General features: G+C 72.1%; 54 protein-coding genes and 1 riboswitch (2 of these 55 only partly in view). Of the genes, 39 read left to right on the top strand and 15 right to left on the bottom strand.

The genetic code is table 11. The features are described from left to right. Positions 1-39, top strand: the 3' end of a protein-coding gene (locus EUA94_RS07160; RefSeq protein WP_129426101.1) for a nucleotidyltransferase domain-containing protein. The gene continues 621 nt to the left of window position 1, outside the view; 39 of the gene's 660 nt are visible here — the last part of the coding sequence; the start codon falls outside the window, past its left edge; its stop codon occupies positions 37-39. Position 40: 1 nt separating this feature from the next. Here the strand turns inward: EUA94_RS07160 and EUA94_RS07155 are convergent, their stop codons facing one another. Continuing rightward, positions 41-1,285: a gluzincin family metallopeptidase gene (locus EUA94_RS07155; protein WP_129426099.1), complete on the bottom strand. Its 1,245-nt coding sequence runs from the start codon at positions 1,283-1,285 to the stop codon at positions 41-43. 73 nt (positions 1,286-1,358) lie between these two features. Between EUA94_RS07155 and EUA94_RS07150 the strand changes: the two genes are divergently transcribed. Genes EUA94_RS07150 through EUA94_RS07140 form a run of 3 tightly spaced genes read left to right on the top strand, consistent with a single transcriptional unit; the run spans position 1,359 to position 4,635 of the window. After that, complete coding sequence (locus tag EUA94_RS07150; protein ID WP_129426097.1) at positions 1,359-2,540, top strand: cysteine desulfurase family protein; 1,182 nt, start codon at positions 1,359-1,361, stop codon at positions 2,538-2,540. Positions 2,541-2,548: 8 nt separating this feature from the next. After that, positions 2,549-3,649, top strand: coding sequence for a tRNA 2-thiouridine(34) synthase MnmA (mnmA, locus tag EUA94_RS07145; RefSeq protein WP_129426095.1), 1,101 nt, complete (start codon positions 2,549-2,551; stop codon positions 3,647-3,649). Continuing rightward, positions 3,646-4,635, top strand: a complete 990-nt coding sequence (locus EUA94_RS07140; RefSeq protein ID WP_129426093.1) for a uroporphyrinogen decarboxylase/cobalamine-independent methonine synthase family protein — start codon at positions 3,646-3,648, stop codon at positions 4,633-4,635. Before mnmA ends, EUA94_RS07140 begins: the two co-directional genes overlap by 4 nt. 11 nt (positions 4,636-4,646) lie before the next feature. Here EUA94_RS07140 and EUA94_RS07135 read toward each other — a convergent pair whose 3' ends face one another. The 3 genes from EUA94_RS07135 to EUA94_RS07125 all read right to left on the bottom strand — a co-directional run bounded on the left by EUA94_RS07135 (position 4,647) and on the right by EUA94_RS07125 (position 7,681). After that, positions 4,647-5,285 (bottom strand): alpha/beta fold hydrolase, encoded by a 639-nt coding sequence (locus EUA94_RS07135; RefSeq protein WP_207210437.1) that lies wholly within the window; start codon positions 5,283-5,285, stop codon positions 4,647-4,649. 115 nt (positions 5,286-5,400) lie between these two features. Beyond that, positions 5,401-6,993, bottom strand: a complete 1,593-nt coding sequence (locus EUA94_RS07130) for an MFS transporter (protein ID WP_129426092.1) — start codon at positions 6,991-6,993, stop codon at positions 5,401-5,403. An 88-nt stretch (positions 6,994-7,081) separates the two neighbouring features. Further along, a complete protein-coding gene (locus EUA94_RS07125) occupies positions 7,082-7,681 on the bottom strand; it encodes a TetR/AcrR family transcriptional regulator (protein ID WP_129426090.1) in 600 nt (199 codons plus the stop codon). 180 nt (positions 7,682-7,861) lie between these two features. Between EUA94_RS07125 and ligA the strand changes: the two genes are divergently transcribed. The 12 genes from ligA (at position 7,862) to EUA94_RS07065 (ending at position 23,970) form a co-directional block, all read left to right on the top strand. Next, the gene (gene ligA, locus EUA94_RS07120; RefSeq protein WP_129426088.1) at positions 7,862-9,976 is read left to right on the top strand and encodes an NAD-dependent DNA ligase LigA; all 2,115 of its coding nucleotides are present in this window, start codon (positions 7,862-7,864) and stop codon (positions 9,974-9,976) included. A 63-nt stretch (positions 9,977-10,039) separates the two neighbouring features. Further along, on the top strand, positions 10,040-11,290 hold the full coding sequence (locus tag EUA94_RS07115; RefSeq protein ID WP_129426086.1) for a calcium-binding protein: 1,251 nt from the start codon (positions 10,040-10,042) through the stop codon (positions 11,288-11,290). Positions 11,291-11,321: 31 nt separating this feature from the next. Beyond that, positions 11,322-12,197: a DMT family transporter gene (locus tag EUA94_RS07110; protein ID WP_165356827.1), complete on the top strand. Its 876-nt coding sequence runs from the start codon at positions 11,322-11,324 to the stop codon at positions 12,195-12,197. A 58-nt stretch (positions 12,198-12,255) separates the two neighbouring features. After that, positions 12,256-12,555 carry an Asp-tRNA(Asn)/Glu-tRNA(Gln) amidotransferase subunit GatC gene (gatC, locus tag EUA94_RS07105; protein ID WP_129426082.1) on the top strand — a complete coding sequence of 100 codons (300 nt, stop codon included), beginning with the start codon at positions 12,256-12,258 and terminating at the stop codon, positions 12,553-12,555. Then, entirely contained in the window at positions 12,555-14,066 is a 1,512-nt protein-coding gene (gene gatA, locus EUA94_RS07100; protein ID WP_129426080.1) for an Asp-tRNA(Asn)/Glu-tRNA(Gln) amidotransferase subunit GatA, read from the top strand. Before gatC ends, gatA begins: the two co-directional genes overlap by 1 nt. A gap of 1 nt (position 14,067) precedes the next feature. Next, on the top strand, positions 14,068-15,576 hold the full coding sequence (gene gatB, locus EUA94_RS07095; RefSeq protein WP_129426078.1) for an Asp-tRNA(Asn)/Glu-tRNA(Gln) amidotransferase subunit GatB: 1,509 nt from the start codon (positions 14,068-14,070) through the stop codon (positions 15,574-15,576). A 136-nt stretch (positions 15,577-15,712) separates the two neighbouring features. Next, positions 15,713-17,131 (top strand): prenyltransferase/squalene oxidase repeat-containing protein, encoded by a 1,419-nt coding sequence (locus EUA94_RS07090; protein WP_129426076.1) that lies wholly within the window; start codon positions 15,713-15,715, stop codon positions 17,129-17,131. Between the two features lie 127 nt (positions 17,132-17,258). Beyond that, a riboswitch (cobalamin riboswitch) is annotated at positions 17,259-17,376 on the top strand. 75 nt (positions 17,377-17,451) lie between these two features. Then, complete coding sequence (locus EUA94_RS07085; protein WP_129426074.1) at positions 17,452-19,341, top strand: prenyltransferase/squalene oxidase repeat-containing protein; 1,890 nt, start codon at positions 17,452-17,454, stop codon at positions 19,339-19,341. Next, positions 19,338-20,426, top strand: a complete 1,089-nt coding sequence (locus EUA94_RS07080) for a hypothetical protein (protein ID WP_129426072.1) — start codon at positions 19,338-19,340, stop codon at positions 20,424-20,426. The genes EUA94_RS07085 and EUA94_RS07080 overlap by 4 nt, the downstream gene beginning before the upstream one ends. 6 nt (positions 20,427-20,432) lie before the next feature. Then, a complete protein-coding gene (locus EUA94_RS07075) occupies positions 20,433-21,545 on the top strand; it encodes an energy-coupling factor transporter transmembrane component T (protein WP_129426070.1) in 1,113 nt (370 codons plus the stop codon). Next, positions 21,542-23,149, top strand: coding sequence for an ABC transporter ATP-binding protein (locus tag EUA94_RS07070; protein ID WP_129426068.1), 1,608 nt, complete (start codon positions 21,542-21,544; stop codon positions 23,147-23,149). Before EUA94_RS07075 ends, EUA94_RS07070 begins: the two co-directional genes overlap by 4 nt. Then, entirely contained in the window at positions 23,146-23,970 is an 825-nt protein-coding gene (locus EUA94_RS07065) for an ECF transporter S component (protein WP_129426066.1), read from the top strand. The genes EUA94_RS07070 and EUA94_RS07065 overlap by 4 nt, the downstream gene beginning before the upstream one ends. Before the next feature lie 17 nt (positions 23,971-23,987). Here the strand turns inward: EUA94_RS07065 and EUA94_RS07060 are convergent, their stop codons facing one another. Genes EUA94_RS07060 through EUA94_RS07050 form a run of 3 tightly spaced genes read right to left on the bottom strand, consistent with a single transcriptional unit; the run spans position 23,988 to position 26,602 of the window. After that, a complete protein-coding gene (locus EUA94_RS07060) occupies positions 23,988-25,160 on the bottom strand; it encodes a PQQ-dependent sugar dehydrogenase (protein ID WP_242494718.1) in 1,173 nt (390 codons plus the stop codon). Then, complete coding sequence (locus EUA94_RS07055; protein ID WP_242494717.1) at positions 25,157-26,020, bottom strand: EamA family transporter; 864 nt, start codon at positions 26,018-26,020, stop codon at positions 25,157-25,159. Before EUA94_RS07055 ends, EUA94_RS07060 begins: the two co-directional genes overlap by 4 nt. Before the next feature lie 9 nt (positions 26,021-26,029). After that, positions 26,030-26,602, bottom strand: coding sequence for a helix-turn-helix transcriptional regulator (locus tag EUA94_RS07050; RefSeq protein WP_129426064.1), 573 nt, complete (start codon positions 26,600-26,602; stop codon positions 26,030-26,032). Between the two features lie 50 nt (positions 26,603-26,652). Between EUA94_RS07050 and EUA94_RS07045 the strand changes: the two genes are divergently transcribed. The 8 genes from EUA94_RS07045 to EUA94_RS07010 all read left to right on the top strand — a co-directional run bounded on the left by EUA94_RS07045 (position 26,653) and on the right by EUA94_RS07010 (position 33,797). Then, positions 26,653-27,756: a WD40/YVTN/BNR-like repeat-containing protein gene (locus EUA94_RS07045; RefSeq protein WP_129426062.1), complete on the top strand. Its 1,104-nt coding sequence runs from the start codon at positions 26,653-26,655 to the stop codon at positions 27,754-27,756. A 17-nt stretch (positions 27,757-27,773) separates the two neighbouring features. Next, positions 27,774-28,229: an SRPBCC family protein gene (locus EUA94_RS07040; RefSeq protein ID WP_129426060.1), complete on the top strand. Its 456-nt coding sequence runs from the start codon at positions 27,774-27,776 to the stop codon at positions 28,227-28,229. Positions 28,230-28,545: 316 nt separating this feature from the next. Beyond that, positions 28,546-29,199, top strand: a complete 654-nt coding sequence (locus EUA94_RS07035) for a helix-turn-helix domain-containing protein (protein ID WP_129426058.1) — start codon at positions 28,546-28,548, stop codon at positions 29,197-29,199. A gap of 54 nt (positions 29,200-29,253) precedes the next feature. Then, a complete protein-coding gene (gene ilvD, locus EUA94_RS07030) occupies positions 29,254-30,945 on the top strand; it encodes a dihydroxy-acid dehydratase (RefSeq protein ID WP_129426056.1) in 1,692 nt (563 codons plus the stop codon). 17 nt (positions 30,946-30,962) lie between these two features. Further along, a complete protein-coding gene (gene kynU / locus EUA94_RS07025) occupies positions 30,963-32,183 on the top strand; it encodes a kynureninase (RefSeq protein WP_129426054.1) in 1,221 nt (406 codons plus the stop codon). Continuing rightward, entirely contained in the window at positions 32,180-32,929 is a 750-nt protein-coding gene (locus EUA94_RS07020; protein WP_129426052.1) for a GNAT family N-acetyltransferase, read from the top strand. Before kynU ends, EUA94_RS07020 begins: the two co-directional genes overlap by 4 nt. Positions 32,930-32,931: 2 nt before the next feature. Then, entirely contained in the window at positions 32,932-33,348 is a 417-nt protein-coding gene (locus EUA94_RS07015) for a VOC family protein (protein ID WP_129426050.1), read from the top strand. Next, positions 33,345-33,797 carry a deoxycytidylate deaminase gene (locus EUA94_RS07010; protein WP_129426048.1) on the top strand — a complete coding sequence of 151 codons (453 nt, stop codon included), beginning with the start codon at positions 33,345-33,347 and terminating at the stop codon, positions 33,795-33,797. Before EUA94_RS07015 ends, EUA94_RS07010 begins: the two co-directional genes overlap by 4 nt. On the opposite strand, the gene EUA94_RS07005 is transcribed toward EUA94_RS07010, so the two are convergent. Continuing rightward, positions 33,798-34,247 carry a DUF6973 domain-containing protein gene (locus tag EUA94_RS07005; protein ID WP_129426046.1) on the bottom strand — a complete coding sequence of 150 codons (450 nt, stop codon included), beginning with the start codon at positions 34,245-34,247 and terminating at the stop codon, positions 33,798-33,800. It lies immediately after the preceding gene. Between the two features lie 25 nt (positions 34,248-34,272). Between EUA94_RS07005 and EUA94_RS07000 the strand changes: the two genes are divergently transcribed. The 13 genes from EUA94_RS07000 (at position 34,273) to EUA94_RS06940 (ending at position 47,862) form a co-directional block, all read left to right on the top strand. Beyond that, a complete protein-coding gene (locus EUA94_RS07000; RefSeq protein ID WP_129426045.1) occupies positions 34,273-35,289 on the top strand; it encodes a S66 family peptidase in 1,017 nt (338 codons plus the stop codon). A 28-nt stretch (positions 35,290-35,317) separates the two neighbouring features. Further along, entirely contained in the window at positions 35,318-36,010 is a 693-nt protein-coding gene (locus EUA94_RS06995) for a 4a-hydroxytetrahydrobiopterin dehydratase (RefSeq protein WP_129426043.1), read from the top strand. Between the two features lie 2 nt (positions 36,011-36,012). Then, complete coding sequence (locus EUA94_RS06990; protein WP_129426041.1) at positions 36,013-36,687, top strand: VOC family protein; 675 nt, start codon at positions 36,013-36,015, stop codon at positions 36,685-36,687. Between the two features lie 253 nt (positions 36,688-36,940). Then, positions 36,941-38,701 carry an acetolactate synthase large subunit gene (locus EUA94_RS06985; protein WP_129426039.1) on the top strand — a complete coding sequence of 587 codons (1,761 nt, stop codon included), beginning with the start codon at positions 36,941-36,943 and terminating at the stop codon, positions 38,699-38,701. After that, positions 38,701-39,246 (top strand): acetolactate synthase small subunit, encoded by a 546-nt coding sequence (gene ilvN / locus EUA94_RS06980; RefSeq protein WP_129426038.1) that lies wholly within the window; start codon positions 38,701-38,703, stop codon positions 39,244-39,246. The genes EUA94_RS06985 and ilvN overlap by 1 nt, the downstream gene beginning before the upstream one ends. A 74-nt stretch (positions 39,247-39,320) precedes the next feature. Then, positions 39,321-40,349: a ketol-acid reductoisomerase gene (ilvC, locus tag EUA94_RS06975; protein ID WP_129426036.1), complete on the top strand. Its 1,029-nt coding sequence runs from the start codon at positions 39,321-39,323 to the stop codon at positions 40,347-40,349. Positions 40,350-40,381: 32 nt separating this feature from the next. After that, a complete protein-coding gene (locus EUA94_RS06970) occupies positions 40,382-41,173 on the top strand; it encodes a class I SAM-dependent methyltransferase (protein ID WP_242494716.1) in 792 nt (263 codons plus the stop codon). Between the two features lie 60 nt (positions 41,174-41,233). Next, positions 41,234-42,106, top strand: coding sequence for an iron uptake transporter permease EfeU (gene efeU / locus EUA94_RS06965; protein ID WP_129426032.1), 873 nt, complete (start codon positions 41,234-41,236; stop codon positions 42,104-42,106). A gap of 16 nt (positions 42,107-42,122) precedes the next feature. Beyond that, on the top strand, positions 42,123-43,298 hold the full coding sequence (efeO, locus tag EUA94_RS06960; protein WP_129426030.1) for an iron uptake system protein EfeO: 1,176 nt from the start codon (positions 42,123-42,125) through the stop codon (positions 43,296-43,298). Beyond that, a complete protein-coding gene (efeB, locus tag EUA94_RS06955) occupies positions 43,295-44,560 on the top strand; it encodes an iron uptake transporter deferrochelatase/peroxidase subunit (RefSeq protein WP_129426184.1) in 1,266 nt (421 codons plus the stop codon). The genes efeO and efeB overlap by 4 nt, the downstream gene beginning before the upstream one ends. A gap of 28 nt (positions 44,561-44,588) precedes the next feature. Next, complete coding sequence (locus tag EUA94_RS06950) at positions 44,589-45,593, top strand: hypothetical protein (RefSeq protein ID WP_129426028.1); 1,005 nt, start codon at positions 44,589-44,591, stop codon at positions 45,591-45,593. A 55-nt stretch (positions 45,594-45,648) separates the two neighbouring features. Beyond that, complete coding sequence (locus EUA94_RS06945) at positions 45,649-47,121, top strand: purine-cytosine permease family protein (protein WP_129426026.1); 1,473 nt, start codon at positions 45,649-45,651, stop codon at positions 47,119-47,121. A 36-nt stretch (positions 47,122-47,157) separates the two neighbouring features. Next, complete coding sequence (locus tag EUA94_RS06940) at positions 47,158-47,862, top strand: DsbA family oxidoreductase (protein WP_129426024.1); 705 nt, start codon at positions 47,158-47,160, stop codon at positions 47,860-47,862. A gap of 4 nt (positions 47,863-47,866) precedes the next feature. Here the strand turns inward: EUA94_RS06940 and EUA94_RS06935 are convergent, their stop codons facing one another. From EUA94_RS06935 to EUA94_RS22085, 4 genes are all read right to left on the bottom strand, one after another. Next, positions 47,867-48,442: a YdeI/OmpD-associated family protein gene (locus tag EUA94_RS06935; protein ID WP_129426022.1), complete on the bottom strand. Its 576-nt coding sequence runs from the start codon at positions 48,440-48,442 to the stop codon at positions 47,867-47,869. 81 nt (positions 48,443-48,523) lie between these two features. After that, positions 48,524-49,249: a hypothetical protein gene (locus EUA94_RS06930; RefSeq protein ID WP_129426020.1), complete on the bottom strand. Its 726-nt coding sequence runs from the start codon at positions 49,247-49,249 to the stop codon at positions 48,524-48,526. Beyond that, positions 49,230-49,832 carry an RNA polymerase sigma factor gene (locus tag EUA94_RS06925; RefSeq protein ID WP_165356826.1) on the bottom strand — a complete coding sequence of 201 codons (603 nt, stop codon included), beginning with the start codon at positions 49,830-49,832 and terminating at the stop codon, positions 49,230-49,232. Before EUA94_RS06925 ends, EUA94_RS06930 begins: the two co-directional genes overlap by 20 nt. Positions 49,833-49,887: 55 nt before the next feature. Next, a complete protein-coding gene (locus tag EUA94_RS22085) occupies positions 49,888-50,406 on the bottom strand; it encodes a hypothetical protein (RefSeq protein ID WP_165356825.1) in 519 nt (172 codons plus the stop codon). A 214-nt stretch (positions 50,407-50,620) separates the two neighbouring features. Between EUA94_RS22085 and serA the strand changes: the two genes are divergently transcribed. After that, entirely contained in the window at positions 50,621-52,213 is a 1,593-nt protein-coding gene (serA, locus tag EUA94_RS06915; protein WP_242494715.1) for a phosphoglycerate dehydrogenase, read from the top strand. A gap of 18 nt (positions 52,214-52,231) precedes the next feature. Here serA and yczR read toward each other — a convergent pair whose 3' ends face one another. Then, the gene (gene yczR / locus EUA94_RS06910; protein WP_129426014.1) at positions 52,232-53,713 is read right to left on the bottom strand and encodes a MocR-like transcription factor YczR; all 1,482 of its coding nucleotides are present in this window, start codon (positions 53,711-53,713) and stop codon (positions 52,232-52,234) included. Between the two features lie 61 nt (positions 53,714-53,774). Here yczR and yczE point away from each other — a divergent pair, with 61 nt between their 5' ends. Next, entirely contained in the window at positions 53,775-54,494 is a 720-nt protein-coding gene (gene yczE, locus EUA94_RS06905; RefSeq protein ID WP_129426013.1) for a membrane protein YczE, read from the top strand. Here yczE and EUA94_RS06900 read toward each other — a convergent pair. Both EUA94_RS06900 and EUA94_RS06895 read right to left on the bottom strand, forming a co-directional pair. Next, positions 54,467-55,945, bottom strand: coding sequence for a DUF6297 family protein (locus tag EUA94_RS06900; RefSeq protein ID WP_129426011.1), 1,479 nt, complete (start codon positions 55,943-55,945; stop codon positions 54,467-54,469). The genes yczE and EUA94_RS06900 overlap by 28 nt on opposite strands. Further along, on the bottom strand, positions 55,938-56,225 hold the 3' end of the coding sequence (locus tag EUA94_RS06895; RefSeq protein WP_129426009.1) for an ABC transporter ATP-binding protein. It continues 357 nt past the right edge of the window; the window shows 288 of its 645 coding nt (coding positions 358-645); its start codon lies off the right edge, out of view; its stop codon occupies positions 55,938-55,940. The genes EUA94_RS06900 and EUA94_RS06895 overlap by 8 nt, the downstream gene beginning before the upstream one ends.

The following is a 56,225-nucleotide window of genomic DNA, read 5'->3' as shown; positions in this document are numbered from 1 at the left end:
CTCTACCCGGGCCACGCGTGGCTGGACCGGATGACCTGAGTCAGGCCGAGCGCGCCCAGGCGAGGGCCTGGCGGCTGAGCTCGGAGGTCGACACACCGAGCTCTCGGCGTACGACCTCCTCGGCGCCACCCGCGCCGCTCGCGAAGGTGCGCACGAGGTCCCAGATCGCGTCCTCGCCGCGGGTCGACGCGACGTAGTCGCAGACCAGTGCCGCCAGCGCGTAGTTCACTCCCTGGTTGCGCTCGTAGAAGGCCCGCGAGTCCTCCAGGGCCCTCGGAGCCACGCCCACGAGCCGCTGGGCCGCCATGAGACGGCGCTGGTCGACGGGGTACGGCGACAGGGCGACGTACTGCGCGACCCCCTCGACCAACCAGACCGGTGACCAGGCGTCGGACGAACCCAGGGCGACGTGCACCAGCTCGTGGCGGAAGACGACGCTGCGCGAGAGGACGTCGCCCACGACCGTCGGGTTCACGATGAACCGGTAGGCAGCCACCCGCCCGCCCACTCGTGACAGCACCGGGAACGCGACCCCGGCGGTCTCGTCCACGGTCATCTCCGTCATCCGCGACATCGCCGTGACGTCCGACCCGCCGTACACGACGAAGCTCCCCGTCCACTGCGGGAGGTGCTCGCGTACGACCGTCGCGGCAGCGGCGAGGTCGCGCATCACGTAGTCGGCATGGTCGACCGTGTCCTCGTCGAAGATCCCCAGGATCTGCTCGGTCCTCCGGACCTCGATGTGCGCGACGTCCCAGGGAGCCGGGATCCAGCGGGTCATCGCGTCGACCTCGGCGCTGTGGTCGTTGGCGAGCGCCACCTCGCCGTCGCGACGGACGAACGTCCACACCATCACTTGCGTCACCGGCCGGGCGTCGAAGCCGCTGAGACGCATGGTGAAGTCGATCGGCAGCTGGAGGTCGCCGTCCCTGACGACCTCGGACATGACGTCCTCGTCGCCGAGCTCGAAGGACACGTCCGTGACGGGAAGAAGGGCCAGGTTGTCGAACCATCGTGCCTGGGTGGCGGAGAAGCCCAGGTCGTCGGCATCGACCGTCGACAGGAAGGCATCGCGATCGCCGTCCTGGAGCGCCCGCTCGCGGGCGTCGACGAGGTCGAGCGCCGCTTCGCGGAGTGACTCGTCCGTGCCCGCGGCAGGTGCCGGGCGTTGGCGGAGCGTGACGGGTGACGATTCCTGGTCGGTCGCGGCGTCGCCCTCGCAGCCGGTGAGCGGGAGCAGTAGCACCAGGGCGAGGCAGGGGAGCCAGGCCCGGGATGCACGCATGCGGCGGAGCCTAAGCGTGTTCGTGGTCACGCGGAGTGAGTTCGCGGGGGACGCCCCGTACGCTTGGCAGGTCATGACCCAGCAGCTCGTCTACCTCGACCACGCCGCGACCACGCCCATGCTGCCGGTCGCCGTCGAGGCGATGACCCGGCAGCTCGCCGGGGTGGGCAACGCGAGCTCGTTGCACGCGTCGGGCCGCGGTGCGCGACGCATCGTGGAGGAGTCGCGCGAGACGATCGCCGGTGCGATCGGCGCGCTGCCCGGCGACGTCGTCTTCACCTCCGGGGGCACCGAGTCCGACAATCTCGCGGTCAAGGGCATCTTCTGGGCCCGCCGCGACGAGGACCGGCGCCGCACGCGCATCCTCTCGACCTCCATCGAGCACCACGCCGTGCTCGACCCGCTCGACTGGCTGCGGACCTACGACCACGCCGACGTGGAGCTGCTCCCGGTGACGGCCCAGGGTGTCCTGGACGTCGAGGCGCTGCGCGAGTCGATCTCTCGCGACCCGGCCTCGGTGGGCCTGGTGTCGGTGATGTGGGCCAACAACGAGGTCGGCTCGCTGCAGCCGCTCGACGAGGTCGTCGCCCTCGCCCGCGAGCACCGGATCCCGGTGCACACCGACGCCGTGCAGGCGCTCGGCCAGGTGCCGGTGGACTTCGCGGACTCAGGTGTCGACGCACTGACCTTCACCGGCCACAAGGTCGGCGGCCCCTACGGCGTCGGCGCGCTCGTCGTACGCCGCGACCTGCCCGTGAGCGCCCTGGTGCACGGCGGCGGCCAGGAGCGGGACATCCGCAGCGGCACCCTCGACGTGCCCGCGATCGCCGGACTGGCCGCGGCCGTCGAGGCGTCGGTCAAGGCCCAGCACGAGCACGCCGTCCGGATCGCCGAGCTGCGTGACGACCTGGTGCGAAGAGTCACCGAGGTCGTGCCCGATGCCCACCTCCACGGAGCGCCGCAGGGCCCCGGACGACTCCCCGGCAACGCGCACCTCGGCTTCCCGGGCTGCGAGGGCGACTCGCTCCTGATGCTGCTCGACGCCCGCGGCATCGAGTGCTCCACCGGGTCCGCGTGCTCCGCCGGCGTGCCCCAGCCCTCCCACGTCCTGCTCGCGATGGGCTGCGACGACCAGCAGGCCCGCCACTCGTTGCGCTTCTCGCTCGGCCACACCACCACGCCGGCCGACATCGACGCCCTCGTCGCGGCCATCGGCCCCGTCGTCGAGCGCGCCCGGGCCGCCAGGGCGCGCTGAGGAGTGGGATGAAGGTCGTCGCCGCCATGTCCGGCGGGGTGGACTCCGCCGTGGCCGCGGCCCGAGCCGCCGAGGCCGGCCACGAGGTCACGGGCGTGCACCTCGCGCTGAGCCGCAACCCGGCGTCGTACCGCTCCGGCGCCCGCGGCTGCTGCACCATCGAGGACAGCAACGATGCGCGCCGGGCCGCCGACATCATCGGGATCCCGTTCTACGTCTGGGACCTGTCCGAGCGCTTCCACGAGGACGTCGTGGAGGACTTCATGGACGAGTACGCAGCCGGACGTACGCCCAACCCCTGCCTGCGCTGCAACGAGAAGATCAAGTTCGCGGCGGTGCTCGACCGGGCGCTGGCGCTGGGCTTCGACGCGGTCGCGACCGGCCACTACGCGCAGCTGCGCAGCGGTCCCGACGGGCTGATCGAGATGCACCGCGCGACCGACCACGGCAAGGACCAGTCCTACGTCCTCGGCGTCCTCGACCAGCAGCAGCTGCGGCACTCGATGTTCCCGCTGGGCGACACCGACAAGCCGGCCGTACGTCGAGAGGCCGAGGCCCGCGGCCTGCTGGTCGCCGACAAGCCCGACTCCCACGACATCTGCTTCGTCGCCGACGGCGACAACGCCGGGTGGCTGCGCGAGAAGCTCGGCGACCGCGCCCCCAACCACGGCGGCGACATCGTCGACGCGACCACCGGCGAGACGGTCGGCAGCCACACCGGCACGTACGGCTTCACCATCGGGCAGCGGCGCGGGCTGCGCCTCGGCACCCCGGCCCCGGACGGCAAGCCCCGCTTCGTGCTCGACATCGAGCCCGTCAGCGGGACGGTCACCGTCGGCCCGCGCGAGCGGCTCGCGGTCGACCGGATCGCCGGCATCCGGCCCCGCTGGTGCGGCACCGTCCCCGAGCGGGTGGACGGCACCGTGCAGCTGCGCGCCCACGGCGCCGAGCACCGCGCGTCGGTCGTGGTCGCGGGCGACCGGGTCTCGATCGACCTGCTCGACCCGGCCGAGGGCATCGCCCCGGGCCAGGCGGCCGTGATCTACGACGGCACTCGCGTCGTGGGGTCCGCCACCATCGAGTCCACCCGCCCGGTCGCCGCGCGATGAGCCTCGCCACGGGCGTCGGATCGATGCCCGGCACCACCAACGCCGCCTACGCCGAGGCCGTACGCCTCGTCCTCGGCGAGCTCCCCGACCTCCCGCACGTTCCGGAGCTGCCCGGTCGCGGCGTGATCGCCGCGATGACGGGCCGCGGTCTCGCGCTGGCCGACGGCCTCGCCGCCGACCTGCAGCCCGCCGGGTGGCGGTTGACCGGTGCGAGCGGGGTCGACCACCGGCGTGCGGTCTCGCTGCTGGCCCAGGACCTCGACACCGTCGAGGAGCTGGCCCAGGGCGTCGTGGGTGCCTTCAAGACCCAGGTCACCGGGCCGTGGACGCTCGCGGCCACGGTCGAGAAGCCTCGTGGCGACAAGCTGCTGAGCGACCACGGCGCCCGCCGCGAGCTCGCGCAGGCGCTGGCCGAGGGCGTCCGGATCCACCTGGCCGACCTGCGCCGACGGGTCAGCGGCGTCGAGCGGTGGATCGTGCAGATCGACGAGCCGGCCCTCGCTGCCGTCGCGAACGCGCAGGTGCCGACGGCCAGCGGCTTCGGCCGGCACCGCCGTGTCGACGCGCCGGAGCTGTCGGCCCACCTGGAGTGGATGGTCGCCGCGATCGCCGACTCGGGAGCCGAGGCGTGGGTGCACTCGTGCGCGCCGCAGATCCCGTGGGGGCTGGTCGCCGGCACCGGAGTGGCCGGCCTGTCCGCCGACCTCGACATGCTCGGCCCCGGTGACCTCGACGTCTTCGCCGAGGCGCTGGAGGCAGGCCGGACCGCGGCCCTTGGCGTGGTCCCCTCCGCCGACCCGGCCACCCCGCCCTCCGACGCGCGCCTCACCGAGCGCGTACAGCGCTGGTTCGACATGCTCGGCCTGGACCCGGAGACGGCGGGGGAGCACCTCGTGGTCACCCCGACCTGTGGGCTGGCCGGCGCGACCCCGGCGTGGGCGGCGCGCGCTGTACGCCTCTCGGCGACGGTCGCGCGCAACCTCTGACAGCTGGCCGCTCAGCCCTCGCGGGACGGCACGTGCGCGCCCAGCACCTCGAGCACGGACTCGATCGCGACCGTGTGCCAGCGCGCGGCACCGGTGAGCATGTAGTGGCCGAGTGCGCCCATGTCCTGCAGCTCGGCGCTGTCCGCCACGGCCGCGGCGCGGGCGACGTAGCGGGTCGTCTCGCGGAACGAGGTGATGCGGTCGCGACGCCCGTGGGCCGCGCGCAGCGTCCGGCCCGCGAGGGTGCGCACCGGGTCGTCGGCCGACCACCACGGGGCCAGTCCGACCACGCCGACGACCGAGGGGTCGTCGGCGACGTGCACGGCGACGCGGGCACCCATCGAGTGTCCGAGCAGCACCAGGGGGACGTCACCGTGGACCTCGCGCAACCGGTCGAGCGCCCACCGGGCGTCGGCCACCCGGTCGGTGCCGCCGTTCCAGCCGCGCTCGCGGTAGCGGACCAGCCACACACCGATGCCGACCTCGTGCGCCCGCTGCGCGATCTCGCGCTGCAGCCACAGGGCACGGCGCCACGAGGCGCTGCGCCCGTCGACGGACTGCGCCGACCGGGGCTTGCCGCCGTGGAGCACGAGGACCATCGCCCGCGGGCGGCCCGGGGCGTCGTACGTCGTCAGGTGCGGTTCGGTCACGACTCTCCTTCGGAGTGGGGCCGGTGGGCGGATGGGCGGAGCGGATGGGCCGGAGCGGGACGAGGGAGGACCTCCGTCGCCGGAGATCCTCCCTCGCCCGTGGTGGTGCGATCGATCAGTGCGCGACGACGCCCTCGGGCCCGTCGGTCGCGAGCTCCTCGTGCTTGACGTCGAGGAAGATCCAGATCACCACGGAGGCCGCGAGCATCAGGATCGAGCCGACCAGGAAGGCGTTGGTCGAGCCCTCCGTGAAGATCTGCTGCTGTGCGATCTCGGCAAACGCCTTGGCCTGCTCGGCCGACGGCTGAGGACCGTTCGCCGCGGCTGCGGCGAACTCCTTGCCCCGGTCGGTGAAGGTCTGCGTCGCGACGGTCGCCAGCACGGCGAGGCCGAGCGCGCCGCCGACCTGCTGCGCCGTGTTGAGCACGCCCGACCCGATGCCGGACTCCTCCGAGCGCAGGTGGTGGACCGCCGTCAGGGTCACCGGCACGAAGGTGAGGCCCATGCCGAAGGCCATCATGATGATGAACGGCATGATGTCGGTGACGTAGGTCCCGGTCAGGTCGCTCGGGGGGAACGACGTGTCGTAGGGCAGCCGCGAGAAGCCGAACAGGGCGCCGGCCGCGATCAGGGTGCCCACGCCGGAGATGTAGCGCGGGTCGATCCGGTTGACCAGGTTGGACGCCAGCCCGGCTCCGACGACGATGCCGACGGTGAACGGCAGGAACGCGACGCCGGCCTTGAGCGGGCTGTAGCCCATGACGTTCTGGATGTACTGGCTGAGGAAGTAGAACATCGCGAACATCGCGGCCGGGGCGAGGAACATCGCCACGAAGCTCGATGCGCGAGTGCGGTTGGTGAAGATGCGGAACGGCAGGAGCGGGTGCTCGACGCGGCTCTCGATGAAGCCGAAGACGACCAGCAGTGCCACGCCGGCGACGAGGCTCGCGACCGTGTAGGTGTCGCCCCAGCCCTCGGTGCCGGCCCGGGACAGGCCGTACACGACGCCGAGCAGGCCGAGGGTGCCGGTGACGGCGCCGGGCAGGTCCAGCTCGCCCGGGTGGGACTCCGACTCGTTGAGGAAGCGCGGGGCCAGGAACGCGGCGGCGAGACCGATCGGGACGTTGATCAGGAAGGTGAAGCGCCAGCCGTCGACCACGATGCCGAAGATCTCCGGCGAGGTGCCGGTGAGCCAGCCACCGAGGATCAGGCCGACGGCTGCGCCGGCGCCCGACATGGCGGCGTACACCGCGAACGCCCGGTTGCGGGCGGGACCTGCGGGGAACGTCGTGGTGATGAGCGCGAGCGCTGCCGGGGAGGCGAGCGCGGCACCGAGGCCCTGCAGGCCACGGGCGGCGAGCAGGAGCGGCTCATTGGTAGCGAAGCCGCCCAGGAGGGAGGCGATGGCGAAGATCGCGAGGCCGGCCATGAACACCTTGCGGCGGCCGTAGAGGTCACCGAGGCGGCCACCGAGCAGCAGCAGGCTGCCGAAGGCGAGCGCGTAGCCCGTGACGATCCAGGGGAGGTTGGCGTTGCTGATCTCCAGGTCGATCTGGATGTAGGGGAGCGCGATGTTGGCGATGGTCGCGTCGAGCACGACCATCAGCTGTGCGATCGAGATCAGGACGAGCGCCCAGGTCAGGTTGAGCTCGCGCTGGGGCGGCGACACCGCCCCGGACGACGAGGTGGTGCTGGTGGTGTCGGTCATGGGATTCCTTCGGGAGCGGACGAGCACGAGTGGATCAGAGGGGTCCGACAGTGGGTCGGGCCATGGCTGTGAGTGGCGGTGAGGGTGGTCAGGAACAGGGGCCGTGGAGGGCGGCGGGGAGGATGACCTCGTCGAGCACGCGCCCGACGAGCTCGGGGGTCACGGTGTCGCCGAGGAGGAACGCGCGGTGCAGGACGATCCCGGCCAGTGCGGGCGCCAGGACCGAGAGGTCGATGTCGGGGTGGACCTCGCCACGCTCGCGGGCCCGCTCGTAGATCGCGCGGGAGGAGGCGACCTTGGGGCCGATGAAGTCGCGCCGGTAGACCTCGGCGAACTCCGGGTCGCGGCCCATGGCGGTGACGACGGCGGACAGCACCGACTGCGCCAGCGGGTCGTTGAGCCCTCCGTTGCCGCCGCAGTAGGCCTCGAGGAGGTCGCCGCGGAGCGTTCCGGTGTCGGGCACGACGGACTCGCCCTTGTGGGCCATGATCGCGGCCACGACGAGCTCGGGCTTGCCCTTCCACCGGCGGTAGAGCGTGGCCTTGGACGCCTTCGCACGGCTGGCGACGGCGTCCATCGTGAGCAGGTCGTAGCCGACCTCGTCGAGGACCTGCAGGGTCGCCTCGAAGATCTCCAGCTCGCGCTCGCCCTCCACGCGGGGGCGGGTGCCGGTCTCGGTCGGGGTCACAGGGTCTCCGGTCGCGGGTGGTGCGGAGTGACGGTCGTCACGATGAAACGAAACGGTTTCGTTTCCACAACTGGAGCGTAGGCAGATCTATTCCGATGGAACAAATCAGTTTCATCCGGTCCAGACCGCCACGCGTACGAGGGTGCGACGGGTGTCGGAGGCGACCGGCAGACTGTGCGCATGACGACGCCCGATCTGGCGACCGCCCGGGAGCGCCACGCGGCGCTCAGCGAGGAGGTCGACGACGCCCGCTGGCGCTACTACGTGCTCGACGACCCGACGCTGTCCGACGCCGACTTCGACGTCCGGTTGCGTGAGCTCGAGGCACTGGAGGAGGCCTACCCGGAGCTCCGTACGCCCGACTCGCCCACCCAGAAGGTCGGTGGGGCCGTCTCCACCGACTTCACCGCCGTCGACCACCTCCAGCGGATGGAGTCGCTCGACAACGCCTTCACCACCGACGAGCTCGCCGCCTGGCACGCCCGGATCCTGCGCGAGGGCATCGACGCGCCTGCCCTCCTGTGCGAGCTCAAGGTCGACGGCCTCGCGATCAACCTCCTCTACGAGCAGGGTCGCCTGGTCCGGGCGCTGACCCGCGGCGACGGGCGCACGGGCGAGGACGTCACGCCCAACGTCAAGACGATCGCGTCGGTGCCCCACCGGCTGTCCGGCACCGACGAGTTCCCGGTGCCCGCCCTCGTCGAGGTGCGCGGGGAGGTCTTCCTGCCCGCCGCGGCCTTCGAGCGGCTCAACGCGTCGATGGTCGACGCCGGCAAGGCGATGTTCGCCAACCCGCGCAACGCGGCTGCCGGCTCGCTCCGGCAGAAGGACCCGAAGGTGACCGCCACGCGCGACCTCGGGATGGTCTGCCACGGCATCGGCGCCCGCGAGGGGTTCGAGCCGACCACGCAGAGCGGGGCGTACGACGCCCTGGCCGCGTGGGGGCTGCCGGTCTCCGAGCAGGTCCGGGTGGTGCCGAGCCTCGCGGCGGTCGAGGAGCGGATCGCGCACGTCGGCGAGCACCGCCACACGATCGTCGGCTACGAGATCGACGGCCTGGTCGTCAAGGTCGACGACGTGTCGCTCCAGCGACGACTGGGCTCCACGAGCCGGGCGCCGCGCTGGGCGATCGCGTTCAAGTACCCGCCCGAGGAGGTCAACACCCTCCTGCGGTCGATCGAGGTCAACGTCGGCCGCACCGGCCGGGTGACGCCGTACGGCGTGATGGAGCCGACGAAGGTCGCGGGCTCGACCGTCGAGAACGCCACCCTGCACAACGCCCACGAGGTGAAGCGCAAGGACGTCCGCCCGGGCGACACGGTCATCCTGCGCAAGGCCGGCGACGTGATCCCCGAGATCCTCGGGCCCGTGCTGGCCCTGCGGCCGAAGGGGCTCAAGCCGTGGAAGATGCCGACGAAGTGCCCCGCCTGCGCGACCCCGCTCGCCCAGCAGAAGGAGGGCGACAAGGACCTCCGCTGCCCCAACCACGAGCGCTGCCCGGCCCAGGTGCGCGAGCGCGTGTTCCACGTCGCCGGTCGCGGTGCCTTCGACATCGAGGGGCTCGGCTACGAGGCGGCCGTCGCGCTCCTCGACGCGGACGTGCTGGACAACGGAAGGGGAGTGGCCAACGAGGGCGCCCTGTTCGACCTCGACGAGGCGGCCCTGGTCAGGGCACCGCTGTTCACCCGCGCGCCCAAGAAGGGGGAACCACCCACCCAACAACTATCGGCGAACGGCGTGCGACTGCTGGCCAACCTCCACGAGCGCAAGGCCGCGGTGCCGCTCTGGCGGGTGCTGGTCGCCCTCTCGATCCGCCACGTCGGGCCGACGGCGGCCCGCGCGCTGGCGACCGAGTTCGGGTCGATGACCGCGGTGCGGGAGGCGTCCGAGGAGTCGCTGGCCGGCACCGAGGGCGTCGGTCCCACGATCGCCGCCTCCGTACGGGAGTGGTTCGACGGGCCCGAGTCGGCGTGGCACACCGCGATCGTCGACGCCTGGGCCGCGGCCGGTGTGGCGATGGCCGACGAGCGGGACGCGTCGATCACCCGGACGCTCGAGGGCCTGACGGTCGTCGTCACGGGCGGCCTGCAGGCGTACACCCGTGACTCGGTCAAGGAGGCGATCATCAGCCGCGGCGGCAAGGCGTCGGGTTCGGTGTCGAAGAAGACCGACTACGTCGTGGTGGGTGAGAACGCCGGCTCCAAGGCCGACAAGGCCGAGCAGCTGGGTGTGCGCGTGCTCGACGAGGAGCAGTTCACGCTGCTGCTGGAGCGAGGTCCCGACGCCCTGTCCTGATCGGGTGTGGGAGGCGCAGGATGGGGCAGAAGATGCGGAACGACTAATTCCTTGGGAGTCAGCATGCGCCTCACCCGTTCACTCGTCCCGGTGCTCATCGCCGCGGCCGGGCTCGCCGCTCCGCTCGCGCTGGCGCCGACCGCGCAGGCCGCAGCCGTCACCTGCGGCGGCCTGAAGGCCACCATCGTCGGCAACGACAAGGGCAACACGATCACCGGTACGCCGAAGCGCGACGTGATCGCGGCCCGCGGCGGCACCGACACGATTCGCGGGTTGGCAGGCAACGACGTGCTCTGCGGCGGAGAGGGCGCCGACACCATCGTCGGCGGTGAGGGCGACGACCGCCTCTACGGCGAGAGCGACCTGCTCAGGATCGACGTCTACGGCCGGATCCTGAAGAGGGGGGACACGATCTCCGGAGGCGTGGGCAACGACGTCATCGACCTCGGCTACGACCCGCGCCCGGCAACGGACGGCACCGCGGTCGAGCTCGACGGCGTGTCCTACTTCGCCGCACCGGCGCCGGTCGTCGTGGACTTCCGCTCCAGCCGCACCGTCCCGATCGCCGCCGAAGGCAGCGACACCGTGACCGGCTACGACGGCGGGATCCGGGTGATCGGCTCGCCGCTCGGCGACACGATCAAGGGCACCAACTCGCGCGACGTGATCGCCGCGCGCGGCGGTGACGACACGATCTTCGGCCGCGGGGGCGACGACGCCGTGTCGGCCGACGCGCCCGGCACGATCGGCAACGACCGGATCTACGGCGATGCGGGCGACGACCAGGTCTTCGGCTCGATCGGCGTCGACACGTTCGTCGGCGGCAGCGGCAGCGACATCCTCTCGTCGACCTCGGAGAGCCACCAGGTCATCCGCGGGGGCAGCGGCGTCGACACGATCACCTTCCCGATCCCGGTGGAGTCCGGCTTCGTGGCGAAGGGCTACGGCGGGCAGGACAAGCTCCGCATCGTCGCCAACTCCAACCCTGCCCTGAAGCCGACCCTGCGGATCGACCAGCTCAGGAAGACCACCATCCGCGACCTCCAGCCGTTCACGCTCGAGGGGAAGATCACCGGCTTCAGCGACGTGATCCTCCCGGCCCGTGCGCTGTCGATCTTCAAGGGCAGCAACGACTCCGAGATCGTCACCGCCGATCCCGACTACCGCGTGATGATCTACGGCCGCGGTGGCGCGGACGTGATGACCGGCTCCGACGAGCCCGACCGCCTCGACGGCGGGGGCGGCTTCGACATCGCCCGCGGTCGCGGCGGCAACGACACGTGCAAGGCCGCGGAGAAGCGCTCGAGCTGCTGAGGTCGGGCGGGGCACCTGCCATCCTGTGCCGGTGCGGACCCGGCTGATCGTCACGGCGCTGCTGATCCTGGCGTGGGGCTCGACCTTCACCTCGATCAAGATCGCGCTGGAGGGCTGTCCGCCACTGGTGCTGGCCGCGACGCGCTGCCTCATCGGCGGTGCGCTGCTCGTCCTCGTCGCGCTCGCGGCCGGGCGGCGACCGGGCCTCCGGGGGAACCTCGGGCCGTACGCCGTGCTGGCGCTGCTCAACGTCGTCGGCTTCTTCGGCCTCCAGGTGCTGGCGATCGACCACCTCGACTCGGGCTACGCGTCGCTGCTGCTCTACCTCCAGCCGGTGATCACCGTGCTGCTCGCGCGGCCGCTCCTGGGTGATCCCCTGGGGCCGGTCCGCGTGCTGGGTGCGCTGACCGCCTTCGCCGGGGTCGCGGTGGTCTCCCTGCGCCACGAGGGCGAGGTGTCGACGTACGGCATCGTGCTCGCGGTGGCGACCGCGCTCAGCTGGTCGCTGGGGACGATCGCGGTCCAGCGGACGGCGTCGCGCGTCGAGCCGCTGTGGGCGGTGGCGCTCCCGCTCCTCGGCGGTGGCGTCGTGCTTGCCGCGGCGGCGGCCGTGACTGGTGGCACGGACGGCCTCGACCTCACGCCGCGCGTCGGCGGCGCGATCGCCTGGACGACCCTCGTGGGCACCGCGCTCGCGTGGCTGCTCTGGATGCACCTCGTGACGACGGGGGAGGTGGGTCGCGTGGCGGTCAGCATCTTCCTGGTGCCCGTCGTTGCCGTCGTCCTCGGCTGGCTGCTGCTCGACGAGCAGCTGGGCTGGCCGCTGGTCGCCGGCACCGTGCTCGTCTGTGCGGGTGTCTTCGCCGTCAACCGCTGGCCGGGACGTCGCGACGTACGCGCCACCTAGTCCGTCCGCGACCTCGCCCGAATCTCCGGCCGCGGCACGGCTCTCCTAGGATCACCCCATGCCCGAGATCACCCGCGAGGAGGTGGCCCACCTGGCCACCCTCGCCCGCATCGACCTCTCCGACGCCGAGCTCGACCACCTCGCTCCCCAGCTGAGCGTGATCCTCGAGTCGGTCGCCTCGATCACCGGGGTGGCGGGGGACGACGTGCCGCCGACCTCCCACGCGATCCCGCTCACCAACGTGTTCCGCGAGGACGTCGTCGTCCCCGGGCTCAGCGCCGAGGAGGCGCTGTCCGGCGCCCCGGCCGCGGAGGGCAACCGCTTCTCCGTCCCGCGGATCCTGGACGAGGAGGCCTGATGAGCGACTCGCGTACGACCGCCGCCTCCCTCGCCGACCAGCTGGCAGCCGGCGAGGTCACCTCCGTCGAGGTCACCCAGCGCCACCTCGACCGCATCGCCGAGGTCGACGACCGGGTCCACGCCTTCCTCCACGTCGACGCCGAGGGCGCGCTGCTCCAGGCGGCCGAGTCCGACGCCCGCCGCGCCCGCGGCGAGGCACGCGGGCCGCTCGACGGCGTACCGATCGCGGTGAAGGACGTGCTCGCCACCCGCGGGCTGCCGACGACCTGCGGCTCGAAGATCCTCGAGGGCTGGGTCCCGCCCTACGACGCCACCGTCGTCGAGCGCCTGCGCGTGGCGGGCCTGCCGATCCTCGGCAAGACCAACATGGACGAGTTCGCCATGGGCTCGTCCACCGAGCACTCGGCCTACGGCCCGACCCACAACCCGTGGGACCTCGACCGGATCCCGGGCGGCTCCGGCGGCGGTTCGGCCGCGGCGGTCGCGTCGTACGAGGCTCCGCTCGCGATCGGCACCGACACGGGCGGCTCGATCCGCCAGCCCGGCGCGGTCACCGGCACCGTCGGCGTGAAGCCGACGTACGGCGGGGTGTCGCGCTACGGACTGGTGGCCCTGGCCAACAGCCTCGACCAGGCCGGCCCGGTCACCCGCAACGTCCTCGACGCCGCGATGCTGCACGACATCATCGGCGGCCACGACCTGCGCGACTCCACCTCGATCAAGCGGGAGTGGCCCTCGTTCACCGAGGCGGCCCGCGAGGGCGCCGCCGGGGACCTGACGGGCGTCAAGGTCGGCATCGTCACCGAGATGTCGGGCGACGGCTGGCAGCCCGGCGTGATGAACCGCTTCAACGAGTCCGTCGAGCTGATGGTGAAGGCCGGGGCCGAGGTCGTCGAGGTGTCGTGCCCGTCGTTCGTGCACGCGCTCGCCGCCTACTACCTGATCCTCCCGGCCGAGGCGTCCAGCAACCTCGCGAAGTTCGACGCGATGCGCTTCGGCCTCCGGGTCACGCCCGACGGCAGCCCCTCGGCCGAGGACGTCATGCGCGCCAGCCGCGACGCGGGCTTCGGCGACGAGGTGAAGCGCCGGATCATCCTGGGCACGTACGCCCTGTCCAGCGGCTACTACGACGCCTACTACGGCCAGGCGCAGAAGATCCGCACGCTGATCACCCGCGACTTCGACGCCGCCTTCGAGCGGGTCGACGTGCTCGTCTCGCCGACGGCGCCCACCACGGCGTTCAAGCTGGGCGAGAAGCTCGACGACCCGATGGCGATGTACCTCAACGACCTCGCCACCATCCCCGCCAACCTGTCGGGCGTGCCGGGGATCTCGATCCCCAACGGCCTGGCCGACGAGGACTCGTTGCCGACCGGCTTCCAGGTGCTCGCACCGGCGCTGGCCGACGACCGCGTCTACCGCGTGGGTGCCGCGCTGGAGGCCCTGCACGTGCAGGAGTGGGGCGGTCCGCTGCTCGACCGTGCAACCGGACTGACCGAGGGAAACTGACATGCCTGACGCCCTGATGCCGTACGACGACGTGCTGGCCGCCTTCGATCCCGCCCTGGGACTCGAGGTCCACGTCGAGCTCAACACGGCCTCGAAGATGTTCTGCGGCTGCCCGGCCACCTTCGGCGGCGAGCCCAACGCCGGCACCTGCCCGACGTGCCTGGGCCTGCCCGGCGCGATGCCCGTGGTCAACGGCAAGGCCGTCGAGTCCGCGATCCGCATCGGCCTGGCCCTCAACTGCGACATCGCCGAGTGGTGCCGCTTCGCGCGGAAGAACTACTTCTACCCGGACATGCCGAAGAACTTCCAGACGTCCCAGTACGACGAGCCCATCTGCTTCGACGGCTACATGGACGTCGACATCCAGAACGACGCCGGTGAGACCGAGACGTTCAGGGTCGAGATCGAGCGCGCCCACATGGAGGAGGACACCGGCAAGTCGCTGCACGTCGGCGGTGCCACCGGTCGCATCCACGGCGCCGACTACTCGCTCGTCGACTACAACCGCGCCGGCATCCCGCTCATCGAGATCGTCACCCGCCCGATCATGGGAGCCGGCGAGAGGGCACCCGAGGTCGCCAAGGCGTACGTCTCCCAGCTCCGCGAGCTGATCGTGGCCCTCGGCGTCTCCGAGGCGCGGATGGACCAGGGCAACCTGCGCGCCGACGTCAACCTCTCGCTAGCGCCGAAGGGCAGCGGCGGGCTCGGCACGCGCACCGAGACCAAGAACGTCAACTCGTTCCGCTCGGTCGAGCGGGCCGTGCGCTACGAGATGCAGCGCCACGCCGTGATCCTGCGTGACGGTGGCTCGATCCTCCAGGAGACCCGACACTGGCACGAGGACACCGGCATCACCACGAGCGGTCGTGAGAAGTCCGACGCCGAGGACTACCGCTACTTCCCCGAGCCGGACCTGGTGCCGGTGGCGCCGAGCCGCGAGTGGGTCGAGGAACTGCGAGGCACGCTGCCGGAGAACCCGACCGTACGACGCGCGCGGCTGCAGGCCGACTGGGGCTTCACCGACATGGAGATGCGCGACACCATCGGTGCCGGCGCGCTCGGTCTGGTCGAGGAGACCATCGCCGAGGGCGCAGCACCGCAGGCGGCGCGCAAGTGGTGGCTCGGTGAGCTCGCCCGGCGCAGCAACGAGGACGGCGTCGACCTCGTCGACCTGCCCATCACGCCCGCCGACGTGGCCCGCATCCAGGCACTGGTCGACGACAAGACGGTCAACGACAAGCTGGCCCGCCAGGTCTTCGAGGGCGTGCTGGCCGGGGAGGGGACGCCCGACGAGGTCGTCGCCGGTCGCGGCCTCGCGGTGGTCTCCGACGACGGCGCCCTGGGCGCAGCCGTAGACAACGCCATCGCAGCGAACCCCGGCGTCGCCGACAAGATCCGCGACGGCAAGCACGCCGCGGCAGGTGCGCTCATCGGCGTGGTGATGAAGGAGATGCGCGGGCAGGCCGACGCCGGCCGGGTGCGCGAGCTGATCCTGGAGAAGCTCGCCTGACGACTTGTCTGGTCTAGACAACTTGTTAGGGTGATCTCGCGTCACATTGGTCACATCACCAACCAACGCTCGCATCACTCGGGGGACAGGCGGCTGCATGCCGTCGTGGGGTCCTCCCGCGAGCGGGAAGGAAGTCATGCACCATCGCATTCGACCCATCCGATCGGCAGCGGTAGCGCTGTCCACCGTCGCGCTGGGCGCGGGAGTGCTCGCCGCTCCGCCGGCGTCCGCGGACCCGACACCCGCCCTCCGGGCTGCCAAGGCAGCAGCGCCCGCCACCGACAGCACGCCCTCGACGATCGCTGCCCAGTGGATCGCCGGGGAGCTCACCAACGGCCTGCTCGTCGGGAAGTTCGGTGCCGACCTCGGTCTGACGATCGACACCGGCATGGCGCTCTCCACGGTCGCCGACCAGGGCGCCACCGTCACCGCGATCAACGACGCTCTCGAGCCCCGCATCGCCGAGTACATCGGTGACGGGAAGAAGGAGGCGTACGCCGGCGCGACCGCGAAGGCCGCCGCGTTCGCGCGTACGGCCAAGAAGAATCCCACCAGCTACGGCGGCCGCAACCTGATCGCCGAGCTCGAGGCACGCACCGCCGACGCCACGACCACGACCGGTACGCCGCCCGTGTCGACGCCCAACCCGTTGGCGGGCCGGATCTCCGACACGTCCGAGTTCGGCGACTTCGCCAACGTGGTCGGCCAGTCGTACGCGGTCCGCGCGCTCGCGCTGGCCAACTCGGCCGAGGCGGGCGCGGCGCGCGACTTCCTGCTCAAGCAGCAGTGCACGTCGGGCTACTTCCGGCTGGACTTCGACAAGGCGGCCTCGGTCAGCCAGTCGTGCACCGAAGGTGTCGCGGGCAGCGAGGCCGCCCCCGACGCCACCGCCCTCGCGGTGATCAACCTGGTCGAGTCCGGCGACAAGACGCCGGCCGTCCAGGCCGCACTGGCCAAGGCCGGCGGCTGGCTGGTCGCGCGCCAGCGGGGCAGCGGCGCGATCCGCAGCGCCGGGGAGGGTGCCTCGATCAACACCAACACCACCGCCCTCGGCGGCTACGCCCTGGGCCTGCTCAAGAACCGCGACGCCGCGCTCAAGGCCGCGCTCTGGGTCCGCAAGAACCAGCCGGTCGACAAGTACAAGTGCCGCACCGCGCTGACCAAGGACACCGGAGCCGTGGCCTACCGCAAGGACCGCGCCACGGACGCCAAGACCACCGGCATCCCGGCCGACGCGCGCGACGAGTGGCGCCGTGCCACCTCGCAGGCGATCCTCGGCCTCCAGTTCGCCCCGGCGAGCAAGGACCGGCTCCAGATCGTGGCCGCGAAGCGCGAGGCCCGCGCGGGTGACAGCGTCCAGTTCAGCGTCTTCGGCCTTGCCCCCAGCGAGAGCGCCTGCCTGCAGGTGAAGGGCGACTTCGTGCGCGTCAAGGGCAAGAAGTCCGGCGACAAGATCGTGCGCAAGCTGGAGCTGCCCGCGGGCAACCAGCGTCGCGTCGCGCTCGTGAAGACGTCGGACGACGAGGCTCGGACGTCGCTGCGCGTGCGCAACTGACCCACCAGCACCACCCGGCACCAGCACCCTCGGCCCGGCGTCCACGGAGTTGATCTCGTGGCGCCGGGCCGAGGTGCGTCGAGGCTCCGGGCGGGGTTAGGCTGCGCTCGCCGCACCCGCTTGGGTCGGCACCACACACGCCCGAGGTGGGGAAAGCCGGTCCGAAACCGGCGCTGACCCGCAACCGTGGGCACGGGAGCAATCCCGTGCGAGCCGGAACACCTGCCTCGTTGCGTCTTGAACACCATCGCTGTCGAGGAATGCAGCGAGGCTGACCGGCGCATGCCGTTCTCCCTCGCTGTCGCGGCGAGGAAGGAACCATGAAGCTCTTCTCCGGGCTGGCAGCCGTCGCGCTCGCCGCCACCACGATCGCTCAACCCCTGCTCGTCCCCGCCAACGCCGCCACCCCTGCGCAGGCCGCGTTCTCGGCCGGCGACTGGCTCGCGGGCGAGGTCCCCGTCGCGCTCGCTGCGGGCGACTTCACCTACTACCCCGGCCAGCTCATCGACGCCGGGCTGGCGCTCCAGGCCACGAACCACGCCGACGACGCAGGCGACGTGTCCGACGACCTCGCCCCGCTCCTCGTGTCCACCGACGAGTACGACTACGGCTACGCCAAGGCGACCGAGTACGACTTCGACACCCACGCCAACCTCGGGGTGGCCAAGTACGCCAACGCCACCGCCAAGGCGGCCGCATTCACCGAGCGGATCGGCCGCGACGCCAGCACGGAGTACGCCGACATCGACCTCGTCGCCCAGCTCGAGGAGCTGACGAACGACACCACGGGTCGGATGGCGGACGTCAGCACGTTCGGCAACTACGCCAACACGATCGGTCAGGGCTTCGCGGTCGAGGCACTGGCAGCTGCGGGCTCCTCCGAGACCGCGGCCGCCACCGAGGCGCTCCTCGCACAGCAGTGCCCTGCGGGCTTCTTCCCGCTGGGTGTCGACGGAACGTGCCCCGCCACCGAGACGAGCCCCGACGTGACCGCTCTCGTGGTCACCTCGCTCGTCGAGTCCGGCCTCACCACTGCGGAGGTCACGACGGCGATCGCCGACGCCGCCGTGTGGCTGGAGTCCATCCAGCTCGCCGACGGCTCCTTCCCCGGCGGCGCCGCAGGCGCCAACACCAACGGCACCGGCCTGGCCGGCTGGGCGCTCGGCGCGGCCGGGCGTACGCAGTCCGCAGCGAAGGCCGGCAGCTGGGTCCGTGGGCTCCAGGTCTCCGACGCGGGCGCCTGCGCCACCCTGGCCCCGACGGGTGCGATCGCCTACAACGCCGCTGACCTCGCCGCCGGGCGCACCGCTGGCATCGCCTCCAAGCGGTCCACCTGGCGGATCGCGGCATCCCAGGCGGCGCCGGCACTCAACTGGGCACCGGCCGCCAGCGCGCCCCTCGGCATCTCGACGCCTGCCACCGCGTCCGACGCGGGCACCGTGACAGCGACCGTCACCGGCCTGGCCGCCGGCGAGTACGGCTGCGTCACCCTGGGCACGACGGCGCGCTCGATCAAGGGCACCGGCGGTGTCGTGACCACGGACTTCCAGCTGCCCGCGGGCGCCGGCGCGTACGTCTTCGCCGTGACGACGCTGACCGGTTCGCAGACCTCCACCACGACGGTCCCGGCTCCGACGACCCCGACGACGACCCCGACGGCGACCCCGACGACCCCGCCGGCCACAGCTCCGGCTCCGTTGCGCGGCTCGGTCACCGGCGTGCGCCTCGTCGGTCCCGTGGGGTTCCAGCGGGCCGGCCGCCCGGTGGCGCTCGAGGTCCTGGGCGCCCGCCCGGGCGCACGGTACCTCCTGCGCGGTCCCGGCGTCAGCGATGACACGCTCGTCGTGGCCGCCGACGGCACCCTGAGCCGCACGGTGACGCTTCCGGAGGCCACCACCACCGCGTCCTACGTGCTGTTCGGCGCCGATGGCCAGGTGGCCGACGACACGCGCGTCCTGGGCCGGACCTCGCTGAAGGTCTCGGCGCTGAATGCGGACGGTCCGCGTACGCGGGTCCTCGTCCGTCGCCTGGCCCCGGGCGAGAAGGTACGGCTCGTCGTTGCGGGGGAGACCCTGGCACGTGGGCGCGCCAACGACGCCGGCCGCTTCGTGGCGCGGATCGAGCTGCCGGACGGTCAGGACAAGGTGCGGCTGCGGGCCGTGGGCCAGTTCCCGGCACTGCGTTCGGGCGCCACGACCATCGCTCCGTGATGGTCACCGTGTCCGCGCGTCGCTCTCGGCAGGGCCTCCTCCGGGTCCTGGCGACGCTGCTCGTCGCACTGGTGGCCGGTCCGGGGCTCGTCCTCGGCTCGTCCACCGCGGCGAGCGCGGCCACGTGCGCGTCGGGGGGCGGGGTCAGCGTGGTCGTCGACTACCGCGAGCTCGGTGGGTCCATCGTCACGGCCTGCGCGGCGGACGGCGGCGGCAAGAGCGCCGCGTCGATCTTCGCCTCGGTGGGCGTCTCGCTCAGCTACGCGACCCGCCAGCCGGGATTCGTGTGCCGGGTCAACGGCGTCCCCACGAGCGACCCGTGCGTCAACGCGTCGCCGTCCAACGCCTACTGGGGCCTGTGGTGGGCCGACGGCTCGGCGTCCTCGTGGACGTACTCGTCCTCCGGCGTCGGTGGCCTGAGCGTCCCCGCCGGCGGTTCGGTCGGCTGGTCGTGGCAGCAGGGCCGGGAGAACAGCGGCGCGGTGCCGCCGGGCGTGGCTCCACCGGTGGCCGCGTCCTCACCGACGCCCACGCCTACTCCCACGGCGTCGCCGACCTCGTCTCCCACGTCATCACCCACCTCGTCGTCACCGACGTCGCCACCCAGCTCGTCCCCGACGGGCTCGTCGCCCACCGCCACGCCGTCCAGCGGTGGCGGGTCGCAGTCGTCCAGCCCCTCCCTGGGTGCCGGTGGCGGCAGCAGCGGCTCGGGCGGCTCCTCGTCGCCGGGGGCGAGCCCGTCCGGCTCGCCGTCGGCCCCCTCCGAGTCTCCCCTTGCCTCTGAGTCTCCTGGAGACTCACAGGCAAGTGGCGGCTCAGGGGACGGCTCGGGGAAGGGGTCCGACGACACCACGCTCGACGATGAGTCTCCTGGAGACTCAACCGCGAGTGAGGACGCCGAGGCGACTGATGCGGGCTCTGAGTCTCCCAGCGACTCAACGGCGAGTGCCGACCCGGAGGCCGGTCAGCCGACCGCCGACGAGCCCGGTCGGATCCCCGCGGCCCTCACCTGGAGCATCTTCGGCCTGCTCGCGATCGCGATCGCGGGCAGCGCCGTCGTGGCGCGTCGTAGACGGGGGGTCTGACGCGCCGTGACCGGATCGGCCCCGTCAACGAGGGCGCTGCCGCGTGACCTGCACCCGATCGCCTGGTGGTCCTGGGCGATCGGGCTGGCCACCGCAGCGTCCCTCACCACCAACCCGTTGCTGCTGCTGCTCCTCATGGGCTCGGCGACGGTGGTGGTCATGGCTCGCCGATCCGGTCACCCCTTCGGCCGCTCGTTCCGGCTCTACGTCCTGCTGGCCGTGGTGACCGTGGTCCTCCGGGTGGTCTTCCGCATCCTCTTCGGCGGCCAGGAGATCGGGAACGTGCTGCTCGACCTCCCCGAGGTGCCGCTGCCGGACTGGGCGGCCGGCGTCCGGCTGCTCGGACCGATCACGAGCGAGGCGTTGCTGGCCGGCCTGTACGACGGCCTCCGCCTCGCCACGATCATCCTCTGCGTCGGGGCCGCGAACTCGCTGGCCAACCCCAAGCGTCTGCTCGCCAGCGTCCCGCCGGCGCTCTACGAGATCGGCACGGCACTCGTCGTCGCGGTCACGATCTTTCCCCAGTTGGCCGACAGCGCCCGGCGGGTGCACGCGGCGCAGGCACTCCGCGGCGGCGCGACCTCGGGCGTCGGCAGGCTCCGCCGGTTCCTGGTCCCGGTCCTCGAGGACGCGCTCGAGCGCTCCCTCGCCCTCGCGGCCGGCATGGACACCCGGGGCTACGGCCGCTCCGGCGGCGCCTCCCCGCGCGAGCGCTGGGTGACGGGCTCGCTGCTGCTCCTGGCCCTGACCGGCATCTGCGTCGGGACGTACGCCTGGCTCGACCCGACGGCCCCGCGCGTGCTCGCGCTGCCGATGCTGGGCGCCGGCGTGGTCGTCGCGGTCCTCGGCCTGGTCAGCGCGGGGCGCCGCGTCCAGCGCACCCGCTACCGCCCCGACCCCTGGCGTACGCCGGAGCTCGCCACGGTCGGCGTCGGGATCGTGGTCGCCGTGCTCGGCTGGTACGTCGGCCACACGCAGGTCCCTGTCGCCTACCCGGGCGTCGACGTGATGCCGTACCTCTCGCCCCTGGCGCTGGTCGTGGGCATCATCGGCACCGTGCCCGCCTTCACGACCCCGGTCCCGGCCAGCGCCCTCGCCCCGCGGGAGGCGACCGCATGAGGTCGGTGATCGAGCTGCGGGACATCGGCTTCCGCTACGACGAGCACGAGGTGCTCCGGCACGTCGACCTCACCCTCGACGAGGGCGAGCTGGTCCTCGTTGCGGGCCGTACGGGCGTCGGGAAGTCCACCCTGCTCGGCGTGCTCACCGGGCTCGTCCCGCGCTTCACCGGCGGCGTGCTCTCCGGCGACGTCCTGCTCGACGGCGCAAGCATCGTCGAGCAGCCGCCGCGCGAGCGGGCGCACCTCGTCGGCTACGTCGGCCAGGATCCGCTCGCCGGGTTCGTCACCGACACGGTCGAGGAGGAGCTCGCCTACGGCATGGAGCAGCTCGGCACCGCTCCCGAGACGATGCGCCGCCGGGTCGAGGAGACGCTCGACCTGCTCGGCATCGCGGACCTCCGCGCCCGCGACCTGCGCAGCCTGTCGGGCGGCCAGCAGCAGCGCGTCGCCATCGGCTCCGTGCTCACCACGCACCCGCGCGTGCTGGTCCTCGACGAGCCGACGTCCGCCCTCGACCCGACCGCCGCCGAGGATGTCCTCGCCACGATCACCCGGCTCGTCCACGACCTCGGCCTGACCGTGCTCCTCGCCGAGCACCGGCTCGAGCGCGTCGTGCCCTTCGCCGACCGGATCGCGCTCGTCACGGGCGAGGGTGGCCTCCGGGTCGACGAGCCCCGCGCGGTCCTCGCCGACTCCCCGGTCGCGCCGCCGCTGGTCGACCTCGGCCGCCTCGCCCAGTGGGAGCCCCTGCCCCTCACCGTGCGCGACGCCCGCCGCCACGCCCGCTCTCTGCCCGACCTGCGCGCGCCCGAGCCGGCCGTCGTACCCGAGACCACGCCGCTGCTCTCCGCCCGCGGCGTCACCGTCGTCCACGGCACCCACGTCGCCGTACGGGACGTCGACCTCACCCTGTCGACCGGGCGGGTCACCGTCCTCATGGGCCGCAACGGCTCGGGCAAGTCGAGCCTGATCTGGGCGCTCCAGGGCACCGGCAAGCGGCGCTCCGGGACGTTGGACGTCGACGGCGACGACCCCGCCACGCTCACGGCCGCCCAGCGGCGTACGCACGTCGGGCTCGTGCCGCAGACCGCCGCCGACCTGCTTTACCTCGAGACGGTCGCCGACGAGTGCGCCGCCGCCGACGGCGGTGCCGACGCGCAGGCCGGCACGTGCCGCAGCCTGCTCGACCGCCTCGCTCCCGGCATCGATGCTGCCCACCACCCGCGCGACCTGTCCGAGGGCCAGCGGCTCGCCCTCGCGCTCGCGATCGTGCTCACCGCCCGTCCGCCGGTCCTGCTGCTCGACGAGCCGACGCGCGGCCTCGACTACGCCGGCAAGGCCGAGCTCGCCCGCATCGTCTCCGAGCTCGCCGCGGACGGTCGCGCCGTGCTCCTCGCCACGCACGACGTCGAGTTCGCCGCGCACGTCGCCGACGAGGTGGTCGTGCTGGCCGAGGGCGAGGTCGTCTCCAGCGGGTCGCCGCAGCGCGTGCTCGCGGAGTCCCCGTCGTTCGCGCCGCAGGTCACCAAGGTGCTGGGCGCCCCTTGGCTCGTGGTCGAGGAAGTCGCCGCCGCCCTCGCGGCGAACGGGGCCGGCGCATGAGCACGGTCGAACGACCCACCGCCCGCTCGGTGCCCGGCGTCGCCCTCCCGATCGGCCCACGCACCGCGACGGTCCTGACGCTCGCGTCGCTGGCCGGCTTGATGATGCTCTGCTGGCCACTGCTGCTCGACGCCGAGCCGGGGCAGCGGATCGAGCCGCCCTTCATCTTCCTGGCCCTGCTGCCGCTGGTGATCGTCGTGGTCCTCGCCGAGATGGGGGAGGGCGGCATGGACGCGCGCGTCCTCGCCGTGCTGGGCGTCCTGTCCGCGGTCAACGCCGTGCTGCGCGGGTTCGGCGCCGGCACCGCCGGCATCGAGATGGTGTTCTTCCTGCTCGTCCTCGGCGGCCGGGTCTTCGGTGCGGCCTTCGGCTTCGCCCTCGGCTGTACGTCGCTCTTCGCCTCGGCCCTGCTCACGGCCGGGGTCGGGCCGTGGCTGCCGTTCCAGATGATCTGCGCGGCGTGGGTCGGGATGGGTGCCGGGTTCCTGCCCCGCCGGGTCGGCGGGCGGGCCGAGATCGCGATGCTGGTCGGCTACGCGATCGTCGCGTCGTACCTCTACGGCATCCTGATGAACCTGAGCTCCTGGCCGTTCACCCTCGGCATCGCCGTGCCCGGGCACGAGGGCTCCCTGTCGTACGTCGCCGGGGCGCCGCCGCTCGAGAACATGCACCGCTTCGGCGTGTACACGTTGCTGACCTCGACGGGCGGCTGGGACACCGGCCGCGCCCTCACGACCGCGCTGGCGATCGTCGTGCTCGGGCCGGCGATCCTCACCACGCTGCGCCGCGCCGCGCGGCGGGCCGTGATCAGGCCCGGCTGAGACCTACCCCGACAACGTCAGGGCCGGATGACGATGATCCGGTCGTCGGCGGTCGTCGGCTCGCCCCGGCCGTCCTGGTTCGACGTGGTGAGCCACAGGTCGCCGTCCGGCGAGGCGACGACGGTCCGCAGCCGGCCGTAGTCCTCGGTGAAGAACGCCGTCGGCCGCGACGCCCTGCCGCCGTCCGACACCCGGATCCGCCACAGCCGCTGGCCGCGCAGCCCGGCCATCCAGAGGTGCCCGTCGGCGTACGCCAACCCGCTCGGCGACGCCTCTTCGACCGGCCACACCAGTGCGGGGTCGACGTACTCCGGCCCGCCACCGGTGCCCTCGACCTCGGGCCAGCCGTAGTTGCCACCCTTCTCGACGAGGTTGAGCTCGTCCCACGTCGAGTCGCCGAACTCCGAGGCCCACAGCCGCCCCGCGTCGTCCCACGCCAGGCCCTGGACGTTGCGGTGCCCGAGCGACCAGACGGGGGAGTCGGGTTCGGGGTTGCCCGGCGCGGGCGCGCCGTCGGCGGTGATCCGCAGGATCTTGCCGGCGAGGCTGTCGGGGTCCTGGGCGAGCTCGGGGTTGCCGGTCTCGCCGGTGGTCACGTAGAGGTAGCCGTCGGGACCGAAGGCGATCCGGCCGCCATCGTGGATGAAGCCGGCCGGAATGCCGTCGAGGACCACCGTCGGCTCGCCCAGCTCGAAACCACTCTGTTCGGAGCCGCCGAGCTCGGCCTTGACGACCCGGTTGTCCGTGCTGCTGGTGACGTAGAAGAAGAGCGTGCGGTCGCTGGCGAAGTCCGGCGAGACGGCGACGCCCAGCAGACCCGCCTCGCCCTGCGGGACGGTCGCCGTGATGGCGCCGAGCCGGCTCAGCGTGCCGTCGGGCGTGACCTGCAAGACCCGGCCGGTCATCCGCTCGGTCACGACCGCCGCGCCGTCGGGCAGGAAGTCGACGCCCCACGGCACCTCGAGCCGGTCGACGAGCGTGCCGACGGCCTCGGGGCCACCGTCGCCGCCCTGCGCTTCACTGGCCGGTTCGCTGGGGGTCGGCTCACTCGTCGCGTCGGTCGGTTGCGTCGTCCGCGGGATGGGAGCGGGTGTGTTGTCGGCGCACCCGGTCGCCGCGCCCAGCGTGAGGACGAGGGAGGTGAGGACAAGCCGCCCCTTCCGTGTCACCGTCATGTGGCCCCGTGTCATGTCGCCAGTGTGCCGGGTGCCGTCGAACGCGTGGCGCCGATCGAGGCGGCCACGACACAGGCGATGGCCAGCCACTGCAGGACGGTCAGGTGCTCCTGCAGGACCACGATCGCGGCGAGGGCGGCGGCGGCCGGCTCCAGGCTCATCAGGATCCCGAAGACCGCCGGGCGCAGGCTCCGGAGCGCGACGAGCTCGCAGCTGTAGGGGATGACCGAGCTCAGCAGCCCGACCAGCGCGCCGATCAGCAGCACCCGTCCGTCCCACAGGCTCGTGCCGGCCGTCAGCAGCGCCGGCAGCGTCATCGCCGTGGCCGCGACGACGCTCGCCACGGCCAGGCCGTCGAACCCGGCCCACCGCCGCCCGGTGCTGGCGCTGAGCAGGATGTACGCCGCCCACGCGGCGCCGGCGAGCAGGGCGTACGCCACCCCGAGCACGTCGAGACCCGTGCGCTGGAACCCGAACAGCACCACTCCGACCCCGGCCAGTAGTACCCAGACCACGTCGCGGAGGTGCCGCGACCCCAGGACGGCCAGCGTGAGCGGGCCGATGAACTCGATGGTGACCGCGATCCCGAGCGGGATGCGGGAGAAGGACTGGTAGATCGCCCAGTTCATCGTGGCCAGGCTGGCCCCGAAGCCGAGCACGACCAGCCAGTCGTGCCGGGTCCGGCCGGTGAGCCGCGGTCGGGCGAGGGCCGCGAGCACGAGGGCGCTCGTGACGAGCCGCAGCCACACCATCGCGGTCGGCGAGATCTCGCCGAACAGGCCCTTGGCGATCGCCGCACCGATCTGCACGGACAGGATGCCGATCACCACCAGGCCCACCGGCCCGAGCGCGGCTCGGCTCGGTCGCGGGGTCACCCGCGCAGCCTATGCAGTCGGGTCGTCGAGGCTCGCCAGTGCCCGCTGGGCGTGCCGGGTCTCGGCGGCGAAGTAGTCCAGGCCCCAGTCCGCCACCAGCGCCGGGAACCGGAACGGCTCGCCGTCCCGATCGGCCCCGCGCAGCGACTCGCGTACGTCGCCGAGGTCGGCGAGGGCCCGGTCGAGGTCCGCGAGGTAGTTGTGCAACATCTGGCGGTTCCGCTCCGGGTCGCTCGCGTGGCCGACCAGCAGGCGGAGCAGCACGGGGTGCTTGAGGACCGGGAAGCCCGCCGGGGTCTCGTCCATCCACGCACGCAGCGCCGCCTGCCCCGCGTCCGTGATCGCGTACGACGTCACCTCGCGGCCACCATCGCGTCCGCCCTCGGGCTGGGCGTCGGCGCGGACCAGGCCGTGATCGGCGAGGCGACGCAGCTCGGTGTAGATCTGGCTCGTCGCGGGCGAGACCCAGTAGAAGCGGAGGGTCATGTCGGCGCGCCGCTTGATCTCGTACCCCGTCAGCTCGTCGCCGAACGTGAGGAGGCCGAGGATCGCGTAGGCAGTCGCCGGGAGGTCTTGACGCATCTCTCGTGCAGAGTAGTGTTCCTAATCGGAATAGTCACGAAGGAGCTTCCATGTCACGCACCCTGTTGATGGTCGGGACCCGCAAGGGCCTGTGGCTCGGCACCTCCGACGAGGCCCGGACCTCGTGGGAGTGGACGGGGCCGCACTTCCCGATGGAGGAGGTCTACTCCGTCATGGTCGACACCCGCGGCGACACCCCACGGCTGCTGGCGGGCGCCTCGTCGAGCTGGCTCGGTCCGCAGGTCTGGCGCTCGGACGACCTCGGCGCGACGTGGGGCGAGACGCCCAACGGCGCCGCCCGCTTCCCCGAGGACACCGGCGCCACGCTGGCCCGGGTGTGGCAGCTGCAGCCGGGTCTCTCGGCCGACGGCGGCGACGGCGTGGTGTGGGCCGGCACGGAGCCCGGGGCGGTCTTCCGCTCGACCGACCGCGGCGAGACCTTTTCGCTGGTGCGCGGGCTCTGGGACCACCCGCACCGCGCGGAGTGGAACGAGGGCTTCGGCGGCCAGGCCTTCCACACGATCCTGCCCCACCCGTCCGACCCGCAACGCGTGCTGGTCGCCCTCTCGACGGGCGGGGTGTACGTCACCTCCGACGGCGGCGAGACGTGGGACCCGTCCAACACCGGGATCAAGGCCGAGTTCTTCCCGGGAGAGCGCAACTACCCCGAGTTCGGGCAGTGCGTCCACAAGGTCGCGCGCGACGCGGTCGACCCCGAGCGGCTCTACCTGCAGAACCACGGTGGGGTCTACCGCTCCGACGACGGCGGCGCCTCCTGGCAGGACATCGCCCCGGGCCTGCCGACCGAGTTCGGCTTCGCGATGGTGGCGCACCCGCACCGGGCAGACACGGCGTACAACTTCCCGATCACCGGCGCCGAGGCGCGCTGGCCCGTCGAGGGCTGCGCCCGCGTCTACCGGACGACCGACGCCGGCGCATCGTGGGAGCCCCTCGGTGGTGGCGCCCTTCCCGACGGCTACTTCACCGCCGTGATGCGCGACGCGATGTGTGCCGACGACCACGACCAGGTCGGTCTCTACTTCGGCGGTCGCAACGGTGGAGTGTGGGCCTCGCCCGACGAGGGCAGCACCTGGCAGGAGATCCACAAGGACCTCCCCGACGTCCTCGTTGTCCGCGCCGCCCAGGTCGGCTGAGGTCTACCCTCGCCGCCATGGCCGACTTCACCCTGTCCCGCAGCACCCGGATCGACGCGCCGCCCACCCGCGTACATGCACTCCTGGACGACTTCCACCAGTGGCAGCGGTGGTCGCCGTGGGAGGGCCTCGACCCCGCCATGGAGCGGGACTACTCCGGCCCCGCAGCGGGCGTCGGCTCGACGTACCGCTGGTCAGGCAACAAGAAGGCCGGCGAGGGCGAGATGCGGATGACGGCGTCCACCGTCTCCCGAGTGGCCGTGGACCTCGAGTTCCTCAAGCCGTTCAAGGCCACCAACGTCACCACCTTCGACCTGGCGCCCGCCGCCCGAGGCACCGACGTCACGTGGACGATGACCGGAGTCCGCAATCCGGCCATGGCCGTCCTGGGCAAGCTGTTCTTCGACAAGGCCATCGCGAAGGACTTCGACAAGGGCCTCGCTTCCCTCAAGCGGGAGGCCGAGCGGCCCTGACCGTCCGCCCTTGCCTGTGAGTCTCTGAGGGACTCACTGGTGGTGGCCGCCGCCGCCCGCTCGCCCTTCGGTCCCTTGCCTGTGAGTCTCTGGGGGACTCACAGGCAAGGGACGGGCGGGGGCGGGTCCGGGCAGGGCAGGCGGCGTCGCCTCGCGCGCGCATCCCTAGCCACCAGGCGTCCACAGGTGCGGCGGTCTCCGTGCCTCGCCCCGGGGCTGTGGATGGACCCGAGCGCTTGTCGGTCCTGACGGGTGTGCTTGCTCGTACGAGGCGCCCGGCCGGTGGGCGCACAGGCGTACGGCGAGAGGTGCGGCGATGGATCACGAGACGGACGAGCAGGTGGCGCGGGAGGCGACCGCGAGCGAGGTGTCGCCATGGGACTCGATGGTGAACTGGACGCAGGAGGAGCGGGACTACTGGTTCATGGGTCCCTTCGACGGCGGGATTCCTGGGATGGTCCGTCGGATCAGGCGGATCCTGGACGTGTCCCAGCGTGGGCTGGCCGCCCTGCTGGACGTCTCGCAGTCGGTGGTGGCGCGGTGGGAGACCGGGCGGACGAGCCCACGGATGAGCGTCGTTCAGCGGCTGCTGCGGATGGCGCGCGTGGGCATGACCTTCCACGACGAGGAGACCGGAGAGCCGGTCGGGCCGATGCGTGCGGACGGCGCGACCACGCACGCGGGAAGCCGCTACCCGGCGCACGCAGACCTGAGAGTCGCAGGGTGGTGGGTGCCGCGCCGGCTGCGCAACATGACGTCCATCGAGGCCTTCAGGTGGTGGGACCGATCCATGCGGGTGGGCGATCCGGCGATGCGATACCGACGATCGCCGTTCTGGAAGCAGTTGGAGCGGGAGCTCTACGGCACGCCCGACGACCACCCGGCGCTGCACCAGTTCGTTGCCGAGATGAGATACATCGACGAGCGTCGGGAGGACCGGAACCGCGCGAGGCAGGGCCGCGCCGCGTAGGAGACCGATGAGACACGGCAGGGGCTGCCCGAGCGTGCCGACTAGCCTGACGCCATGAGCCACGCTGCCGACGCACCCGACATGAAGCCCCGGAGCCGAGCGGTCACCGATGGCCTCGAGGCGACCGCTGCGCGGGGGATGCTCCGCGCAGTCGGCATGGGTGACGACGACTGGCACAAGCCGCAGATCGGCGTCGCGTCGAGCTGGAACGAGATCACTCCCTGCAACCTCTCGCTCGACCGCCTGGCCAAGGCCGTGAAGAACGGCGTGCACGCCGCGGGCGGGTACCCGCTGGAGTTCGGCACGATCTCGGTCTCCGACGGCATCTCGATGGGCCACGAGGGCATGCACTACTCCCTCGTGAGCCGCGAGGTCATCGCCGACTCGGTGGAGACGGTGATGATGGCCGAGCGGCTCGACGGTTCCGTCCTGCTCGCCGGCTGCGACAAGTCCCTGCCCGGCATGCTGATGGCCGCTGCACGCCTCGACCTCGCGAGCGTCTTCCTCTACGCCGGCACGATCATGCCTGGCCAGGTCGACGGCAAGGACGTGACGATCATCGACGCCTTCGAGGCCGTCGGCGCCTGCCTCGCGGGCAAGATGACACGCGAGAAGGTCGACGAGATCGAGCGGGCGATCTGCCCGGGCGAGGGCGCCTGCGGCGGGGCGTACACCGCCAACACGATGGCCAGTGTCGCCGAGGCCATCGGGATGTCCCTGCCCGGCAGCTCGAGCCCGCCGGCCGTCGACCGCCGCCGCGACGGGTTCGCCCACAAGTCCGGCGAGGCCGTCGTCGAGATGCTCCGCCAGGGCATCACCGCGCGCCAGATCATGACCCGGCCCGCCTTCGAGAACGCGATCGCGATGGCAATGGCCCTCGGCGGCTCCACCAACGCCGTGCTCCACCTGCTCGCGATCGCCCGCGAGGCCGAGGTCGACCTGACCCTCGACGACTTCACCCGCATCGGCCGGAACGTCCCGCACCTCGCCGACATGAAGCCCTTCGGCCGCTTCGTGTGGACCGACTTCGACCGCGTCGGCGGCATCCCCGTCCTGCTCCGCGCGCTGCTGGACGCGGGGCACCTGCACGGCGACGTGCTCACCTGCACCGGCAAGACGATGGCCGAGAACCTCGCCGAGCTCGACCCCAAGCCGCTCGACGGCGAGATCCTGCGCCAGCTCGACCGGCCGATCCACGCCACCGGGGGCCTCACGATCCTCAAGGGATCGCTCGCCCCGGAGGGCGCCGTGGTCAAGAGCGCCGGCTTCGACGACTCGACCTTCACCGGCACCGCCCGCGTCTTCGACGGCGAGCGCAAGGCGCTCGACGCGCTCACGGAGGGGAAGATCGAGGCGGGCGACGTGGTCGTCATCCGCTACGAGGGCCCGAAGGGCGGCCCGGGGATGCGCGAGATGCTCGCCATCACGGGCGCGATCAAGGGCGCCGGGCTCGGCAAGGACGTCCTCCTCGTCACCGACGGCCGCTTCTCGGGCGGCACGACCGGGCTCTGCGTCGGCCACATCGCCCCCGAGGCGAGCGACGGCGGCCCGATCGCCCACGTCCGCGACGGCGACTCGATCACGCTCGACGTCGCGAACATGACTCTCGACCTCCACGTCGAGGAGGCCGAGCTCGCGCAGCGCGCCGAGGGCTGGGAGCCGCTGCCGCCGAAGTACACCCGCGGCGTGCTCGGCAAGTACCGCAAGGTCGTCCACTCGGCGGCCGACGGAGCCGTCTGCTACTGACTCGGTAGGTTGCCGTGGTGACCATCCCGATCCAGTCGAGCGCTGCAGACCTCGACGCCGCCGACCCCCTGGCCGCGTTCCGAGGCCGCTTCGCCGGCGCAGACACCGACCTCGTCTACTTCGACGGCAACTCGCTCGGCCGGCCCGTCGCCGCGGTGGCCGAGCGGCTCGCCGCCTTCGTCCACGATGAGTGGGGCGGCCGCCTCATCCGTGGCTGGGACGAGCGCTGGATGGACCTGCCGACCACCCTCGGTGACGACCTCGCGCGGATCTGCCTGGGCGCCGCGCCCGGCCAGACCGCGATCGGCGACTCGACGACGGTGTGGCTCTACAAGCTGATGCGCGCCGCCGTCGACCACGCCGTCCGTACGGATCCCGCGCGCACCGAGATCGTCATCGACACTGACAACTTCCCGACGGACCGCTACGTCGCCGAGGGCATCGCCGCCGAGCGCGGCCTCACGCTGCGCTGGATCGAGGTCGACACCTCCGAGGGCGTGACGGCCGACCAGCTCCGCGACGTCGTCGGTGAGCGTACGGCGCTGGTCGTGCTCAACCACGTCGCCTACCGCTCGGCCTGGCTGGCCGACGCCCCCGCGCTCACCCGGATCGCCCACGACGCGGGTGCGCTGGTCCTCTGGGACCTGTGCCACTCCGCCGGAGCGGTCCCGGTGGCGCTCGACGAGTGGGACGTGGACCTCGCCGTGGGCTGCTCCTACAAGTACCTCAACGGCGGCCCGGGCTCGCCGGCCTTCGGCTACGTCAACGCCCGCCTCCAGGGCGACCTCACCCAGCCGATCCAGGGCTGGATGGGCCACGCCGACCCGTTCCTGATGGGACCGGGCTACACCCCCGCGGCGGGCATCCGCCGGTTCATCTCCGGCACGCCGCCGATCCTCGGGATGGTCGCGATGCAGAGCATGCTCGAGCTCCTGGAGCAGGCCGGCATCGAGGCGGTGCGCGCCAAGTCCGTCGCGCTGACGTCGTACGCCATCGAGCTCGCGGACGCGACGCTGCCCGAGGTCACCCTCGCCTCACCCCGCGACTCCGCGCTGCGCGGCGGCCACGTGACCCTCCACCACGGCCGGATGCGCGAGGTGACCGCCCGGCTCTGGGCGCGCGACGTCATCCCGGACTACCGCGACCCCGGCGGCCTGCGCATCGGGCTCTCGCCGCTGAGCACGTCGTTCGACGAGGTGGAGCGTGGCCTCGCGGCCGTAGCGGAGGCGCTGGGATGAGCGGACCGGTGGGCGTGCAGCTCTCGGCGACGCGGACCAGGGCCACCAACGAGCACGGCCAGCTGCTCGGTCGCCCCGTCGACTGGACCCCGGCCACCGCCCCCGCGAGCGACGTGGTGCTCGCGGGAGCCGGCGTACGCCTCGAGCCGATCGGGCACCAGCACGTCGACGACCTGTACGCCGCGACCTGCGGCAAGGACGACGACCCGCTCTGGACGTACCTCTTCTGGGACCGCCCGCGCGACCGCGACGAGCTGGCCCGGATCGTCCAGCACGGCGAGGCCGACCCCGGCCAGGTGATGTACGCGATCGTCGCCGTCGAGACCGGTCGCGCGGTCGGCTTCTGCTCCCTCATGCGCATCGACCCGACGATGGGCTCCATCGAGGTGGGCGGGATCGCCTTCGGCCGCCAGCTGCAGCGCAGCCGGGCCGCGACAGAGGCGATGGCGCTGCTGATGCGCCACGCCTTCGACGAGCTGGGCTACCGCCGCTACGAGTGGAAGTGCGACAGCCTCAACGCCCCCTCGCGCCGCGCAGCGATCCGGCTCGGCTTCATCTGGGAGGGCCGGTTCCGCAACGCCCTCGTCTACAAGGGCCGCAACCGCGACACCGACTGGTTCTCGATCACCGACCTCGAGTGGCCCCGCGTCAGCCAGGAGCTCGACGCCTGGCTCGACGACAGCAACTTCGACGACAGGGGCAGCCAGCGCGTACGCCTCGCCGCCCGACCTCCCGAGAAGGACTGAGCATGGACCAGCGCGTCAGCTTCATCACCCTCGTCGTGAGCGACCTCGACGCCACCCGGAAGTTCTACGTCGGCGGACTCGGCTGGGAGCCCGAGCTCGACATGCCCGGCGAGGTGCTGATGTTCCGGGTGGCGGAGAAGGTCGTGCTGAGCATGTGGGTCGAGTCCGGCTTCGTCGAGGAGGTCGGCCACGCGCCGGCCCGCGGCGGCGTACCCCCGATCACGCTCTCCCACAACCTCGCCACCACGCAGGGCGTCGACACCGTCCTCGAGCAGGCGCGCATCGCCGGCGCCACCCGGGTCGGCGCGGGCGTGCAGCGCGAGTGGGGCGGCTACAGCGGCTACTTCGCGGACCCCGACGGTTTCCGCTGGGAAGTCGCCTACAACCCGCAGGAGATCGGGCAGTCTGTGCTCCCGTGAGCACCGACACCGACGCATCGACCGCCGTCCCGGGCTGGGACGACTACTTCCTGGGCATCGCGAGCGCGGTCTCGGCGCGCGCCAAGTGCACGCGCCGCCGGGTCGGGGCCGTGCTCACCATCGACCACCGGATCATCGCCACCGGCTACAACGGCGCGGCGCCGGGCGAGGACGACTGCCTGATGGGCGCCTGCCCGCGCGGCCAGCTGTCGTACGACGACGTGCCGGGGCTCGGCGACTACGACCGGCCGGGGACGGCCGGGTTCTGCATCGCCATCCACGCCGAGGTCAATGCGCTGTTGTTCGCCACGCGTGACACCAAGGGTGCGACCGCCTACATCACCGACCCGCCGTGCCCCGGTTGCCGCAAGGCGCTGGCCGCCGCGGGCGTCGTCCGCGCGGTCTGGCCCGAGGGCGAGCACGACCGAGCAGGGCTCACCACCTGGTAGTCAGTGCGGCCTGACCCACACCAGCTCGTCGGACTCCCACATCTCGAGGGCGACGGGCACGAGCACCGCCATCGCGTCGGCGGGGGACCCGGCCGTCAGCTCGCCGACGTGTGCGGCGCCGTACGCCTGTCCGGCCGCGTTGTTGTGCTGGTCGACGCCGGAGTCCTTGCGGGTCGGCGACCCCGCCTCCTGGGCGACGGCGATCGACTGCGCCGCCTCGACCCCGAACCGTGCCGTGAGCACGGCCTGCCACATGAAGTGACGCAGCGCGTTGCTCCGGCCCGGCACGCCCGACCCGTGGGTCGCGGCGGCCTGCAGTGCGGTCTGGGAGATCCGCAGCACCTCGACGGTTCCCGCGGGTCCGAGCCCGGCCCTCGTCGCGGCCGCCGACAGCCGCGGCACGACCGTGGCCTTGTGGATGGCTCGCTGGACGACGTCTCCGAAACCCATGGACACACCCTGTCAGAATCGGGCGATGACGCCACCGCTGCGCTTCCCGCGCCCGCTCCGCCCCGGTGACCGGATCGGCGTGACCTCCCCGTCCGCCGGTGCGTCCGGCGCCGCCGCCGAGCGGGTCGGGTTCAGCGTCGAGTGGCTGCGCGGTCGCGGGTACGACGTCGTGGTGGGGGAGTGCATGGACGGCACCGGCCTGACCTCGGCCCCCGCCGGGGAGCGGGCGGCGGAGCTCACCCGGATGCTGGCGGATCCCGACATCGCCTGCGTGGTGCCGCCGTGGGGCGGGGAGACGGCGATCGACCTGGTCGACCTGCTCGACTGGGACGTCCTCGTCGCGGCCGACCCCACGTGGCTGGTCGGCTACTCCGACCTCTCCACGGTCCTCGTGCCGATCACGACGCGCCTGGGCTGGGCGACGATCCACGGCGACAACCTCGCCGACACCCCGTACGCCGTGCCCGACGGGCTCCTCCACTGGCTCGACCTCGCCGGCGGTCCCGGACCGTTCGTGCAACGGGACTCGGGCCTCGTCACCGACTGGGTGCGGTTCGAGACCGACCCGACCGCCACCGAGTGGACCCACGTCGGCACGCGCGCCTGGGAGGTCCTCGGCGGCGGAACCCTCGACGTCTCCGGGCGGTTGATCGGCGGCTGCACCGAGACGATCGCCAACCTCGCCGGGACGCCGTACGGCGACGTGCGGGCGTGGGCCGAGACGCTGGACGAGCCCACCCTCGTCTACGTCGAGGCGTGCGAGGAGAACGCGGTGAACATCTGTCGCTACCTCCACGCCCTCCGGCTGGCCGGCTGGTTCGACCGCGCGGCCGCGGTGCTCGTCGGCAAGACGTACGCGCCCGACCACCCTGACCTCACCCAGCGCGAGGCCGTCGCCGACGCCCTCGGGAGGCTGGACCTGCCGATCGTGATGGACCTCGAGATCGGGTACGTCCCACCCCACCTGCCGCTGGTCAACGGCGCGTTGGGCCGGGTCGTGGTCGACGGCGATCGCCGCGAGATCACCCAGACGCTCGCCTGATGTCGGTGGTCGGTGGCAGGGTCGAGGCATGAGCGACCAGACCTCGGACCCCCAGGCACGCCTGAGCCACGACGACATCCTCGCCACCGGTCTCGACGACTGGCGCAAGGTGCTCAACCGGCTCCGGGCGCGCTTCCGCACGGGTGACTTCGCCACCGGCGTGGCCCTTGTCGACCGGATCGGCGCCGCCGCCGACGCGGCCAACCACCACCCCGACGTCTCGCTGACCTATCCCGAGGTCATCGTCACGCTCAGCAGCCACGACGTCGGCGGCATCACCAGCCGGGACATCGACCTGGCCCGCACGATCAGCGGCTTCGCGGCCGAGCTCGGCGCCGCGGCCGACGTCTCCGGGCTGACCGAGATCGAGCCCGCGGTCGACACGGCCGACGGGTCGCGGCTGGCGCCGTTCTACGCCGCACTCCTCGGGGCCGAGATCCAGAACGGTGGTCCCGTCGACCCGAGCGGCCAGGTGCCGGGCCTCTGGTTCCAGGAGCCGCCGACCAGCCCGGACGAGACCGGTCCCGAGCTGCCCGCGCAGGACCCCGAGCAGCGGTGGCACTTCGACGTGTGGGTCCCGCATGACGAGGGGGAGCGCCGCCTCCGGGCGGTCCTCGACGCCGGCGGTCGGCTGGTCAGCGACGCGGAGGCGCCCGCCTACTGGGTCATCGAGGACGCCGACGGCAACCGTTCCTGCATCTGCACGCCGCTGGGCCGCTAGCCATGCCCGACGAGCAGGACGACGCCACGGCGCTGACCTTCACCTCCGTCCAGGCCGAGGAGGGGCTGGCCGACTGGCGGATGATGTTCCAGACGCTGGAGACGAGGTACGCCACCGGGAGCTTCGCGACCGGCCTGGAGCTGACGTCCCGCATCGGTGCGGTCGCCGACGAGCTCGACCACCATCCCGAGCTCGACCTGCGGTTCGCCACGCTCCACGTCCGGCTGATCAGCCGTGACGTGTTCGGTGTGACGGGCCGCGACCTCGCGCTGGCCCGCCGGATCTCGGCGGTGGCCGCGGACCTCGGTGTGGGTGCCGACCCCGGCGCGGTGGAGATCGTCGAGCTCGCGCTCGACACGCCGGACCGCGCCGCGATCAAGCCGTTCTGGCGCGCGGTCCTCGGCTACGACGACCACCCGCTCCATGACGGGGAGGTACGCGACCTCCAGGGGATCGGGCCCGCGCTGTGGTTCCAGCAGACCGATCCGCACGACGAGCCCCGCCAGCGCTTCCACCTTGACGTCCGGGTCCCACCGGAGGTGGCCGGGCCGCGCATCGAGGCGGCCCTGGCGGCCGGCGGCACGCTCGTGAGCGACGAGCGCGCCCCGATGTTCGTCGTGCTCGCCGACGCGCAGGGCAACAAGGTGTGCGTCACCACGGGGCTCGGGCGCGATTGACGGCGTGGTCACCGCCACGCCCGCAATGCCATATTCCGAGACCGGTGTTCCACATGTTGGGACGAGTGGGACACTTGCTTGACGCCGGCCCGCCCCGGCGACGACGGTTGTCGCATGCGCACCGACATTCTTGTACGCACGCGACGCGTGAGCTGAGGTCCCCGGACCGAGCGCACACGCGTCACCCCTCGTCGCCCACCGGGCCGAGGGGCTTTTTTATGGGCTCACAGTTGACGAAACAGGAAGAAGATCCATGAGCGAGCAGAGCGGACAGGTCTCCGGCGCGCAGAGTCTCGTCACGTCCCTCGAGGCAGCCGGCGTCACCGACATCTTCGGCATCCCGGGCGGCGCGATCCTCCCGGCGTACGACCCGCTGATGGACTCGCAGCGGATCCGCCACATCCTGGTGCGCCACGAGCAGGGGGCCGGCCACGCCGCCCAGGGGTACGCCGCCGCGACCGGTCGTACGGGCGTCTGCATGGCGACCTCGGGCCCGGGTGCGACGAACCTCGTCACCCCGCTCGCCGACGCCCACATGGACTCGGTGCCGCTGGTGGCGATCACCGGCCAGGTCAGCGCCGCGATGATCGGCACGGACGCCTTCCAGGAGGCCGACATCCGCGGCATCACGATGCCGGTCACCAAGCACAACTTCCTCGTCACCGACCCCGCCGACATCCCGGGCCGGATCGCCGAGGCCTTCCACATCGCCTCCACCGGCCGTCCCGGCCCGGTGCTCGTCGACATCGCGAAGTCCGCGCTCCAGTCGCAGACCACCTTCGCCTGGCCCACCGAGCTCCACCTCCCGGGCTACCGGCCCGTGAACACCCCGCACGCCAAGCAGATCAAGGAGGCGGTGCGCCTCATCAAGGACGCCCGTCGCCCGGTCCTCTACGTCGGCGGCGGCGTGATCCGCGCCCGCGCCTCGGCCGAGCTGGCCAAGCTGGCGGCGCTCACCGGCATCCCCGTGGTCACCACGCTGATGGCCCGCGGAGCCTTCCCCGACAGCAACCCGCAGCACCTCGGCATGCCGGGCATGCACGGCACGGTTGCTGCCGTCGCCGGACTGCAGAAGAGCGACCTGATCATCAGCCTCGGCGCGCGCTTCGACGACCGCGTCACGGGCAACCTCGACTCGTTCGCCCCCCAGGCCCTGGTGATCCATGCCGACATCGACCCGGCCGAGATCGGCAAGAACCGCCACGCCGACGTGCCGATCGTCGGGGACTGCAAGGAGGTCATCGCCCAGCTGGTGGCGCTGCTGACCGCCGAGGGCGCCGACGGTGACTACGAGGCCTGGATCGCCTTCCTGGCCGGGGTCAAGAAGCAGTACGCCCTCGGCTACGACGCGCCGACGGACGGCTCGCTCGCCCCGCAGTACGTCATGGAGCGGCTCAGCGACATCGCCGGACCCGACTCCATCTACGTCGCCGGCGTCGGCCAGCACCAGATGTGGGCCGCGCAGTTCATCGGCTACGAGAAGCCGAACACCTGGATCAACTCCGGTGGTCTGGGCACCATGGGCTACGCCGTGCCGGCCGCCATGGGCGCCAAGGTCGGCATGCCCGACACGACCGTCTGGGCGGTGGACGGCGACGGCTGCTTCCAGATGACCAACCAGGAGCTCGCCACCTGCGCGATCAACGACATCCCGATCAAGGTCGCGATCATCAACAACGAGTCGCTCGGCATGGTCCGGCAGTGGCAGACGCTGTTCTACAACGAGCGCTACTCCAACACCGACCTGCACTCACGGCGCGAAACTCACGGGAGGATCCCCGACTTCGTCAAGCTCGCCGACGCCTACGGCTGCGTGGGCCTGTCGTGCGAGTCGCCCGACCAGGTCGACGCGACGATCGAGAAGGCGATGGCGATCGACGACCAGCCGGTCGTGGTGGACTTCCGGGTGCACCGCGACGCGATGGTGTGGCCGATGGTGGCCGCCGGCACCAGCAACGACGAGATCAAGTACGCGCGCGACCTCGCGCCCCAGTTCGACGAGGACGACATCTGATGACCCGTCACACCCTGAGCGTCCTGGTCGAGAACAAGCCCGGCGTCCTGGCCCGCATCGCCGGCCTGTTCTCCCGCCGCGGCTTCAACATCGACAGCCTCGCCGTCGGCCCGACCGAGCACGCGGAGGTCTCCCGGATGACCATCGTGGTCAACGTCGAGGAGTCACCCCTCGAGCAGGTGACCAAGCAGCTCAACAAGCTCGTCGAAGTCATCAAGATCGTCGAGCTCGACGGCCCCGGCTCGGTCAACCGCGAGCTGCTGCTGGTCAAGGTCCGTGCCGACGCGTCCACCCGCGGCGCGGTCCTCGACGCGGTCCAGCTCTTCCGGGCCAAGGTCGTCGACGTCTCGCCCGAGGCGGTCACCGTCCAGGCCGTCGGCAATTCCGACAAGCTCGCCGACCTTCTCCGCGTGCTCGAGCCGTTCGGCATCCGCGAGCTGGTGCAGTCGGGCATGGTCGCGATCGGTCGCGGCTCGCGCTCGATCAGCGAGCGGCCGCAGCGCCCGGTCGCCGTACCTGCTCCCGTTTCAGCAATCGCCCACTGACCCCAGATCTCGACACGCCGCTCCTCGCGGCTACTCGATCACCGAGATTCACCCAACCCGAAGGAGAGCCCCCCGTGGCTGAGATGTTCTACGACGACGACGCCGACCTGAGCCTGATCCAGGGCAAGAACGTCGCGGTGATCGGCTACGGCAGCCAGGGCCACGCCCACGCGCTGTCGCTGCGCGACTCCGGCGTCGACGTCCGGATCGGGCTGCAGCCCGGCTCGAAGAGTCGTGACAAGGCCGAGGCCGAGGGCCTGCGCGTCCTCACCCCGCGCGAGGCGGCCGAGGAGTCCGACCTGATCGTGATCCTCGCTCCCGACCAGCACCAGCGGAAGCTCTATGCCGAGGAGATCGAGCCCGCGCTCACCCCCGGCGACACCCTGGTCTTCGGCCACGGCTTCAACATCCGCTTCGGCTACATCACGCCGCCCGAGGGCGTCGACGTCTTCATGGTCGCGCCCAAGGGGCCCGGCCACCTCGTACGTCGTGAGTACGTCGACGGGCGCGGCGTGCCGGTGCTCGTCGCCGTCGAGAAGGACGAGTCCGGCACGACCTGGGACCTCGCGCTGTCGTACGCCAAGGCGATCGGCGGCCTCCGTGCCGGTGGCATCCGGACGACCTTCACCGAGGAGACCGAGACCGACCTGTTCGGCGAGCAGGCCGTCCTCTGCGGTGGCGCCTCGCAGCTCGTGCAGTACGGCTTCGAGGTCCTGACCGAGGCGGGCTACCAGCCCGAGGTGGCCTACTTCGAGTGCCTCCACGAGCTCAAGCTGATCGTCGACCTCATGTACGAGGGCGGCATCGCCAAGCAGCGCTGGTCGGTCTCCGACACCGCCGAGTTCGGTGACTACGTCTCCGGCCCGCGCGTGATCACGCCCGACGTGAAGAAGAACATGGAGGACGTGCTCGCCGACATCAAGAACGGCGCGTTCGCCGAGCGCTTCATCACCGACATGGACAACGGCTCGCCCGAGTTCACCGAGTTCCGCAAGAAGGGGGAGTCGCACCCGATCGAGCAGACCGGCCGCGAGCTCCGCAAGCTGATGGCCTGGGTGAAGTCGCACGACACCGACTACGTCGAGGGCACCGCCGCCCGCTGACGGGTGGCGGCAGATCCATGACCGGCGTGCCCGTGAGCTCCTACACCCACGGGCACGCCGAGGCCGTCCTGCGCTCGCACCGGTGGCGCACCGTGGCCAACTCGGCGGCGTACCTCCTCCCGCACCTGCGCCCCGACCAGCGACTGCTCGACGTCGGGTCGGGTCCCGGCACCATCACTGCCGACCTCGCCCGCCTCGTCGGCGAGGTGGTGGCGCTCGAGATCAACGACGAGGCCGCCGACCTCACCCGCGCCGAGCTCGAGCGGCAGGGCATCACCAACGCCACGGTCATCGTCGGCGACGTGCTCGCCCTCGACCTGGCGGACGGCGACTTCGACGTCGTGCACGCCCACCAGGTGCTGCAGCACGTCGCCGACCCCGTCGCGTCGCTCCGCGAGATGATGCGCGTGGCCCGTCCGGGCGGGCTCGTCGCCGCGCGCGACAGCGACTACGGCCACTTCTCGTGGCACCCCGCCTCGGCGGGCCTGGACCGCTGGCTCGAGCTGTACGACGCGGCCGCGCGGGCCAACGGCGGCGAGCCGCACGCCGGGCGGATGCTCCTCGCGTGGGCGCACGCCGCCGGTGCGAACGACGTCGTGGCGAGCTCCTCGACGTGGTGCTTCGCCGACGCGGACGACCGCGCGTGGTGGGGGAGCCTGTGGGCCGACCGGGTCACCTCGACCGCGCTGGCTCGGCAGCTGGTCGACGAGGGCAGCGCGTCGCCGGAGGAGCTGGACGACGTGGCCGGCGCCTGGCGGGCCTGGGCGGCGGACCCGGATGGCTGGTTCTCCGTGCTCCACGGAGAGGTGCTGGTCCGGGCCTGACCGTCTCGGAGACGACGTCATTGTTAGGCGTGCCTTACCTAAGGTGTAGCGTGATGTCTCGTGCTGGCGAACTACTTGATCGGGCTGCGCGAGGGGCTGGAAGCGGCCCTCGTCGTGAGCATCCTGGTCGCCTACCTGGTCAAGACCGACCGCCGCCACCTGCTGCCCCGGATCTGGGCGGGGGTCGCCCTCGCGGTCGGCGTGAGCCTCGCGTTCGGCGCCGCCCTGACGTACGGCCCGCGCGGGCTGACGTTCGAGGCCCAGGAGCTCATCGGGGGCGGCCTCTCGATCGTCGCGGTCGGCTTCGTGACCTGGATGATCTTCTGGATGGCCCGGGCCGCGCGCAGCCTCAGCGGTGAGCTGCGCGGCCGGATCGACGATGCGGCGGACGGCAGTCGCTGGTCGCTCGTGGTCGTCGCGGTCCTCGCGGTGGGCCGCGAGGGACTCGAGACCGCGCTGTTCCTCTGGGCCGCGACCCAGGCCGGCACCCGCGACGCTGTTGGCGCCCCCAGGCCCACGTGGGAGCCGCTGCTCGGCGCCGGGCTCGGCATCGTCACTGCGGTCGCGCTCGGCTACCTGATCTATCGCGGCGCCGTCTCGATCAACCTGTCGCGCTTCTTCACCTGGACGGGCGGGTTCCTCATCCTCGTGGCCGCCGGCGTCCTCGCCTACGGCGTGCACGATCTCCAGGAGGCCCGCTTCCTGCCGGGTCTCAACGACCTCGCCTTCGACGTGTCCGACACCGTCGACATGAACACCTGGTACGGCGCCCTCCTCAAGGGGATCTTCAACTTCTCGCCGGCCACCACCCAGCTCGAGGCCGCTGCCTGGCTGCTGTACGCCATCCCGGTGATGGCGCTCTTCCTCGTCGGTGCCCGCCGGCGCACGACCACCCCGACCACCCCGGCAGCGCCGTCGCGCGCCGCAGTCTGAGAGAGAAGCCCCGCTCATGCGCATGTCCCTCGTGGCGACCGCACTCGTCGCCCTGCCCCTCCTCGCGGCCTGCACGCAGAATGCCGACACCGGCTCGAGCGCCGGGTCCGGCGACGAGGCCGACCCGCGCGCGCTGGTGGTCGACTCGTCCGCCGACGCCTGCGCCCTGTCGTCGACCGAGGCACCCGCGGGCACGCTCACCTTCGACGTGACCAACTCCGGCGACCAGGTCACCGAGTTCTACCTGCTCGGCGAGGACGGCCTCCGCATCGTCGCCGAGGTCGAGAACATCGGCCCGAGCATCAGCCGCGCGCTGACCGTCAACGCGCCGGCTGGGACGTACGTGACGGCCTGCAAGCCCGGCATGACCGGCGAGGGCATCCGCGGCGAGTTCACGGTCACCGAGTCCGACGAGGCGGTGGCGGTCAACGCCGACGAGCAGGAGCTCGTCGACCAGGCCGAGGCCAACTACGCGGCGTACGTCGAGGACCAGTCGGCCCAGCTGCTGGAGAAGACGCAGGAGTTCGTCGAGCTCTACAAGACCGGTGACGACGACGCGGCCCGGGCGCTCTACCCGGTGGCCCGCACCCACTGGGAGCGCATCGAGACCGTGGCGGAGTCGTTCGGTGACCTCGACCCGATGATGGACGCCCGCGAGGCCGACCTCGAGCCCGGCCAGAAGTGGACCGGCTGGCACCTCATCGAGAAGGACCTCTGGCCGCAGCGTGCCGAGGACTACACCGCGCTCACCGACCGGCAGCGCGCGACGTACGCCGACAACCTGCTCGCCAACACCGTGGAGCTCGACTCCCGCGTGCAGGAGCTCACCTACACGGTCGACGCGATCGCCAACGGGTCGCGCGGCCTGCTGGAGGAGGTCGCGACCGGCAAGGTGACCGGCGAGGAGGAGTACTGGTCGCGCACCGACCTGTGGGACTTCCAGGCCAACGTCGACGGGGCGAAGGTCGCGTGGGAGGGCGTGCAGCCGATCGTGGAGGCCAAGGACGCCGACCTCGCCGACCAGCTGTCCTCGCGCTTCGACGAGCTCCAGGCGCTGCTCGACGAGCAGCGCGAGGGCGACGGCTTCGTGTCGTACGACGACCTGACGCCCGAGCAGGTCAAGGACCTGTCCGATGCCGTCAACGCGCTCTCCGAGCCCCTCTCGCGCCTCACCGCGGCGGTGCTCTCCTGACCGGGCAGGTCAGCAGGAGGGGCCTGCTGGGCGGGGGAGTCGCCGTCGCCGGGGCGGCGGGCGCGTTTGCCGCGGGCCGGACGACGGCCCACGCGGAGGTCCCGGCAGCGGCCGGCGACGACGCGCGCTCGGCGACGTACGCCTTCCGCGGCGCGCACCAGGCCGGGATCGTCACCCCTGCGCAGGACCGGCTCCACTTCGCGGCGTTCGACGTGCTCGCCGACGACCGGGCGGAGCTGGTCGACCTGCTCGAGCGGTGGACGCTCGCCGCCGAGCAGATGACGGCGGGACAACCCGCAGGCACCGGCGCGGTCGACGGCGACGTACGCCTGCCGCCCGACGACACGGGCGAGGCGCTCGACCTGCCCGCGAGCGGCCTCAGCATCACGTTCGGGTTCGGCCCGTCGCTGTTCCGCGACGGCGAAGGGACGGACCGCTTCGGCATCGCCGACCGGCAGCCCGACGCGCTGCGTGAGCTGCCGCACTTCCCGGGCGACATCCTCGACCCGGCCCGCTCCGGCGGCGACCTCTGCATCCAGGCTTGCGCCGACGACCCGCAGGTCGCCGTCCACGCGGTGCGCAACCTGGCCCGCATCGGCTTCGGCACGGTCTCGGTGCGGTGGTCCCAGCTCGGCTTCGGGCGTACGTCCACGACCTCCACATCGCAGTCGACGCCCCGCAACCTGTTCGGCTTCAAGGACGGCACCGCCAACGTCAAGGCCGAGGAGGGCGCGGCGCTCAACGAGCACGTCTGGGTCGGCGACGACGCGGGTGCCGGCTGGTTGGCCGGCGGCTCCTACCTGGTCGCGCGACGGATCACGATGACCATCGAGGTCTGGGACCGCCAGCCGCTCGGCGACCAGGAGTCCTTCGTCGGCCGCACCAAGGGCACCGGCGCCCCGCTGTCCGGCGGCGAGGAGATGACCGAGCCCGACTTCGACATGCCCGGCAGCAACGACCAGCCGGTGATCCCGACCGACGCCCACGTCCGCATCGTCCACCCCGACGCGCACGGCGGCGTACGGATGCTGCGCCGCGGCTACAACTTCGTCGACGGCTCCAACGCACTGGGCGGCCTCGACGCCGGCCTCTTCTTCATCGCCTACGTCCGCGACCCCGGCACCCACTTCGTCCCGGTGCAGCTCGCCATGTCGAAGAACGACGCCCTCACGGAGTACCTCAAGGTCACCGGCTCCGCGCTCTTCGCCGTTCCGCCGGGTGCGGGTCCGGGGGAGCACGTCGGCCAGTCGCTGTTCGCCTGACCGGCACGTCACGGGCAGGATGACCCGCATGAGCGAGCGCCGCGCGGACGTCGACGTCGTGCGCTTCCTCGCGCTGGCCTCGATGTACGTCGCCCACGTCGCCCCAGTGCCCGGACCGGCGCACGTGCTGGAGCTGAGCGAGTACCTCACGATGCCGCTCTTCGCACTCCTCATCGGCGTCGGCGCGCAGCTGGGCTCGAGCCGCACCGGCACTGGCCACTGGGCCGCAGTCGTGGTGCGTGGGCTCGCCCTGGTCGGCCTCGGCCTGGCGCTCGAACGGGCGGAGGCGCAGGTCGTCATCGTCCTGGTTCACCTCGGCGTGCTGGTGGTCGTGGCCTCCCTCCTCGCCCGACTGCCCGACCTCGTGCTCGCGGGCGTCGGCCTCGCCGCGCCGGTCGTCGGAACGTTGCTCGTGCAGCACACCTCGACCGACGTGATGCTGGGCCAGGGCTGGACCTCCGACCTCGCCCGCTTCGCGTGGGGCGGTCCCTACCGGCTGCTGCCGATGGTGGCGTACGCCGCCCTGGGCATCCTCGTCGCCCGCCACCTCGTGACGGGTCGGGGCGCCCGGTCAGTCGTGGCGCCCGGCGTCCTCGGCGCCGCGATGCTTGTCCTCGCGGCGGCGGCGCTCGCAGCGGAGCAGAAGGGGCTGGTCGACCTGGTGCCCTACTCGGGGACCCTGCAGGAGACAGGGCTCGACGCGCTCGTCGCGACGGGCGTGTGCCTCGTCGGTCTTGCCGCCGCGCGAGCGCTCGACCGCACTGGCGCCGCACGGGTCGTGGGCGGGCTGGCCGCTGTCGGTGCGATGACCCTGACGCTGTACGCGCTCCCGATCCTCTGGCTGGCGTACGACGTCCGAGTCCTGCACCCGGGCGCCGCCGATGACTCGTGGACCAACCTCGCCGTCCTGCTGGTCGGGTCGCTCGTCGTGACCGCCGCGTGGCGCCTCGTCGTACGCCGCGAGCCGTGGCGCCGCGGCCCGGTCGAGGGCGCCCTCGGCACGGTCACCGGCCTCGTCGAGCGCCGCGGCTGAGTCCACCACCCCACGGGTGCTGGTCCCCGGCCCGCCGGTGCGCGACGATTGAGCCATGAGCGACACAGCAACCACGGGCTCGGGCCTCGAGCAGACCCGCCGGCTCGGCGTCGAGACGACGGGCATCGAGATCATCGAGGAGTCCGAGCGCACTGCCCGGCCCCAGGACCTGTTCTGGCCGTGGTTCGCGGCCAACGTGTCGGTCTTCGGCCTGAGCTATGCCTCGTTCGTCCTCTACTTCGGCATCTCCTTCTGGCAGAGCGTCGTCGTCTCGGTGATCGGCATCGTGGTGTCGTTCCTGCTCTGCGGCGTGATCGCGATCGCCGGGAAGCGCGGCTCGGCGCCGACGATGATCCTCAGCCGTGCGGCGTTCGGCGTGAACGGCCAGAAGGTGCCGGGCGTGATCTCGTGGTTGACCTCGATCGGCTGGGAGACGTTCCTCGCGATCCTCGCGGTGCTCGCCACGTCGACGATCTTCACCCGCCTCGGCTGGGGCGGGGGCACGGGCACCAAGGTCGTTGCCGCCGTCGTGGTCGCGGCCCTCGTCGTCTCGGCGAGCGTCGCCGGCTACCACATCATCATGCGGATGCAGTCGGTGCTGACCTGGATCACCGGAATCGTCACGGTGCTCTACATGGTGCTGACCCTCGACGAGATCGACTTCTCCGCGGTCATGGACATCCCGTCCGGATCCACGCAGGCCGTGATCGGCGCCCTCGTCATGGTGATGACCGGCTTCGGTCTCGGCTGGATCAACATCGCCGCCGACTGGTCGCGCTACCAGAAGCGCACCGCCTCCGGTCCCTCGATCGTTGTGTGGAACACCCTCGGCGGTGCCCTCGCGCCCGTCGTGCTGGTGCTGTTCGGCCTGGCGCTCGCGGGGTCGTCGACCGAGATCCTCGACGGAGTCGCGGGCGACCCGATCGGCACCCTGGCGACCCTCCTGCCGACCTGGTTCCTCGTCCCGTTCCTCCTCGCCGCGATCCTGTCACTGGTCAGCGGAGCGGTGCTCGGCATCTACTCCTCAGGTCTGACGCTGCTCTCGCTCGGCGTGAAGCTCAAGCGCCCGCAGGCGGCCGCCGTCGACGGGGTGCTGCTCACGATCGGCACGATCTACGTGGTCTTCTTCGCCGACAACTTCATCAATCCGTTCCAGAGCTTCCTGATCACGCTCGGCGTCCCGCTGGCGGCGTGGGCCGGGATCATGATCGCCGACCTCGCGCTGCGCAAGCGCGACTACGACGAGGACGCCCTCTTCGACGCGTCCGGTCGCTACGGCGCCTTCGACCGGGCCGCGATCGGTACCATGGCCGTCGCGTCGGTCGTCGGCTGGGGGCTCGTGGTCAACCTCTTCGCAGACGACGCCTCGTGGAACAACTGGCAGGGCTACCTCCTCGGTCCGCTGGGGCTCGGCGGCAAGGACGGCACCTGGGCGTTCGCCAACGTCGGCGTGCTCGTCGCGCTCGTGATCGGCCTCGTCGGCGGCTACCTGCTGCGGCGTCGTACGGTCGCCCACCAGGAGGCCTGAGGGAACACGGGGGCCGGGCCCGCTGTTGGGGCCGTCGTGAAGATCGAGATCTGGTCCGACGTCGTCTGCCCGTGGTGCTACATCGGCAAGCGCCGCATCGAGAACGCCCTGGCCGAGTTCGGCCACGCCGACGAGGTGGAGGTGCACTGGCGCTCGTACGAGCTCGACCCGGGTGCGCCGACCGAGCCGACCGAGAGCACCTCGGTGATGCTGGCGAAGAAGTACGGCCAGTCGCCCGAGGGTGCCAAGCAGATGCAGGACCGGGTCGAGGCCGTCGCCGGCGAGGAGGGGCTGATCTACCGCCTGTCCCAGACGCTCCACCTCAACACCGTCGACGCCCACCGGGTGATCCACCTCGCCCACGACCAGGGCGGCGCCGACCTGCAGGGCCGGGTCAAGGAGGCGCTGCTCGAGGCCTACTTCACCGAGGCTCGCAACGTCGCCGACCACGCCGTGCTGCGTGAGGTCGCCGTGTCCGCCGGTCTCGACGGCGTACGCGTCGACGAGGTCCTGGCCTCCCGCGAGTTCGAGGCCGACGTGCGTGCCGACGTCGAGCAGGCGCAGGCGTACGGCGCCACCGGGGTTCCGTTCTTCGTGATCGACCAGAAGTACGGCGTCTCGGGCGCCCAGCCGACCGAGGTCTTCACCCAGGTGCTGGAGAAGGCGTGGGCCGACTCCCACCCGATCGTTGAGATGGTCGGCGGCGGTGACGCGTGCGGCCCCGACGGCTGCGCCGTCTGAGTCGCTAGGGCTGCGACTTCTCCCCGCGCGCGGCCTTCTCGGCGGTCGTCTCGACGCGGGTGGCGCGGGTCTCCGGCCGCTTGGCCAGCACGATCCAGGTGAGGATCATCTTCCGTGCCGACGCCGACCACGACTCCCAGTGCTCGTGCGAGCCCGGGTGGCGCTCGAACGCGGACGCCAGGTCCGGCGGGACCACGAGGTCCTCGACGTCGTCCATCAGCGTCCACATGCCCGTCTCCTTGGCGACGGTGATGGCGGCGGCGCCGGCGGGCTCCATGAGGCCGGCCGCCTCCAAGCGCGCGATGCGACCCTTGTTGATCCGGGTCCACATGCTGCCGGGCCGACGAGGGGCGAACCACTGCATCGAGCGGACCTCGTCGACGGGCTTCACCGTCGAGTCGACCCAGCCCCAGCGAAGCGCCTCGAGCACCGCCGCTTCGTAGGAGAAGGCCCGCTCGGCCGCCTTGCGGGGGCTCACCAGCCACACGCCGGTGGTCTGCGTGTGGTGCTCGCGGAGCCAGGTGGTCCACTCCTCGACCGCGGCCGGCTCGAGCCGTTTGGCATCCTCCATCGCGCCCATGGCCTCAGCCTGCCGAGTCGAGTGCGCTCGCGGTAGTGGTCACCACGGGGGCTTCGCACTCGACCTCACGAGTGACGATCGTCAGTCCTCACTGCGATCCCTGCCGTCCCGGTCCTCGCCGCCGTCCCCGTCCTCGCCGGAGCGGTCGTCGTCGTCGCCGTCCCCCTCGCCGGACTCCTCGCGTGGCTCCTCGGTCGCCTCGCCGGATCCCTCTCGGGGCTCCTCGATCTCCTCCCCGGCCCCGTTGGTCTCCTCCTCAGCCTGCTCGGCGGAGTCCTCGTCCCCGCGTGAGTCCTCCTGCGTGCCGGACGTCGCGTCGGTCGGCGTGGTGTCCGGAGCTGTCGGTGGAGTGGGCGCCGGCGGTGCCACCTCGCGGGGGACCGTCACGTGCACCTCGGGCTCGGCGGGGTCCGGAGGCACCGAGCGCTCGTCGGAATCGCGGTCCCGATGCTCGCGCAGGCCACGGTCGGGGATCTCGAACGGCGTGATCGTGTTGACCACCCTCGCGACCACCCGCTGCATCGGCGCGGGCAGCTCGTCGGCGGCCGCGGCACTGATGCCGCCGGCAAGCACTCCGGTCGAGACGACGCTGATCAACACGGCGGATGCCGAACGCCGGCGACGAGCGCGGGCGGCCGCGAGCGGTGCGACGCCGTCGGGGAAGTCTCCGGCGAGGACCGCCATGAGCTCCGGCCCCACCGGCGGTGCCGGCTGCTCGGCGACGTCGCGCAGCTTCGTGACGAGTCCCGCGAACGCGGGATCATCCAGCGCTTCGCCCATCGTGTCCTCATGCATGTCCGTGCTCATGGCTCACCTCATCGCGGCTGGTTCTGGGTCGTCGCCTGTCGCTGTCCAGCAGCCTGCGCAACGTGGTCAGTGCCCTGGCCTGCGTCTTCATGACCGCTGCCTGGCTGCGGCCGATGGCTGTGGCCGTCTCGTCGACCGTGAGGTCACCGAGCACACGCAGCAGGATCACCGATCGCTGGTCCTCGGGCAGCAGGTCGAGCAGCGTGAGCGCCGTGCCCTCGCCCAGCTGGTCGAGTGCCTGTTGCTCCGCGGAAGGCTGGACGCGGGTGTCCACGGTCGGATCGTAGGACTGCATCGCGGGCCGTCGGTCGCGGCGACGCAGCTCGTCGACCAGGAGGCCGTGAGCCACGGTGAACGTCAGTGCCCGCAGACCCCGGTAGCCGCCGGCGACCTCAGCGACCCGGGGGAGCACCTTCACGAAGACGTCGTTGGTGAGGCCCTCCGGATCCTCCGACCCGCGCATCCGGAGGTAGCCACAGATGCGGGGCGAGAGCGCTTCGTAGATCCCTCGGAGCGCGGTCGTGTCACCGCGCGCGGCCGACGCGGTCATCGACTCGAGGTCCTCCATCACGAGCTCGCCCATCAGCGGCATCGTAGGGCCGGTACCGTCCGGAGCCGGCCCCACGACGTCGGAGGTCTCAGTCGTCGGACTCGTCCTCGTGACCGTCGTCGTCCTCGCCCTGGTCATCGTCGGCCTCGTCCTGGTCGTCGTCCTCGCCCTGGTCATCGTCGGCCTCGTCCTGGTCGTCGGCCTCGTCCTGGTCGTCGGCCTCGTCCTGGTCGTCGGCCTCGTCCTGGTCGTCGTCGGCCTCGCCCTGGTCGTCGGCGTCGTCGGCGGGCTCGACCTCGGCCTCGTCAGCCGACTCGTCCTGGCCCTCGTCGTGGGCCTTGTCTCCCTTGTCTCCCTTGTCTCCCTTGTCGGGCACGGTGTCGTCGTCAGCCTCGTCGTCAGGGTCAGCGTCCTCGGCCTCGTCGTCCGCGTCAGCGTCCTCGGCCTCGTCGTCCGCGTCGTCCGTCCCGGTCGTGCCGGTGGAGGCGTCCTCGGCCGGAGTGGGTGAGTCACCGTCGAGGCCGTTGGCAGACGCGAGGCCGAATCCGGCGATCACGATGGCGGCCAAGCTGCTGGCGGCCGCCTTGTGAGCAGTGGTGATCTTCATGGTTCTCCCTGGAGTCGAGGGGGTTGTCTAAGGAGGAGACCGACCGCCGATGACACGGACGTACCCCTGTGTCCACCATCTGAGAACCCAGAGACGTCGACCTCGTCGCCGAAAGGTGGGACACCCGGCTCTGGTCCGGACGTCGCAGGTAGAGTGGTTGCCGCACAGCGTCGTGCGGTCCCCACCCCCTTCGATCTCTTCGAGGAAACACGCTGTGAACCACGCCAAGCCCGTCGTACTGATCGCCGAAGAGCTGAGCCCCGCCACGATCGAGGCGCTCGGACCCGACTTCGAGGTCCGCAGCTGCAACGGCGCCGACCGAGCCGAGCTGCTGACGGCGATCGTCGACGTCGACGCGATCCTGGTCCGCTCGGCCACCAAGGTCGACGCCGAGGCGCTCGCCGCCGCGACCCGCCTCAAGGTCGTCGCGCGCGCCGGTGTCGGCCTCGACAACGTCGACGTGAAGGCCGCCACCCAGGCCGGCGTCATGGTCGTCAACGCCCCGACCTCCAACATCGTCAGCGCCGCGGAGCTCGCCGTCGCCCTGATGCTCGCCGCCGCCCGCCACATCAGCCCGGCCCACGCTGCGCTGCGCAACGGCGAGTGGAAGCGCTCGAAGTACACCGGCATCGAGCTCTACGAGAAGACCGTCGGCATCGTCGGCCTCGGCCGCATCGGCGTGCTGGTCGCGCAGCGACTCAGCGCCTTCGGGATGAAGGTCATCGCGTACGACCCCTACGTGCAGGCCGGCCGCGCCGCGCAGATGGGCGTCCGCCTCGTCGACCTCGACACCCTGCTCGCCGAGTCCGACTTCATGAGCGTCCACCTGCCCAAGACCCCCGAGACGGTGGGCCTGATCGGCGCCGACCAGCTCGCGGCGGCCAAGCCGAGCCTCGTGCTCGTCAACGCCGCCCGCGGTGGCATCGTCGACGAGGCCGCCCTCTTCGACGCGCTCAAGACCGGGCAGATCGCGGCCGCCGGCCTCGACGTCTTCGCCAGCGAGCCCTGCACCGACAGCCCGCTCTTCGAGCTCGACAACGTCGTCGCGACGCCCCACCTCGGCGCCTCGACCGACGAGGCCCAGGAGAAGGCCGGCGTCTCGGTGGCCCGGTCGGTGCGCCTCGCGCTCAGCGGCGAGCTCGTCCCCGACGCGGTCAACGTGCAGGGCGGCGTCATCGCCGAGGACGTACGTCCCGGGATCCCGCTCACCGAGAAGCTCGGCCGCGTGTTCACCGCGCTCGCCGGCGAGGTTGCCCAGCAGCTCGACGTCGAGGTCCGTGGCGAGATCACGGAGTACGACGTCAAGGTGCTCGAGCTGGCGGCCCTCAAGGGTGTCTTCGCCGACGTGGTGGAGGAGCAGGTCTCCTACGTCAACGCGCCGCTCCTCGCGGCCGAGCGCGGCACCGAGGTGCGCCTGGTGACCGACTCCGAGAGCCCCGACCACCGCAACCTGATCACCCTCCGCGGCACGCTCGCCGATGGCACCCAGGTCTCGGTCAGCGGCACGCTGGTCGGGCTCGCGCAGAAGGAGCGGCTGGTCGAGGTCAACGGCTTCGACGTCGACATCGAGCCCACCACGCACCTGGCGTTCTTCACCTACGAGGACCGCCCCGGAATGGTCGGCACGATCGGCGGGATCCTCGGCGACGCCAACGTCAACATCGCCGGCATGCAGGTCTCGCGGCAGGACCGGGGCGGCGCCGCGCTGGTCGCGCTCAGCGTCGACTCGGCCATCCCGGCCGACACGCTGGCCCAGATCGAGACCGCCATGCAGGCGGTCTCGGTGCGCGCCGTCGACCTGTCCTGACGCACCCCGACGCGGCCCTCAGGCCACCATCACCCGGCCGGCGGCCCCCCGTTGCAGACCAGCACCGGGCGTCGCCGGTCGGTCTGCGTTCCGACCGGAGTGGGACGACACGTGGTCCCACGCCGCGGCGAGGCGGCGTACGGCCTCGGTGAGGTCCTCGGCCGAGGCGGTCCACGGGATCCGGACGAAGCGGTCCAGCCCGCCCTCGACCGCGAAGAGCGGCCCGGGTGCGACCACCACGCCGCGCCGCTCCGCCTCGACCGTGGTGGCGGTGCCGAGCGCCTCGGGCAGCTCGCACCACAGCGCCAGCCCGCCGTCGGGCACCCGGAACGTCCACTCCGGCAGGTGCTCGAGGACCGCGGCCACCAGCACGTCGCGCCCGGCCACGAGCCGCTCGCGGTGCACGGGCAGGATCTCGTCGGCGCGGTCCATCAGGTCGGCGAGCACCAGCTGCTCGAAGACCGGCGCACCCAGGTCGAGCCCGATGCGCGCGTGGATCAGCCGGTCCATCTGCGCCAGGGGAGCGCGGACCCAGCCCAGTCGCAGCCCGCCCCAGTAGGACTTGCTCGCGCTGCCGATCGTGATCGCGTCGTCGGCGTACGCCGCCAGCGGGCGCGGCATCGAGGCGGCGAGCCCGGGTCGCAGCGCGAGCGCCTGGTGGGCCTCGTCGGCGACAACGACGGTCCGGGTGCGGGCCAGGATGCCCGCGAGCTCCTCGCGCTGGGCGTCGGACATCAGGTGCCCGGTCGGGTTCTGGAAGTCGGGGATCAGGTAGGCCAGCCGCGGCGAGGTCTGGCGCAGTGTGGCGCCGAGCGCGTCGAGGTCCCAGCCGTCGGGGTCGACGGTCGCCGGCACCAGCCGCGCGCCGGCGTGGCGCACCGCCTGCGTCGCGTTCGGGTAGGTCGGTGACTCGACCACCACCCGGTCGCCCGGCGCGGTGAAGGCCTGCGCGACGACCGAGGCCGCCGCGAGCGCGCCGGCGGTGACCATCACCTGCTCGGGCACCGTCGGGACGCCGCGGGCGTCGTACGCCGCCGCGATCCGCGCCTGGAGCGCGGGCACGCCGAGCGGGAAGTAGCCGGGACCGCTGAGGTAGGCCGGAAGCTCCTCGGTCGCGCGCTGGTAGGCCTCGACCAGGCCGGGCGGGGCCGAGTGCGCCGCGCTGTTGAGGTCGATGACGTCGTCGCCGCCCATGCCGGGCATGAGCGCGCGGTCGTGTGCGCGGCGCTGACCTCCGGGCACGGTGGTGAACGTGCCCGAGCCGCGCCGCGCCTCGGCGTACCCCGACTCGCGCAGCACCTCGTACGCCCGCGTCACCGTCGTCCTGCTCACGTCGAGGGCGCCGGTCAGCTCGCGCTCGCTCGGCAGGCGTACGCCGATGCCGATGCGCCCGTCGCCGATCAGCACCCGCAGGCTGTCGGCGAGGCCGACGTAGGCGGGGGAGCGCGGGAAGTCGCCGACCAGAGTGGATACGCGCTGGGCACTGACGAGGCGGCTCATGCAGGCCACTGTTCCACGATTGGCTATGTCGGACAAGGCCACTCAGCGGCATGATGGAGCCATGAGCAGCAGCACCCCCCTGAACTCCGGTCTGGACGCCAACCTGGACTCCACCGCACCGCGCGGCGTCCTCACCGACCTCGGCCCGCTGCAGCAGCTGCGGGCCGGCCGGCTCGCCCGGCGCCTGCCGCAGCTCTACGTCGGGCTGTTCCTCTACGGCGTCTCGCTCGCCATGATGGTGCGCGGCGCCCTGGGCCTCGCGCCGTGGGACGTGCTGCACTCGGGCTTCATCCGCCACGTGCCGATGACCCTCGGCCAGGCGGTCGTGCTGTTCAGCTTCGTGGTGCTGGTGCTGTGGATCCCGCTGCGGGAGATGCCGGGCCTCGGCACGATCAGCAACGCGCTCGTCGTCGGGTTCTCCGCCGACGCCACGCTCGCGGTGCTCACCCAGCCCGACGCGTTCGCGGCCCGGATCGCGTTGATGGTCGGCGGCGTCGCGCTGTGCGGCCTGGCGAGCGCGCTCTACATCGGCGCCCAGCTCGGTCGCGGACCGCGCGACGGCCTGATGACGGGGCTCTCCCGCAAGACCGGCCTGTCGCTGCGGCTGGTGCGCACCGGGCTGGAGGTCGCGGTCGTCGTCATCGGCCTGCTGCTCGGCGGCAAGCTCGGCGTCGGCACGGTCGTGTACGCCCTCGCGATCGGGCCGTTGACGCAGCTGATGCTGCCGTGGCTGACCGTCGACGTGATGGCGCCTCAGTCGGCGGAGTCGCGGACCAGGTAGGCGATCACGCCGACGCTGATCGCGGTCGACACGAGCACCCCGCCCGTGCCGAACATCAGCGGCAACGCGGTGAACGCCCAGACGTCGAAGCCGCGCGCCAGGCTGCCGAACACCCCGGTCGGCACCCCACCGGCCGGCGTGCTCACCATCGGCGCGGCGTAGTTCGGCGGCTTCCCGGTCACCCACCGCACCGTCGCGGCCAGCGAGGACAGCCAGCACGCGACCGACACGTTGACCGCCTCCCCGGCGAGGTGCGTCGGCAGCAGCGTCGACGTGGTCGCGAGCGCGAAGAGCAGGAGCGCCGTTCCCGGCACGACCAGGTGGGCGAGGAGCAGCGACTGCCGCCGCAGCGGCAGCATCCGCGCCAGGCTCTGGGTGCGTACGACGACGCGCAGGCCCGCACACATCGCGGGCCCGCCGAGCAGCCCGAGGAGCGTCGTCACGAGCACGACCGCCCGGCCCGCGCCGGCGCCGGCCGCGGCGTACGGCACCAGCACCAGCCCGGCGAGCAGCACGAACGGCTGCGGTGTGCGCACCGCTCGGAGGAGGTCGCGGTGCACGAGCGCCCACCACCCCAGCGGCCCGCCGGTGCGGCTCCGGACATGTGCCCCGCGACCCCAGCGGCGCGCCAGCAGGACGTCGTACATCAGTCCGAGGTCGACCGACGACAGGGCGCCGGAGAGGCTGGGGGAGAGGTGCTCGGTGTAGCCCAGCACGCGGCGCGGGACGCGGGCCAGCTCGAGCCGCGAACGCCAGAACATGGCGCAGGCGGCGAGGACGGCCAGTCCGGTGACCGCGAGTCCGGCGCCGATCGGCACGCCCGGCACCGCTCCTGCACCTCGAGTCGCTGAGAGACTCAAGGCCAACCAGAGCGCGGCCGTGATCGCCCAGGTGAGCCAGCGGGACCGCCGGTCCTCGTGGACCTGGGACAGCGCGGCGATGCTGACGCAGGCGAGCGCGGTCGCGGCGCCCGCCAGCAGGAACACCGCTCCCTCCGTGAGCGAGAAGCCACCGAGCACCGCCGGCGCCAGCAGCACCAGCCCCGCCAGCGTGACGGTGAGACCGGCGGTGCGCCACCATCCCGGTCGCAGCAGGGCTCCACGGTCGACGGGGCTGCTGAGGAGCCAGGCGTTCGCGGCGGGCGGGCTGAAGACCGGTCCGAGCAGTCGCGCCAGGCCCAGCGCCAGCAACGCCACCGCGAGGGCGACCAGCCACGGGACGGCCGTACGGACGTCGCTGCACGCGCCGACGCAGGTGTCGTCGGCGAGGCGGCGCAGCGTGAGGACCACGTTGCCGCCCATCGCGCCGATCATCGCCACGCAGAAGAGGGCGATGTAGCCGTCGGAGAGGACCTCCCCCCACCGCAGCTCGGCCCGGCCGCGGCGCCAGTCGCGGATCTCGGCGCGCACCTCGCGGGCGGTCGGCACCTCGACCGCAGGTGCCTCAGCCATCTGCCGCGTCCGGCCCGAGGCGTACGACGCGGTCGCACACGCGGTCGACCAGGACCGGGTCGTGGCTCACGAGCAGCACACCGCGACCGGCGGCCTTCTCGGCGAGGAGCTTGGTGCCGAGCCACTGCACGCCGTCGACGTCGAGGCGGGCCTCCGGCTCGTCGAGCACCAGCAGCAGCCGGGGCCGGACGAACGCGCTGGCCAGGGCCAGCCGACGCCGCTGGCCGGAGGAGAGGGTCGACGGCAGCTGCCCGGAGACCTCCATCAGCCCGACCTCGGC

This window comes from Nocardioides zhouii (assembly GCF_004137345.1).
GTDB lineage: Bacteria > Actinomycetota > Actinomycetes > Propionibacteriales > Nocardioidaceae > Nocardioides > Nocardioides zhouii.
This window is presented reverse-complemented; position numbering and strand designations above follow the sequence as displayed.

What these genes read in the sequence shown, in the direction of transcription:
- EUA94_RS07155 (WP_129426099.1), bottom strand. Translation starts at nt 1,285, where the DNA reads ATGCGTGCATCCCGGGCCTGGCTCCCCTGCCTCGCCCTGGTGCTACTG.
- EUA94_RS07150 (WP_129426097.1), top strand. Translation starts at nt 1,359, where the DNA reads ATGACCCAGCAGCTCGTCTACCTCGACCACGCCGCGACCACGCCCATG.
- mnmA (WP_129426095.1), top strand. Translation starts at nt 2,549, where the DNA reads ATGAAGGTCGTCGCCGCCATGTCCGGCGGGGTGGACTCCGCCGTGGCC.
- EUA94_RS07140 (WP_129426093.1), top strand. Translation starts at nt 3,646, where the DNA reads ATGAGCCTCGCCACGGGCGTCGGATCGATGCCCGGCACCACCAACGCC.
- EUA94_RS07130 (WP_129426092.1), bottom strand. Translation starts at nt 6,993, where the DNA reads ATGACCGACACCACCAGCACCACCTCGTCGTCCGGGGCGGTGTCGCCG.
- ligA (WP_129426088.1), top strand. Translation starts at nt 7,862, where the DNA reads ATGACGACGCCCGATCTGGCGACCGCCCGGGAGCGCCACGCGGCGCTC.
- EUA94_RS07115 (WP_129426086.1), top strand. Translation starts at nt 10,040, where the DNA reads ATGCGCCTCACCCGTTCACTCGTCCCGGTGCTCATCGCCGCGGCCGGG.
- gatC (WP_129426082.1), top strand. Translation starts at nt 12,256, where the DNA reads ATGCCCGAGATCACCCGCGAGGAGGTGGCCCACCTGGCCACCCTCGCC.
- gatA (WP_129426080.1), top strand. Translation starts at nt 12,555, where the DNA reads ATGAGCGACTCGCGTACGACCGCCGCCTCCCTCGCCGACCAGCTGGCA.
- gatB (WP_129426078.1), top strand. Translation starts at nt 14,068, where the DNA reads ATGCCTGACGCCCTGATGCCGTACGACGACGTGCTGGCCGCCTTCGAT.
- EUA94_RS07090 (WP_129426076.1), top strand. Translation starts at nt 15,713, where the DNA reads ATGCACCATCGCATTCGACCCATCCGATCGGCAGCGGTAGCGCTGTCC.
- EUA94_RS07085 (WP_129426074.1), top strand. Translation starts at nt 17,452, where the DNA reads ATGAAGCTCTTCTCCGGGCTGGCAGCCGTCGCGCTCGCCGCCACCACG.
- EUA94_RS07070 (WP_129426068.1), top strand. Translation starts at nt 21,542, where the DNA reads ATGAGGTCGGTGATCGAGCTGCGGGACATCGGCTTCCGCTACGACGAG.
- EUA94_RS07065 (WP_129426066.1), top strand. Translation starts at nt 23,146, where the DNA reads ATGAGCACGGTCGAACGACCCACCGCCCGCTCGGTGCCCGGCGTCGCC.
- EUA94_RS07060 (WP_242494718.1), bottom strand. Translation starts at nt 25,160, where the DNA reads ATGACACGGGGCCACATGACGGTGACACGGAAGGGGCGGCTTGTCCTC.
- EUA94_RS07050 (WP_129426064.1), bottom strand. Translation starts at nt 26,602, where the DNA reads ATGCGTCAAGACCTCCCGGCGACTGCCTACGCGATCCTCGGCCTCCTC.
- EUA94_RS07045 (WP_129426062.1), top strand. Translation starts at nt 26,653, where the DNA reads ATGTCACGCACCCTGTTGATGGTCGGGACCCGCAAGGGCCTGTGGCTC.
- EUA94_RS07040 (WP_129426060.1), top strand. Translation starts at nt 27,774, where the DNA reads ATGGCCGACTTCACCCTGTCCCGCAGCACCCGGATCGACGCGCCGCCC.
- EUA94_RS07035 (WP_129426058.1), top strand. Translation starts at nt 28,546, where the DNA reads ATGGATCACGAGACGGACGAGCAGGTGGCGCGGGAGGCGACCGCGAGC.
- ilvD (WP_129426056.1), top strand. Translation starts at nt 29,254, where the DNA reads ATGAGCCACGCTGCCGACGCACCCGACATGAAGCCCCGGAGCCGAGCG.
- EUA94_RS07020 (WP_129426052.1), top strand. Translation starts at nt 32,180, where the DNA reads ATGAGCGGACCGGTGGGCGTGCAGCTCTCGGCGACGCGGACCAGGGCC.
- EUA94_RS07015 (WP_129426050.1), top strand. Translation starts at nt 32,932, where the DNA reads ATGGACCAGCGCGTCAGCTTCATCACCCTCGTCGTGAGCGACCTCGAC.
- EUA94_RS07005 (WP_129426046.1), bottom strand. Translation starts at nt 34,247, where the DNA reads ATGGGTTTCGGAGACGTCGTCCAGCGAGCCATCCACAAGGCCACGGTC.
- EUA94_RS07000 (WP_129426045.1), top strand. Translation starts at nt 34,273, where the DNA reads ATGACGCCACCGCTGCGCTTCCCGCGCCCGCTCCGCCCCGGTGACCGG.
- EUA94_RS06995 (WP_129426043.1), top strand. Translation starts at nt 35,318, where the DNA reads ATGAGCGACCAGACCTCGGACCCCCAGGCACGCCTGAGCCACGACGAC.
- EUA94_RS06990 (WP_129426041.1), top strand. Translation starts at nt 36,013, where the DNA reads ATGCCCGACGAGCAGGACGACGCCACGGCGCTGACCTTCACCTCCGTC.
- EUA94_RS06985 (WP_129426039.1), top strand. Translation starts at nt 36,941, where the DNA reads ATGAGCGAGCAGAGCGGACAGGTCTCCGGCGCGCAGAGTCTCGTCACG.
- ilvN (WP_129426038.1), top strand. Translation starts at nt 38,701, where the DNA reads ATGACCCGTCACACCCTGAGCGTCCTGGTCGAGAACAAGCCCGGCGTC.
- efeO (WP_129426030.1), top strand. Translation starts at nt 42,123, where the DNA reads ATGCGCATGTCCCTCGTGGCGACCGCACTCGTCGCCCTGCCCCTCCTC.
- EUA94_RS06950 (WP_129426028.1), top strand. Translation starts at nt 44,589, where the DNA reads ATGAGCGAGCGCCGCGCGGACGTCGACGTCGTGCGCTTCCTCGCGCTG.
- EUA94_RS06945 (WP_129426026.1), top strand. Translation starts at nt 45,649, where the DNA reads ATGAGCGACACAGCAACCACGGGCTCGGGCCTCGAGCAGACCCGCCGG.
- EUA94_RS06935 (WP_129426022.1), bottom strand. Translation starts at nt 48,442, where the DNA reads ATGGGCGCGATGGAGGATGCCAAACGGCTCGAGCCGGCCGCGGTCGAG.
- EUA94_RS06930 (WP_129426020.1), bottom strand. Translation starts at nt 49,249, where the DNA reads ATGAGCACGGACATGCATGAGGACACGATGGGCGAAGCGCTGGATGAT.
- EUA94_RS06925 (WP_165356826.1), bottom strand. Translation starts at nt 49,832, where the DNA reads ATGGGCGAGCTCGTGATGGAGGACCTCGAGTCGATGACCGCGTCGGCC.
- EUA94_RS22085 (WP_165356825.1), bottom strand. Translation starts at nt 50,406, where the DNA reads ATGAAGATCACCACTGCTCACAAGGCGGCCGCCAGCAGCTTGGCCGCC.
- yczR (WP_129426014.1), bottom strand. Translation starts at nt 53,713, where the DNA reads ATGAGCCGCCTCGTCAGTGCCCAGCGCGTATCCACTCTGGTCGGCGAC.
- yczE (WP_129426013.1), top strand. Translation starts at nt 53,775, where the DNA reads ATGAGCAGCAGCACCCCCCTGAACTCCGGTCTGGACGCCAACCTGGAC.
- EUA94_RS06900 (WP_129426011.1), bottom strand. Translation starts at nt 55,945, where the DNA reads ATGGCTGAGGCACCTGCGGTCGAGGTGCCGACCGCCCGCGAGGTGCGC.